The organism is Brevundimonas albigilva (genome assembly GCF_023503965.1).
In the GTDB taxonomy this organism is placed as follows: domain Bacteria; phylum Pseudomonadota; class Alphaproteobacteria; order Caulobacterales; family Caulobacteraceae; genus Brevundimonas; species Brevundimonas albigilva.
This window is the reverse complement of record NZ_CP097298.1, coordinates 390,624-448,294: the sequence shown is the minus strand read 5'-3', so window position 1 is coordinate 448,294 and position 57,671 is coordinate 390,624. Positions and strand designations below refer to the sequence as shown.

Here is a 57,671-nt window from a genome sequence, read left to right as displayed (position 1 = left end):
GAGCAATCTGAAGTATCGTCGAAGCCTGCTGGCGACCACCATGATTAGCGGCGCGATCATGGCCGCAGCCGCCAGCCCGGCCTTCGCGCAGGAAACCCAAACGTCGGACGATCAGGCGACCGTTGAAGACGTCGTCGTCACCGGCTCGCGCATCGTGCGTCAGGACTTCGCCGCCATCAGTCCGGTCACGACGGTCACGTCGGAGACGATCGAGCTGACCGCCACGCTGACGGTTGAAAACCTTCTGAACCAACTGCCGTCGGTCGTCGCCGGCAATATGAACACCTCGAACAACGCGGGCGGCGAAGAGTTCGCCACCGTCGATCTGCGCGGCCTCGGCGCGCAACGTACGCTGGTTCTGGTGAACGGCGAGCGCGTGCCCGCCTCGTCGACCACCGGCGTCGTCGATCTGAACACCATTCCCGCCTCGCTGATCGAGCGTGTCGAAGTCGTCACCGGCGGCGCCTCCGCCGTTTACGGCTCTGACGCCCTGGCCGGCGTCGTGAACTTCATTCTGAAGGACAACTTCGAAGGCGCCGAGATGAACGTGAGCTACGGCTCCGACTTCGAAGGCAACTCGCCGGAGTATGAAATCAACGGCCTGTTCGGCGGCAGCTTCGCCAACGGTCGCGGCAACCTGACCACCTACGCCAGCTACTACAAGCGCGAAGGGACTTATCAGAGCGAGTTCGACTATTCCGCCGTTTCGGGCGCTGTTGTGGTCGCTGCCGACGGAACCTACCCGGTGGTCGACACAGCCGCTGAATGGCTGGATGCGGTCAACAACGGCGCTCTGGGCACTTATGTGTCCGGCGGTTCGGCTACGTCGGCTTGGGGTACGATCTATAACAACGCTGCGAACCCGTTCAGGGGACTGGCGGGTGCGGTCGGCGCCACAGGCAACACCAACTTCGCGGCGGGCGGGTACGACACGACTTGCGATGGCGTGCCGAACGCGACCCCCTACAACACCGGAAACCTCTCGTTCGATACGTCGGGTGCCCTGACGCCGCTGGCAACCGCGGGCGCGTGCGCTGTTCCGGATCGTGCCGCGGGGTCCAGCCGTTATAACTTCGCCCCCGATAACTATCTGGTCATCCCGGCCGAGCGCTTCACGATCTCGACGATCGGTCACTACGACATCACCGATGACATCCGTCTGCGTGTGCAGTTGAACTACGTCAACAGCACCCAGCAGGTCTCGCTGGCTCCGACGCCCGCGACGGGTCTGCGGGTCACCCTGACGCCGGCCATGCGATCGCTGATCTCGACCAACCATCCGGACCTGTGGGCGGCGTTGCAATCGCGTCCGAACCCGCTGTCGTCCTTCACCATGGACCGCCGAATGAACGAAGTCGGCGCGCGGACTGGCCAGTCAGAAAATAACGCCCTCTCCATGCTGGGCACCCTGACGGGCAAGTTCTCGGATACTTGGGACTGGAGCTTGACGGCCAGCTACGGCCTGAACAACTTTACCTCGACCGGCGAAAACTCGACCAACCGTACCGCTCTGGCGCAAGGCTTGGCGGGATGCCAAGATCTCGCAGGTAATGCGCTGGTCGGCCTTCTGCCCGGATGCGTGCCGCTCGATCTGTTTGGTGAAGGCACATTGACGGACGCGATGGTCAACTTCCTGACCGTGCCGACGTTCGCCACCACGGAGATTCGCGAAAAGCGCGTCGCGGGCTTCGTGCGCGGCTCGCTGTTCAACCTGCCGGCGGGCCCCGTTTCGGCGGTGTTCGGTGCGGAGTATCGCGAGTCGAAGGCGGACTTCCGCGTCGATGACATGCAACGCACCGGTAACATCTTCGGCTTCAACGCAATCCAGAACCAAGCCGGTTCGGTCGATGTTTCCGAAGTGTACACCGAAGTGGCTGTGCCGCTGTTGGCGGACCTGCCCTTCTTCAACTACCTGGGACTGGAAGCCGGGGCGCGCTACTCCGACTACAACACCATCGGCGGGCAAGAGACCTACAAGCTCGGCGCCGAATGGTCGCCGGTGGACTGGGTGAAGGTCCGCGCGATGTACAATACTGCGGTCCGTGCGCCCTCGGTGTTCGAACTGTTCCAGAACGGCGACCAAGGCTTCGCCAGCTACACCGATCCCTGCCGGTCGGCTGCGAACCCGTCGGCCCAACTGCTGGCATTCTGCTCGGCCCAGGCGGGTGGTTACGACTTCACCGGCTTCACCCAAGCGAATACTCAGGTCGAGGCGTTCGCGTTTGGTAACCCGAACCTTGCGCCGGAAGAGGCCGAAACCACCACGATCGGTTTGGTCTTCCAGCCGCAGTCGCCTGTCGGCACCATTCGCGCTTCAGTCGACTACTACGACATCGACATCACCAACCTGGTGGCGTCGCTGGGCGCGGGTTACTGGATCAATGACTGCTACGGATCGCTGGATGCCTCGGCCGAAGGTTGCTCGCGCGTCGTCCGTGATCCGCTAACGGGTCAAATCGACTTTGTGAACACCACCCGCACCAACCTTGGCTACCAGCGTACCAAGGGTTACGACTTCCAACTGGACTTCGTGTTGGATGGTGCTGACGTCGGCCTGCCGGGCCGCTTCCGTATCAACGAGCTCTTCACCTACGTCGACTCGTTGGACTATGACGGTGACGAGTATGCTGGCACGGCCGTGGCTTACATCGGGGGCGGGATCTTCGATTGGAAGTCGGTGCTGTCCGTCTCGTATGACATCGGTGACTTCACTTTCTTCACCCGCTGGAACTACATCCCGCAGCTGGAGGACATCGCCTTTGGTCCGAATTACAATGATGGTAGCCCGGTCTACACGCCGTCCTCCAACTATCTGGACTTCTCAGCACGTTACAACGTGAGTGATAATCTCCAGATCACGGCGTTCGTCGGTAATGTTTTTGATCGTATGCCTGAGCAAACCGCTTCGGGTGTCGGTTACGGACAGGCGAACACGGACACGCAACTGTATCGAGTGTTCGGCCGCACCTTTAACATCGCTATGAAGGCTCGCTTCTAAGAGCGGATCGATACGAGCGAAGGGCGGACCGCAAGGTCCGCCCTTTTTCTTTTGGCGCGCCTCCAAACGGCCATTGGCAACGCTCAAGCTCTCCTTGCGTTTGAAGCGAGTTCGACGCCGCCCTGAATGAGATTGCATGTTTCTGGCCTTGGCGATCACCGCCGCGTTCACCTTGCAACAAACCCCGCCCGGCGATGGCCCCATCGCCACGGCTTCGTCCGTTTCCGAGTCCGCCGATTCCGTGCGCCTGCGCGAAGCCTTGGCCTATTCCAATCCTCTGCCGCGCGGGGCGCCGACGCAGGATTATCCGCTGGTGGCGTGGTGCGATGCGTTGGTGACGGGTCACGCCGATCTGGGCGACACCCTGACGGATCGCTCGGCCGAGGACACCGAACTGGTCAGACTGGGGCGGCTGGAGGCGCAGGATTTCCGCAGCGCCCTGGTCGCGGCCGAGCCCCGTCAGTCCGCCGCCGCCAAGGCCGAGGCCCAAAGGGCGGCCGCCGCGGCCAAGGCCCAATGGGCGCCTCTGCTCGCCAATGCGGACGAGACCAGCCGCAGCCAGGCCTTCGGGCTGTTCTTCGGCCTGCCGGGACGTTGCGAGCACGCCGCACGGCGCATTCGCGACAACATCACCACGCCGCCGGCCACGCCGGCCGAGGTTGGGCTTCAGGACGCAACGCCGACGGACTGATCGCGGTCCGGGCTCGGATTGTCGACGGCGGCCCGGCTTCGGTCAGGCCGCCGTTTCGCGTTTGCGGGCGTAGGGATCGTAGTTCAGGATCGGCGCCAGCCAGCGTTCGGCCGTGGCCAGATCCCATCCCTTGCGCGCGGCGTAGTCCTCGACCTGGTCGCGGTCGATCTTGCCGACGCCGAAATAGTGGCTTCCCGGGTGAGCGAAGTAGAGGCCCGAAACCGAGGCCGGCGGGGTCATGGCGAAGCTTTCGGTCAGGGCCATGCCGGCGTTCGGCCCGGCCTCCAGCAGGCGGAACAGGGTCGCCTTTTCCGTATGGTCCGGTTGGGCCGGATAGCCGGGGGCGGGACGGACGCCCTGGTATTTCTCGGCGATCAGATCCTCGACCGACGCCGCTTCATTGGGCGCATAGCCCCACAAGGTGGTGCGAACCTCCTTGTGCATCCGCTCGGCGAAGGCCTCGGCCAGGCGGTCGGCGAGAGCCGTGGCCAGGATGGCGGAATAGTCGTCGCCCGCCGCCTTGAACGCGGCCGCCTTCTCCAGTTCGCCGTGTCCGGCGGTGACGGCGAAGGCGCCGATATAGTCCGCGCCGTTCTCGGCCACGAAGTCGGAGATCGACAGGTTCGGCTTGCCGTTCGACTTGGCGATCTGCTGGCGCAGGCCGTGGAAGCGGGCGAGCTCGGTCGCGCGGGTCTCGTCGCTCCAGACCACGATGTCGTCGCCGCGCGCGTTGGCGGGCCAGAAGCCGACGACGCCGCGTGCCGTGAACCAGCGCTCGTCGACGATCCGCTTCAGCATGGCCTGGGCGTCCGCGAACAGGTCGCGCGCGGCCTCGCCGACGATTTCGTCCTCCAGGATCAGGGGATAGCGGCCGATCAACTCCCAACTGGCGAAGAAGGGGGTCCAGTCGATGTGGTCGGCCAGGTCCTGAAGGTCCCAGGCGTCGAAGGCGCGCACGCCCAGGAAGGACGGCGGCGGGGCGGGCGTCTGACCCTGCGCAGGCCGCCAGCGATTGTCCCGCGCCTGCTGCAGGCTGGCGCGAGCCTTCACGTCCTGGCCGCGCGCATACTGTTCGCGGATGCGGATGTATTCGTCGCGGGTCGCCTGCTCGTTTCGGGCCCTTTCGGTCGGCGACAGCAGGCCAGAGACCACGCTGACGGCGCGGCTGGCGTCCACGACATAGGTGGTCGATCCGCGCTGATAGGCCGGCTCGATCTTGACCGCCGTATGGGTGCGGCTGGTCGTGGCGCCGCCGATCAGCAGGGGAATGTCGAAGCCGCGCCGCTCCATCTCGGCGGCGACGAAGACCATCTCGTCTAGCGACGGCGTGATCAGGCCCGACAGGCCGATGATGTCGCAATCCCGGGCCTTGGCCTCGTCCAGGATGCGGTCGGCGGGGACCATGACGCCCAGGTCCACCACCTCGTAATTATTGCACTGGAGAACCACGCCGACGATGTTCTTGCCGATGTCGTGGACGTCGCCCTTGACGGTGGCCATCAGGATGCGGCCGTTGGAAGAGCGGGGCTGGCCGGCCTTTTCCGCCTCCATGAAGGGCTCGAGGTAGGCCACGGCCTGTTTCATTACGCGGGCCGACTTCACCACCTGCGGCAGGAACATCTTGCCCGAGCCGAACAGGTCGCCGACCACGTTCATCCCGTCCATCAGCGGGCCTTCGATGACGTGCAGGGGGCGCTCGGCCTGGCTGCGCGCCTCTTCGGTGTCGGCCTCGATGAACTCCGTGACGCCGTTGACCAAGGCGTGCTCGATCCGCTTGCCGACGGGGGCGTCGCGCCATTTCAGATCGACGGCCTTGGCCGCGCCCTTTTCGCCCTTGTAGGACGGGGCCATGTCCACCAGCCGCTCGGTGTTGGACACGTTGGTCCGCTGCGGCCGGTTCAGGATCACGTCCTCGACCGCCTCGCGCAGGGTCGGGTCGATGTCGTCATAGACGGGCAGGTCGCCGGCGTTGACGATCCCCATGTCCATGCCGGCGTTGATGGCGTGGTACAGGAAGACCGAGTGGATCGCCCGGCGCACCGGCTCGTTGCCGCGGAAGCTGAACGAGACGTTCGACACGCCGCCGGATATGCGGGCGTAGGGCAGGGTGCGCTTGATCTCGCGCGTCGCCTCGATGAAGTCGACGGCGTAGTTGTCGTGCTCCTCGATCCCCGTCGCCACGGCGAAGATGTTGGGGTCGAAGATGATGTCCTCGGGCGGGAAGCCGACCTCGTCGACCAGGATGCGGTAGGCGCGGGTGCAGATCTCGATCTTGCGGGCGGCCGTGTCGGCCTGGCCTGCCTCGTCGAAGGCCATGACCACGACGGCGGCGCCGTAGCGCAGGCATTTGACGGCCTGCTCCCGGAACTCGGCCTCGCCCGCCTTCATCGAGATGGAGTTCACGATGGGCTTGCCCTGGACGCACTTCAGCCCGGCCTCGATGACCTCCCATTTGGATGAGTCGATCATCACCGGCACGCGGGCGATGTCCGGCTCGGCCGCGATCAGGTTGAGGAAGGTCCGCATGGCGACGACGCCGTCCAGCAGACCCTCGTCCATGTTGACGTCGATGACCTGGGCGCCCGCCTCGACCTGCTGGCGCGCGACATCCAGCGCGGCGGCGTAATCGCCCTCGACCACCAGCTTGCGGAATTTGGCCGAGCCGGTGACATTGGTGCGTTCGCCGACGTTGATGAAGACGGGACGCATCTAGATCCTCCCTTGCGAAGCGGGGAGGGGGACCGCGCGAAGCGTGGTGGAGGGGGCGGACGCAAATGAGATGCCTGCGCTTCCGGGATATTGATTCGAGCGAGGCGGCAGACGGCGGAGGCATTGTCGCCCCCTCCACCGCTCCGCGGTCCCCCTCCCCGCAGGGCGGGGGAGGATTTGTCCATTCGTGTCTCACGCCACCAACTCGAACGGCTCGAGCCCCGACAGGCGCAGCGCCACCGGCCGCTCCGGGACCGCGCGGGGCTTCAGCGGCGCGACTTCTTCGGCCACGTGCCGGATGTGATCCGGCGTGGTGCCGCAGCAGCCGCCGACGATGTTGACCAGGCCGGAGGCGGCCCATTCCTCGATGAAGTGGGCGGTCTCGTGCGGCTGCTCGTCGTACTGGCCCATGGCGTTGGGCAGGCCGGCGTTGGGATAGGCGGCGACCAGGGTGTCGGCCACGCGGCTCAGTTCGGCGATGAACGGGCGCATCAGATCGGCGCCCAGGGCGCAGTTGAAGCCGACGGCGAAGGGCTTGGCGTGACGCACGCTGTTCCAGAAGGCCTCGGCCGTCTGGCCCGACAGGGTGCGGCCCGAACGGTCGGTGATGGTGCCGGAAATCCAGATGGGCAGGGCGTCCATGCCCTCGTCCTCCAGATCCTTGATCGCCTTGATCGCGGCCTTGCAGTTCAGCGTGTCGGTGATGGTCTCGATCAGATACAGATCGACGCCGCCTTCGTTCAGCGCCTTCACCTGATGGCGATAGGCCTCATAGACCTGGTCGAAGGTCACGCTGCGGGCGCCGGGATCGTTCACGTCCGACGACATCGACAGCATCTTGTTCAGGGGACCGATGGAGCCGGCGGCGAAGCGGGGCTTGTCCGGCTGCTTCTCGGTCCAGCGGTCGGCGGCGGCGCGCGCCAGTTTCGCGCCTTCCAGATTGATGTCCCACACCGCCTGTTCGTCCAGGGCGTAGTCTTCCTGGGCGATGGTCGTCGCCGAGAAGGTGTTGGTCTCGGAGATGTCGGCGCCGGCGGCGTAATACTGCTCGTGCAGGTCGGCGATGATGTCGGGCCGGGTGATGCAGAGGATGTCGTTGTTCCCCTTCATCTGCTGCTTTTCGTCATAGCCGTTGGCGGCGACGAAGCGATCGGCGCGGAAGTCGGCCTCGCTCAGGCCGCGCCGCTGGATCATCACGCCCCAGCTGCCGTCCAGCACCAGGATGCGTTCCTTCGCCGCCGCATGCAGGGCGGCGATGCGGTCGGCGCGGGCGGGGGGGCGTCATTGGGCGACCGCCTTCTGTTCACGCACGCCCAGCACCCGGCAGATCGCATAGACCAGGTCGGCGCGGTTCAGGGTGTAGAAGTGGAAGTCGCTGAAGCCTTCTTCCTGCAACCGGGCGCAGGTTTCGGCGGCGACCGAGGCGGCCAGAAGCTTGCGGGTCTCGGGGTCGTCGTCCAGACCGTCGAAATGGGCCGCCAGCCAGTCGGGCACCGCGGCGCCGCAGGCGGCGCTCATCCGCTTCAGGCCGTTGAAGTTCGACACCGGCATGACGCCGGGGATCAGCGGAATGGTCACGCCCGCCGCCCGCACCCGGTCGCGGAAGCGCAGGAAGGCGTCGATGTCGAAGAAGAACTGGCTGACCGCGCGGGTGGCCCCGGCGTCGACCTTGGCCTTCAGCACGTCGATGTCGTGGTCGATCGACGGGCTTTCGGGATGTTTCTCGGGATAGGCGCGACCGTCACCTCGAACCCGCCGGCGCGGCCGATGGCGGCGGTCAGTTCGGTCGCATTGGCGTAGCCGTCGGCGCGCGGTCGATACACGCCGCCGATTCCGTCTCCACCCGGCGGGTCGCCGCGCAGGGCGACGATGTGGTCGACGCCGATGGCCTTGTAGCTGTCGATGACCTCGTCGACCTCGTCGCGGCTGGCCTCGACGCAGGTCAGGTGGGCGGCGGGGCGCAGGGCGGTCTCGGCGATGATGCGCTGGACCGTGCGGTGCGTGCGTTCGCGCGTGGAGCCGCCCGCCCCGTAGGTGACTGAGACGAAGGCCGGGTTCAGCGGTTCCAGCCGCCGGATCGCTTTCCACAGGCTGGCCTCGGCGTCATCCGACTTGGGCGGAAAGAACTCGAACGACACGCGCACGGGCGCATGGTTCGATCCGGCGCGGGCGACCGGACCGAGCGGCGACAGCAGCAGGGCGCGGGCTTCGGACAGGCTGGCCATCAGGCGGTCTTTCGATCTTGGACGGCTGAGGGGACGGCGGGGCGTTCGCCGGTCCAGATGGTCACGGTCAGGCCCTCGCGGTCGGGCGGCAGGGCGATGGGGGCGAAGCTGGTCAGGCCCGCCTCCTTCAGCCAGCCGGCGATCTCGGTGTCGGCGAAGCCGAGACGGCGATGCTGATGCGCCTCGCGCATGTGTTCGAAGTCGTGCGGCGCGAAGTCGACGATCAGCAGGCGCCCGCCCGGGCTGACCAGCCGCGCGGCCTCGGCCACGGCGGCGGCGGGATCGGCCAGGTAGTGCAGCACCTGATGCACGATCACCAGATCGGCGCTGTGGACCGGCAGGCGGGTGGCGAAGATGTCGCCGTGGCGCAGTTCGACCTTGTCCAGCCCGGCCTTCGACACATTGGTCCGGGCGATGTTCAGCATGTTCTGGCTCAGGTCCAGGCCCACCGCCATCTTCGCCTTCTTGCCGAACAGGGTCAGCATCCGGCCCGAACCGGTGCCCAGATCGACCACGCGTTCGAACGGGCCGGGACCGGCGGCCTGCTCCAGCGCCGCCTCGACCGCATTCTCGCTGACGTAGAGAGAGCGCAACCTGTCCCATTGGGGGGCGATCTGTTCGAAATAGGCGGCGGCGGCTTCCTCGCGATCCTTGCGGACCTCATCCAGGCGACGGTGGTCGGCCTCGCCGGCGTCGTCGGCCAGGATATCCAGGACCGTATCGATCAGTCGCCGCGCCTGGGCGTCGTGCGACAGGCGGTAATAGACGCGCGCGCCGTCGGGAAAGCGCTCGATCAGGCCCGCATCCGTCATCAGCTTCAGGTGGCGCGACACGCGCGGCTGGCTCTGGTCCAGGATGCGGGACAGTTCCATGACCGACAGTTCTTCCCCCGCCAGCAGCGACAGCACGCGCAGGCGGGTCGGTTCGCCAGCAGCGCGCAGGGCTTCGACGGTTTGATCCGCGGTCAGGGTCATGGCATCATATAAGGATATCCTTATATGATTATGCAAGCGAAATCGCCCACCGCGCCGGGCCTCAGTCCCCAGGCGCGGTCCGCTTCGGCCGCCAGCGCTCGATTGTCCACAGAAACGCGAGGACGGCCAGCAGCGCGGCGAACCAGGGCCAGGCCGCGCCGCGTCCGTGCCGGTCGGCCGCCGCGGCGGCGGGCCGGGGGCTGAAACGGCGGCCAATTGGCGGGTGGCCTCGCGCGCCTGGAACGCCCGAAGCGACGGCGCCGCGTCACGCGGGTGAACATAGAAGGCGGTCTGCGCGCCGTCCGGCGTCCGCGCCATGTGCCAGCCCGCGCGTTGCGGCCAGTAGGCGGCGCAGGCGTGGTCGCCGGTTGCGGGATCGACCAGCAGACGGCTTTCTCGTCCGGCCGGATCGACGACGATCGTGTTCGCGGCGACCGCGCACGCCACCAGTCGCACGCCCGCCGTCGAGAAGCCGTCGACGTGCAGCCTGCGGCTCGGCTCGGGCCGTGACAGGCCGGAGAAAAGCGCGCTCCACAGCGCGCCGTGCGTATCGCCCCGGCCGGTCAGGACAAGCACATAGCTGTCGGCGACGGTCCAGACGCCGACCCGGCCCAGACCCAGCGGGCGCCACCCCGCGAGTTCGGTTCCGTCCGCGGCGCGCAGTAGGGACGCCGTATCGGATCCGGACAGGGTGAAGTCGCGCCGTTCCAGGGGCGCCGGCGTCTCGGCGCGCACGGCGGCGTCGCCGCTGGTCGTCGACGCCGGGGCGGGGGCAACTCCACCTCGCGGGCGTCGCCGCCGCCGCTCAGCGGAAAGCCCAGCGCCGCCCATTCGCGACGCGTGGCGCCGGACAGGGCGTCGGTCGGCCGCAGCAGAAGGCCCATCCCGTCGCGCACCGCCGCCGTCACGGCCGCGCGCGCCTGAGGGGACAGGCCTTCCCAACGCCGGTCGTCGATGACCAGCAGGTCGACGTCGCGAAGACGGGCCGCCGTCAGCGCCCCCGGCGGGTCGCCCATCTGCAGGCCCCCGCCCAGATCGACCTGGAGGCGCAGATCGACGTCGGCGTCCTGGGCCCACCGGCGCAGATATTTGGTCTCGGGGTTGGGCGCGCCTTCCAGGGCCAGGACCCGAGGACGCGGCGCAGGGCGGGCGTCGACGGGCACGGCGATCTGCTCGACCGTGCGGCCGGCGGCGTCCTGCAGGCGAAGGGCGAACAGGGCCTGACCCGCCACCCGCGCGCTGGATCGCAGCGTGAAGCGGCCGCCGGCGACGACGGCGGCGTGATCCACCACCGCGTTGGACGGATCGACCAGGGCGATCGAGCCGGAGGGCAGGGCGCCGACCCGCCCCGCCACGCTGAACGTTCCGCCTGGGGCGACCGGTGCGGGCAGGGCCGCTTCGATGACGCCTCGCGCAAGGGGGCGGCGCATAGGTCGTCGGAACAGGCAGGGGCTGCAGGTCGCGCGGTTCCAGCCCGCCGCCCACGATCCGCAGGCGGGCGGCGTCGGGAAACCGTCGCAAGGCCGTGGCCAGGTCCGGCGCCGGTTCGGCCCCCGCCACGGCGCCGGCTTCGGGCAGGGCGATCAGCCTGTCCCCCGGTCCGGTCGCGATAACGCCGGGCGCCCCCCGCGTGGCCACCACCAGGGCGCCCGCCCGCAGCGACGTGGCTGGCGGGAACAGGGTCAGATAAAGCAGCGCGCCCGCCGCGACGTTCAGCGTCATCAGCAGGGCCAGCCGCCACAGGGACGAACGCTGGTCGACGGGCGCCGCCTGTCGCCACAGGATCAGCCGCGCCAGGCTGATCGCCACGATCAGGCCGATGGCGACGCCGACCCAAACGGGAATGGAGGCGGCCCCGGTCATTGCAGGGCCTCCAGATAGCGCCGCCCGCGCGCGTCCGGCGCCGTGCGACGCTGGACGGCGGGCGGCGGCCGATCCAGCGCGGTCCAGAGAAGGGCGCGCAGCCGGGCGCGGCACGGCCGGCAATCGGGTTCGTTGCGGACGGTGTCGATGGCCGCCGTCAGCGCCAGCGGGTCCTGCAGCCGGCCGCGGTTGTCGCGAACCCAGCGATCCAGCGCGTCCAATCTCAGGGGCCCCGTCGGGCCCGGCCGCTCTTGAAGGGCGCGCCAGACGTCGGCGGCCGTGGCGTCGGCGGTCCGGTCCGGCAGGGCGGCGAACGCCCCGCCGACGATCCCGTCGCGGTCTCCGCTCAGGCGGCGCGACAGGTCGACGGGCGGCAGGTTCGCGCCGGTGCGCGCCAGGAAGATCGCGTGGCCTGCTGGGCCTCCTTCAGCAGCTCCAGCGCGCGGTGGGCGTAGGGCAGGGCGTCTTCCGGCAGACCCTGGCGAAGGGCGCGTTCGGAGCCCCACATGGCGTTCAGCGCCTGGCGCAGGGTGTCGCGCGTGCCGGGGTCGAACAGCGTCGCCGCCTCCGGCGTGTCGTGGACGTGGCCGAACTGCGCCGTCACATCCATCTGCGAGCCGAAGGCGGGCGGTCCGGCGTCATGCGCGTGGTCGTGATCGGCGTGGTCGTGATCCGCATGATCGTGATCGGCCTCGGCCGCCGCCGGGGCCGGCGCGGGGGCGTCGTTGGTCGGAAGCGCCGGGCGCGAGGGCGCGTCGTTTGTCGGCAGCGCGATTCCGCCGGCGCCGCCGCCCTCGGCCTCTTCGCCCATGAACTGGCCATAGCGCAGGCGCAACTGAGCCTGGTCGGCGCCCAACGCGTTGGAGCGGCTCTGGAACCGGTCGGCGCCGATCCGGCGGCGATCCGCGATCAGCGCCTCGGCGTCGATGATGATCTGCCGCTGGCTGCGGAAGTAGGCGGGCAGGGTCTGGCGGACCATGCCGTCCAGGCCGCCCTCCAGCCCCTGGGCCGACGGCCAGCGCAGGATCACGCTGGGGCCGTCGACCGTCTGCGGAGCCGGGGCGCGATTGTCGCGCGCCGCCAGCTGCACGATCATGTCGCCGCCCGGCGCCAGGCCCTCGCGCGCCAGATCCAGGGTGACGGAGAAACGCTTGCGCCGGCCGTCGCCGCGACCGTCAGCGGCAGGGTGCGATGCTTGACGGTGATGTTCTCGCCCTCGCCCCGGGTCACGGCGATGCGCAGCACCGCGCCGGGCGCAACGCCGTAGTCGTCCGTGACCTCGAACACCGGGGTCCAGCGCGTCTGGCCGGGGCGCGTCAGGACCAACTGGGCGTCGGGCTCCACGATGCGAACGACCGGGGCGGCGTCGATGACGGCGTTCAGCCGGTGCAGTCGCTGGCGCTCCAGCCCCTGGGCCTCCAGGCGATAGAGGGTCGAGGCGGTCAGGGTCGTCGCGCCCCGCCAGCCGCCGCCCCGGCGGGCCAGCGTCACGGCCGCCGCGCCGGGAAAGACCAGCTGTGCGGCGTCAGGCCCGGGCGCCATGTCGATCACCCACTCGATACGTGATCCCTCTGGCGCGCGGGCGTCCAGCGCGGGCTGCTCGCGCGCGGGCAGCCCCGTATAGGCGGGCGGGACGATCCGCAGGCGGGTGCGCGTCACCTTCGGCGCCCCGGCTATGGGGCGTGACGCGGCGCCCTGCATCGACCGGCTGCGTGGAAGGCCAGATGGCCGCCGCCAGGCCGATCGCCGCGCCGACCAAGACAGCGCTGACGATGGGCCGGCGCGACCACGGCGGCCGCAGATCCATTCGCTCCAGAGCGTCCGTTCGGCGCTCCAGGCGGCCGCGTTGCAGGGCGGCGAACCCCTTCAGCGCGGCGGGGTCGCGGAACAGCAGGTCGGCGCTGTCTTCCAACGGCGGGGCGCCGGCGTCCAGTCGGGCGACGAGCCACGCCCGGTCAAGACGGCGGATCCGCCAGGCGGCCGTGATCGAAGTCGCCAGGAGCAGGCCGACGGCGACGGCGGCCGCGACCTCCGGACCGAAAATCCGCAGGCACAGAAGCACAATGCCCGTCGTCAGCGGCAGGCCGATCGCCAGCGTGTCCAGGGCCGCGCGGCGGCGGGCGGCGTTCTGAAGCCGAAGGGCTTGCTGCTGGAGCGAGGGTTTGCGTGCGGTCATGGCGCGACCGCTCGACGTCGGCGGGTGGCGAGCCAGCGCTCGACCGCGAACAGCAGGGCGACGAGCACAGCCAGCCAGGGTCTTGCGTCCACGGCCGGAAGCCGAGGAGCCGGCCCCCCGTCAGCGGGGCGTGATCGACGGCGGCGACGCGCGCGGGCTGCGGCGACGGCGCCAGCAGCCGCCAAAGCGCGTCGGGAAAGTCGGCCTGGGCCACGGCGGGCATGGCCGACGGCGTCAGCGGCCGCGTCAGATGCACGACCCGCCCCTTGCCGACCAGGCCCTGCATCGCCAAGGGCGCGCCGGCGTCGTCGCGCCAGGCGGCGACGGCCTCGCCTTCGAACGGCAGGACGGCGTCGGAGGACAGAAGGGCCACGCCCCCGGCGCGGATCCAGGCGACGACCTCGGCGGACGGAGCGCCGGCCGCCAGCCACACCAGCGCGCCGGGGTCGGCGCCCAGCGCCTTGTCGGTCGAGGCGGCGTCGAAGGCGGGCCGCAGGTCCGGCGCCGTCCAGGCCGAGACGGCGGCCCGGAAAAACCGGGCCTGGCGTTCCGCATCCGGGGCGTAGCGGACCGTGAGGCGGGGCGGCGGGGAGGAAGCCGGCGCCGATGCGGGGGCGGGATCCGCCACGCGCCATGCGACCGCCCGCGACAGGCGCGGGCGTTCCGCATCGACGCCGTCCAGGACCGACGGCGCGACCAGTTCCAGCGGCGTCCCCTGGGGAAGGTCGGCGTCCAGTTGCCGGATCAGGCTGACGAGGTCCTGACCCTCGCCTCCTGTCGGCGGGGCGTTGTCGAGAGACGGAAAGCCAGGGGCCAGCCAGATCCGCCGGGCGTTGTCCTGTCGCGGCGCGGGCAGGCGGGCCGGGTCCACGCCAGGGGCGACGGCGAAGACCGGACGGTCGTCGGCCAGGCCGCGCAGCACGGGCTGGGCCAGGCCCAGGACGATCGCGGCCAGCAGCGCCAATCGGGCGGCCAGCAGCCGCCGTTCGTCGATCCGAAGGCGTCGGCGGTACCTGGGATCGCGCTTCAGCCAGCGCAGGGCGGCGAAGGCGACCGTGCGCGTCTGGGTTCGCCGGGCGATGTGGATGACGACGGGGATCGCCAGCGCCGCCAGGGCGACGAGGGCGAAGGGCGCGAGCAGGGCCGGGCTCATGACCGCGTCGCCTCGCGGAACAGGGCCTGTATGGGACGGTCCGCCGGCTCGTCGACCACATGAAGGGCGTGGCGCACGCCGTGGGCGTCCAGGCGGGCGACCAGGGCGGCCCGCGCCTCGGCCATGCGGGCCAGATAGCCGGCGCGCAGGGCGCGTCCGTCGCCGACCACATGGCCGTCAGACTCGGGATCCTCGAAGCGATAGCCGTCGTCGAAGGGGAAGTCCCGTTCGTCGGCGGTCAGGATCTGGATCAGGGCGACGTCGCGACCGGAGGCGGCCAGCCGTTCGGCCCCGGCGACGCAGTCTTCGTCGAACCCGTCGCTCAGAAACAGGATCAGATCGCTTGGGCCCAGACGCTGGCCCAACACCGCCACATCGCGCGTCCAGTGGGCGACACCCCCGGGTTGAAGCGGGGCCAGCGCCAACGACAGCCGGTCGCGATGGCGCGCGCCGGCGCCCGGTTCGATGACGACGGGCGCGCCGGCCGAGGCGACCATCAGGCCGAAGCAGTCGCCCTGTTGCAGAGCCACCTGGATCAGGCTGGCGGCCAGGCGGCGTGCGGCGTCGAACCGGCTCCACAGCGGCGTCGCCAGGTCCGCCTGGCTCATGGAGGCGCTGGCGTCCAGCACGATCCAGATCGCCACCGGGCTCTCGCGTTCGGCGTCGCGTACGAAGAAGCGGTCCGACCGGGCGTAGAGCTTCCAGTCGATCCGGCGCAGGTCGTCGCCGCGCTCGTAGGGCCGATACTGGGCGAACTCCAACCCGCCCCCGCGATTGCGGCTGTCGTGCTGGCCGGCCGCGGACAGCATCGCCGGCCGACGCGGCGTCAGCGACAGCCGCCGCAGGCGGCTGCGCAGATCGGCAGGCAGGTCGAGCGGCGACATCGGCGCCTCAGTCCGAGGCGGGGGCGGGCAGGGTCGTCAGCAGGTCCGCGATGACGGCGTCGGCGCTCTTGGCCTCGGCCTCGGCGGCGAAGGACAGCAGGATGCGGTGGCGCATCACTGGCGCGGCCAGGGCCAGGACGTCCTCGCGCGTCGCGGCCAGACGCCCGTGCAGCAGGGCGCGGGCCTTGCACGCCAGGATCAGGGCCTGTCCCGCGCGTGGACCGGCGCCCCAGCGGACGTAGTCACGCACGACGGCCGGCGCGTCGGGCGCCGGCCGCGTGGCCCGCACCAGGGCGACGATCCAGTCCATCAGCCCGTCGCCCACATGGACCTGACGCACCCATTTCTGCAGGGCCACGATGTCCGGCCCCTGCATCACCTGCGGGACTTCGGCGCCGCCGGCGCCGGTCGTCTGGACCAGGATGGCGCGCTCTTCGGAGGCGGTCGGATAGCCGACCCGGATGTTCAGCAGAAAGCGGTCGAGCTGCGCTTCCGGCAGGGGATAGGTGCCCGCCTGATCCAGCGGGTTCTGCGTCGCCAGGACGAAGAAGGGCTCTGCCAGCCGATGGGTCACGCCGGCGTAGCTGACGGTATGCTCCTGCATCGCCTCCAGCAGCGCGGCCTGGGTCTTGGGCGGGGTGCGGTTCAGTTCGTCAGCCAGCAGCAGGTTGGTGAAGACCGGGCCCGGCTGGAAACGGAAGCGCCGATGGCCCGTGCCGTGATCCTCTTCCAGCACCTCGGTGCCCAGGATGTCGCTGGGCATCAGGTCGGGGGTGAACTGGACGCGGTGGAAGTCCAGCGCCAGCGCCTGACCCAGGGTCCGCACCAGAAGCGTCTTGCCCAGGCCGGGGACGCCCTCGATCAGACAGTGGCCGCCCGCCAGCAGGCCGACCAGCAGCTGTTCGACCACCTGCTCCTGACCGACGATGGCCTGACCGATCGCCTGGCGCAGCGACCGAGCTGGTCGAGACGGTCCTTGATTTCGGCTTCGCTGGGCGTGTCGGTCATGGGAGTTCCAGGCGGGGAGGGGTCAGGCGGTCAGGGCGTAGATCACGATGTTGACCGCGAACTTGGTGTTGTCTTCGGCCAGGAAGCGCTTGTTGCGCCAGTCGTAGTCCCACTCGCAGCCGTAATCCTTGTTGCTGTAGAGCACGCCCAGCCGGCCGTTCACGACGATGCCCTTCAGATAGTCGTGCACCAGGTCGTCGCCCCAGCCGTTCAGCTCGAAGCTGGTGGCCGGCGGGCCGTCGAACTGGAAGAAGCTGCGATAGAGGGCGTGATCGTTGGGCAGCTTGTTCAGGGCGTCGGCGCCGAACAGGCTCGCCATCTGACGCTCGAACGAGGTGGCGAACAGGCCGTCGATGTCGTGGTTGCAGTCGTCGACGAAGACGAAGCCGCCGTTCCTGACATAGCGTTCGAAATTGGCCGCCTCGGCGGCGTTGAACTCGACCAGCTTGTGTCCCGCCAGATAGCAGAACGGCGCCCTCAGCATCGCCGGGTCGGACAGGCGCACCACCCGCTCCTCCGGGTCGATCCGCAGGTTGGTGTAGTCGACCAGGGAGGTCAGGATGTTCGACGGCATCCGCTGGTCCACGTCCCAGTCGCCGGAATCGTAGCGCAGACGGGTGAACCAGAAGTCGTAGGTCGGCGCGGCGACGGCCGGACGCCCTGAAACCAGGGAGCCCAGCGCGCCGCCGGCCAGCAGTCGCAGGCAGTCCGCACGGGTGAGCCGACCGCCGCCCATCCCGTCGTCAGACCGCGTCCGACAGGGAGGTGAAGGTGAAGTCGCGCAGACGCATCGGCGGGATCATCATCCGGAACGAGGACTCGTCGCCGGCCACGCGCACCGGCCGCCCCAATTCGTCGATGTTGTTCAGCATGATCACCGGCGACTCGTTGAAGCGGAAGTTCTTGATCGGATACTTCAGCTCGCCGTTCTCGATATAGAAGGTGCCGTCGCGGGTCAGGCCCGTCAGCAACACCGTTTGCGGGTCCACCATGCGGATGTACCAGGTGCGCGTCACCAGGATGCCGCGCTCGGTCTCGCGCACCAGGTCCGAGGTCGACTTCGTGCCGCCGGACATGATCAGGTTGCCCGGCTGGCCCACGGCCGTCTTGCCCTGCTTCTGCGCCCAGTAGCGCGAGTAGATCAGGTTGGCGATCTTGCCGTTCTCGACGAAGGGCAGGCGGTCGCGCGGCAGGCCTTCGTCGTCCCAAGGCATGACCGGCGCCTCGTCGTGCCACGGATCGGCGAAGATGTTGACGCGCGGGTCATAGACCTGCTCGCCCAGCTTGTTGCCGCCGCCGGCCTTGGACAGGAAGCTGCGTCCTTCGTCCGCCGGGCGGGCGTCGAAGAAGTTGAACATGAAGGAGATCAGGCCGGCGGCCGCCGCCGGCTCCAGGATCACGGTGTATTTGCCGGGCTCCAACGCCTGGGCGTCGGCCGAGGCCGCCGCCTTGCGCATGGCGATCTGGATGTCGTCGCCGGCGTTGAAACGGCTAGAATCCTGAAGGTTGCGCCCGACCCAGCCCGAACCCCGGCCATCGGCGGTCCGCACCGTGCAGGTGTAGTCCATGCCCGTGGCGCGCTGATAGCCGAAGTTGCCGTTCGAATTGGCGAAGGCGACGAAGGTCTGGCCATCCAGCAGGAAGCCGGCGGCGATCAGGTTCTCGGCCCGGCACGGCGCGATGGAGGCGCGGGCGACCTCGGCGCGCTGTTCGGGGGTGATGGCCGCCGTCGCCTCGCTGAAGGTCTGGCTGGGCCGGTACTGCTGCGGACCCACGGCGGGCACGAACTCGGGGTTTTCCGGCGCCAGCTTGGCCAGGTCCTCGGCGCGACGAACCACGCGCGCCAGGGCCTCGTCGGAGAACTCGTTGATGGTGGCGACGCCGACCCGCTTTCCGAACGCCACCTGAACGGCCAGGTCGGTGTTGCTGACGACGCCGCTGGTCGAGACGTTGTTCAGGGCGAAGCGGATGTTGCCGTCGATGGAGCCGTTCAGCTGGGCCGTGCACTCGTCGGCGGTCGACAGGGCGATCACCTTGTCCAGGATCGCCTTGGCCTCGGTCTCGGTCATGATGCTCATTGTTGTGTCCCCGATCCCGATCAGCCGAGCGAACGCGCGGTGTTGATGACGTTGATGCCGTCGAAGCGCGTGGTCGACGAGCCGTGGCTGACGGCCGAGACCTGGCTGGGCTGGCCCTTGCCGTCGAAGAAGGAGCCGAACATCCGATAGTCGCTTTCGTCGCAGATGGCCGAGCAGGCGTTCCAGAACTCGGGCGTGCGCATCTGATAGGCCACGTCTTCCAGCGGCTGGGTGATGCGGCCGTTCTTGATCTCGTAGAACAGAGTCCCGCCGAACTGGGCGTTGTAGCGCTGCTGGTCGATCGAGAAGGAACCGCGGCCCAGGATGTAGATGCCGTCCTCGACATTGGCGATCATGTCGGCGGCGCTCATCTTGGTCTTGCCGGGCTGCAGCGAGACGTTGGGCATCCGCTGGAACTGCACCGTCGACCAGGAGTCGGCGTAGGAGCAGCCGTCCGAGGCGTCCTTGCCCAGGATATGAGCCTGATCGCGCGTGGTCTGATAGTCGACCAGCTTGCCGTCCTGGATCAGCGGCCAGCTCTTGGTCTGGACGCCCTCGTCGTCGTAGCCGACCGCGCCCAGGCTGCCGCGCTGGGTCTTGTCGGCCATGATGTTGACGATCTCGCTGCCGTACTGGAAGCGCGCCTCGCGCTTGTCCAGGGTGGCGAAGCTGGTGCCGGCGTAGTTCGCCTCGTAGCCCAGCACCCGATCCAGCTCCAGCGGGTGGCCCACCGACTCGTGGATGGTCAGGCCCAGGTGGTTCGGGTCCAGAACCAGGTCGTAGCGGCCCGGCTTGACCGAGGCGGCCGTCAGCTTCTCCCGCGCCTGGCGGGCGGCTGCGACCGCGTCCTCGGTCATGTCGTAGGACATGCCGTAGCTGACCACGCCGTTCGGGGCCGTGATCTTGTCGGCCGCATCGCCGTCCAGATATTCCAGACCCATGCCCATCGGCGCCGACAGCCCGTCGCGAGAGCGGAACTTGCCCGTCGTCTGGTCGATCGCCGTGACGGTGAAGGGCGCCCAGATGCGGTGGATGTCCTGGTCGATGTAGGAGCCGTCGGTGCTGGCGAAATACTTCTGCTCGTTGACCAGGAACATCATCGAGTTGACGAAGCTGGCGCCGGCGTTGGTGGCGGCGGCGTTGACGCCCAGCAGCAGATCGACCTTCTCCTGCAGCGGGGCCTCCATCGCGTTGCGACGGATCGGCGTGCGCCAGCTGACCTCGCCGACGCCGCGCGTCGGGGCCAGACGGACCGGCGCGGTCTGGTTCTTGGTGTTGGCGCGGGCGATGGCCGCGGCCAGGCGCGCGGCGTTCGCGACGGCCTCGGCGGTCATCTCGTTGGTGGCGGCGAAGCCCCAGGCCCCGTCGGCGATGACGCGGACGCCGACGCCCATGGACTCGGTGTTGACCACGTTCTGGACGTTGGCTTCGCGCGTGATGATGAACTGGCGCAGATAGCGGCCGACGCGGACGTCGCAATAGCTGGCGCCGGCGTTGGTCGCGGCGCTCAGACCGGCGTCGGCCAGGCGCTTCTTGACCGCCACGTCGACCGGTTCGACCAGTTGTTCGGCGGCGATGGCGCGCCCGACGAAGCCGGGCAGCAGGGCGCCCCCGGCCCCGATGCCGCAGGCGGCGAGAAATCGACGTCTATCCAAAGCTGGTCTCCCCCGAGAATGCGGGCCGCGCGCCGCGGCCCTTGACGACGGTGCGAGTCATCGCATCGGCGGGACACATTCACCGCCCGGCGCACCCCCGTCAAATGACGAAGCGGAAAGAATCGGGCGGCAGCCGCTTGTCGTCCGACGAAAGGGGCGGCGGAAGGCCGCCGACGTCCGTCGCCCGGCGGCGTGGACTCTTCATGCCGGCGCCGACGCTGGAACGCGCGACGCATGACATTGTCAAATGGGGAAAAACCGAGTGGCTCCGCGGGTAGGATTCGAACCTACGACCAGCCGATTAACAGTCGGCTGCTCTACCACTGAGCTACCGCGGAACATGCTCGGGAGGCGGGCCTATAGCAGCGGGGCTTCGAGTCGTGCAACGGGGAAAATGTGCAAAATCATCCGATCTCCATCACAGACCCCGACGATCCGCGCGTCGCCCCGTTTCGCGACATCAGGGAGCGGGATCTGACCGGTCGCCAGGGCCTGTTCATCGCCGAAGGGGAGGTGGTGGTGCGCGTGCTGGCGTCATCCGCCTCGCTGTGCCGTCCGCAGGCCCTGCTTGTGGCGGACAAGCGGATCGGCGCGCTAGCGGACCTGATCGCCGCGTGGCCGGACGGCGCCGCCGTCTATTGCGCCAGTCAGCCTGTGCTGGACCGGATCGCCGGCTTTCCGCTTCACCGGGGATACTGGCGCTGGGTGAAAAGCCCGAGGGCGGCCAGCGTGCGGCGGCGATTTCGCGCGTCGCGGCCGACGATGTCTTCGTCGTGGCCGCGGGAATCGGCAATCACGACAATATGGGCGGACTGTTTCGCAACGCCGCCGCGTTCGGGGCGCGGGCGGTGCTGCTGGATGACCGCTGTTGCGATCCCTTCTACCGCAAGGCCATCCGCGTCTCGGTCGGGGCCGTGCTGCGCACGCCGATGACGACGGGCGAACCGCTGGAAGCGATCCTTGACCGGCTGCATGCGGCCGGCGTGGAAGTCCTGGCCTTCACGCCCTCGGCCAGGGAAACCTTGGCCGGCTTTCGGCGCCAGGGACCCGTCGCCGTGCTGTTGGGGACCGAAGGCCCAGGACTGCCGACGTCGGTGATCGCGCGCTGCCGGCCGGTGGGCATACCCATGAAGGGCGGCTTCGATTCATTGAATGTGGCGGCGACCAGCGCGGTGGCGCTGCACCACCTGACCAGTCCGGCGTTGTCGGGCTGAGGCAAGGGCCGAAAAGCAAAGGGCGCGACCCGACGGCCGCGCCCTTCTTGATGCTTGCGATGGAGGCCTGACCGGGAATCGAACCCGGGTGCAAGGATTTGCAGTCCTCTGCGTCACCACTCCGCCATCAGGCCGCCGAGACCCCGTGGAACGGGGGCGGTCATCGCGAGGGGCGTTCGCTATCAGATCGGATTGTCCGCTGCAACGCACGGACCTATAAGCGCCGCAGAATTCCTCCCGGAACTAATGTCAAAGGCTGCCAAGATGGATTTCACCGCCGCGCGCAAGGCCATGGTCGATTCGCAGGTCCGCGTGAACGACGTCACCGATCGCCACATCCACGCCGCCATGCTGACCGTTCAACGCGAAGCCTTCTGCGCGCCGGATCGGGCCTTCGCCGCCTATGCCGACGGGGCGGTGGAAATCGCGGGCGAGCGCAAGCTGATGCCGGCCCGGGACGTGGCCAAGCTGCTGCAGGCGGCCGAGGCCCGCGAGGGGCGAGCGGGCCCTGGCCATCGCCGCGCCTTACGCCGGCGCCGTTCTGGCGCGCATGGGGTTGAAGGTCGCCGCGCAGGAAGCGGACCAGGCGGTGCTGGACATCGTCGCTCCCGCCCTGGCGGCCGAGGGCGCCGAGACGGTTCTGGCGCCGCTGGATCAGCCGGTCGGCGAGAACTGGGATCTGATCGTTTGCGAGGGCGCGGTGGTGTCCGCCCCCGAGGCGTGGGGCGCGGCCTTGCGTCCCGGCGGTCGGATGGTGGTGGTCGAGCGGCGCAGCGCCGTGGGCAAGGCCGCCCTGTATGTGAAGGGCCGCGAAGGGCTGTCGCGTCGCGAACTGTTCGATTCCGCGCCCGCCATGCTTGCGGCGCTGACGCCGGCGCCCACCTTCGCGCTCTAAGATCTGCGCCCGCGACGGGTTCGGGCCGGTCGAGCGTGAAAAAACTTAACTGGCGTGTGGTCGGTTCAAGCCGCAGTTACGCTGGAGAACATTCGACGTCCCCGGGGGCGTCAGGCGAAGGACGAACAATGCTGAATCGCTCTCGTGCGCTGGCTTCGGCCGCTGTGGTCGCCCTGGTGGCCGGACTGGCCGCGCCGGCCTGGGCCGAGACCCTGCAGGACGCCATCGCCTTGGCCTATCAGACCAACCCCAGTCTGCTGGCCCAGCGCGCCAACCAACGCGCCCTGGACGAGACCGTCGTCCAGGCCCGTTCCGGCCTGCGCCCGACGCTGAGCGCCTCGGCGGGCGTCGACTATACGCGCAGCGATTTTCCGGCCCTCACCCAGTTCGTGGACACCAACGGCGACGGCATCCCCGACACCCAGGTGACGACATCCTCGTCTGAGACCGACGGCGCCAACGTCGGCGTCAGCCTGTCGCAGAACCTGTGGACCGGCGGCCGCACCGCCCGCGCCATCGATCAGGCCAACGCCAGCGTCCTGGCGGGCCGCGAGAACCTGCGCGACATCGAACAGCAGGTGATGCTGTCAGTGATCCAGGCCTATGTGAACGTCACCCGCGACATGGAAATCCTGCGCATCCGCCAGGAAAACCTGACCGTCCTCCAGCGCCAACTGGAAGAGACCAGCGCCCGCTTCGAGGTGGGGGAGGTGACCCGCACCGACGTCGCCCAGGCCGAAGCCTCCCTGGCCCAGTCCGAAGCCGACCTGGCCAGCGCCCAGGCCCAGCTGTCGACGACCCGCGCCGCCTACGCCGCCGTGGTGGGCCAGGCGCCGGCGGACCTGGAGGCCGCGCCGACCTTGCCCGAGATTCCGGCCGACTTCGACGTGGCGCTGGAAACGGCCCTGGCCGCCAACCCCGGCGTGCTGTCCGCCGTGTATAACCAGCAGGCCGCCGAGGCCGCCGTGGCCGCCGCGCGCGCCGAATATATGCCGTCCGTGCGCGCCACCGCCTCCTACGGGGGCTCCGCGACCGACCTGGGCAATCTGGACGAACTGGCGGACCGCCGCACCTTCTCCGCCGGGGCGACCCTGTCGGTGCCGCTGTTCACGGGCGGCCTGAACCGCTCGCGGGTGGCCCAGGCCCTGGAACAGGCCAACGCCGCCCAGATTTCGGTCGAGGGCCAGCGCCGCGCCGCCCTGCAGGACGTCAGCTCGGCCTTCGCCCAGGTGCTGTCGACCCGCTCGAACGTCGCGGCGGGCGAAGAGGCCGTCCGCGCCGCCGGCGTGGCCGCCGAGGGCGTTCGGCAGGAGGCGCAGGTGGGCCTGCGCACCACCCTGGACGTGCTGAACCAGGAAGTGACCTTGCGCTCGGCGCAGACCGCCCTGGCCAACGCCCGCGCCGCCGAATACGTCGCGCGCGCCTCGCTGCTGGCGGCGATGGGCGGGCTGGAGGGGCCGACCCTCAACCCGACCATCGAGACCTACGATCCGGCCGCCAACTTCGATCGCGTCCAGCATCGCGGCGGACTGCCGTGGGACGGCCTGGTCGAGACGCTGGATCGCGTGGCCTCTCCGCCCATCGTGTCCGCCGTGGACGCCGCCGACGCGCCCGTCGATCGTCAGCTGAAGGGCGAGGTGGTCCAGACGGCGCCTCGCGACTGAGGTCGCTTCCGGCGCCGCTTCGCCAAAACGCCCGTTGATTCCGACGGGCGTTGATGCGACGACAATCCATACGGAGTCGGAAGAACCTCATCCGGCGTCGAATCGTTCGCGGCGAGCGGCCCTGAAGCCGGGCGCGGCGAGTCTTGCCAGGCTTCGCGCAAGGGTGCCTCATGACCGACCAGTCCCCCCAGGAACCGACGATGGAGGAGATCCTGGCGTCGATCCGCCGGATCATCTCCGAGGACGAGGCGCCGGCCGACACCCCCGCCACGCCCGAAGCCGAACCCGCCGCCGCGCCGGCGCCCGAGCCGCAGCCGGACGTGCCCGCCGAGGCCGCGCCGATCGCCGCCTCCGCGCCCGAGCCGGTCGCCGAGACGGCTGCGGCGGATGACGACGTCCTGGAACTGACCGACCGCTATGAGGCGCCGGCCGAAAGCATCGGCGATCTCGACGTCTCGGAAGCGGTCGACGAGCCCGTTTACACGCCGCCGGTCGAGCAAGCGGCCGCCGCCCCGTCGCCGGCCCCGGAGCCCGCGCCCGCTCCGGCCTATGACGCCCTGGTGGGCGAAAGCGCGGCCGCCAGCGCGGCCTCGGCCTTCGCCGGCCTGCACGCCTCGTTCAAGAAGCCGGAGCCGGCGCCGTCGCCCGGGTCGAACGCCATTCCCTTCGTCAGCGGCAACACTGTCGAGGCCATGGTCGCCGAAATGCTGCGCCCGATGCTGAAGGACTGGCTGGACGCCAACCTGCCCGCCATCGTCGAGGCCGAGGTACGCAAGGAAGTCGAACGCATCGCCCGCAGCGCCGGCTAGCCCTTCGCCTCATCCGAGACTATTTCGAGGGCGGCTCCGGCGGGGCCGCCCTTTCGCATTCGATCCGCCCCGGCGCCGCGCCCCAAGAGCGACAAGACAAAGAGCCAAGATGCTTGAGAAGACCTTCGAACCCCAGGCCGCAGAACCGCGCCTCTACGCCCAGTGGGAGGAGAGCGGCCTGTTCGCGCCCCGCACCGATGGAGCGGCGGGCGCCTATTCGATCGTCATTCCGCCGCCGAACGTGACGGGCAGCCTGCACATCGGCCATGCGCTGAACAATACGCTGCAGGACATCCTGGCCCGCTATCACCGGATGAAGGGCAAGGCGGTGCTGTGGCTGCCCGGCACGGACCACGCCGGCATCGCCACCCAGATGGTGGTCGAGCGCAAGCTGGCGGCCGAGGGGAACGCCGGCCGCCGCGACATGGGCCGCGACGACTTCATCGAGAAGGTGTGGGAGTGGAAGGCCGAGTCGGGCGGGACCATCGTGCGCCAGCTGCGCCGCCTGGGCGCCAGCTGCGACTGGTCGAGAGAGCGCTTCACCCTGGACGAGGGGCTGAACGCCGCCGTGCGCAAGGTCTTCGTGCAGTTGCACAAGGAAGGCCTGATCTACCGCGACAAGCGGCTGGTGAACTGGGACCCGCATTTCCAGACCGCCATCTCGGACCTGGAGGTCGAGCAGCGCGAGGTCGACGGCGCCTATTGGCATTTCGCCTATCCGCTGGCCGACGGCGTGACCTATCAGCACCCCGTCGCCTTCGACGAGGACGGCAAGGCGACGGATTGGGAGACGCGCGACTTCATCGTCGTCGCCACGACCCGGCCGGAAACCATGCTGGGCGACACCGGCGTGGCGGTTCATCCGGACGATGAACGCTACAGGGGGCTGGTCGGCAGGTCCGTGATCCTGCCGATCACCGGACGCCGCATCCCCATCGTCGCCGACGACTACGCCGATCCGACCAAGGGTTCGGGCGCGGTGAAGATCACGCCGGCGCACGATTTCAACGACTTCGGCGTGGGCAAGCGCCACAACTTGCCTCGCATCAATATCTTGGATGAGTATGCAAGTATCGTTGATACGGCGCAGCTCAGTTACGGTGATCGGCTTGATCTTGCCAAATCGCCTGAAGATGCGGCTTGGATGCAGACGGATTGGAACGAGGAGGATGCCCTCCTCGCCATTCCCCAAGAACTTCAAGGCCTCGACCGCTTCGCCGCGCGCAAGGCCATCGTCGCCCGCGCCGAGGAAGAAGGCTGGCTGCGCGAGATCGAAAAGACCCGGCACATGGTCCCGCACGGCGATCGCTCGGGCGTGGTCATCGAGCCGTGGCTGACGGACCAGTGGTACGTCGACGCCCACGCCCTGGCCCAGCCGGCGCTGAAGGCGGTGGAACAGGGCGACACAGTGTTCGAGCCGAAGTCCTACGAGAAAATCTATTTCGAATGGCTGCGTAACATCGAGCCGTGGTGCATCTCGCGCCAGCTGTGGTGGGGCCACCGTATTCCGGCCTGGTACGGCCCGAACGGCGAGATCTATGCCGCCGAGACTGAAGACGACGCCCGCGAACAGGCGATGGCGGACTATGATTCCGAAGTCGCCCTGACCCAGGACGAGGACGTCCTGGACACCTGGTTCTCCTCGGCCCTGTGGCCCTTCTCGACCATGGGCTGGCCGGAAAAGACCGAGGATCTGGAACGCTTCTATCCGACCAGCGACCTGGTCACGGCGGCGGACATCATCTTCTTCTGGGTCGCCCGGATGATGATGATGGGCCTGCACTTCATGGACGAGGTCCCGTTCAAGCGGGTCATCATCAACGGACTGGTCCGCGACGAGAAGGGCCAGAAGATGTCGAAATCCAAGGGGAACGTCATCGACCCCCTGGGCATCATCGACGAACTGGGCGCCGACCCCTTGCGCTTCACCATGGCCATCCTTTCGGGAACGCGCGACATCAAGCTGTCGAAGCAGCGGATCGAGGGCTATCGCAACTTCGGCACTAAGCTGTGGAACGCCGCCCGCTTTAGCCAGATGAATGAGGCGCGCCGCGTCGAGGGCTTCGATCCCGCCCCCGTCGAACAGACCATCAACCGCTGGATCAGGGGCGAACTGACCAAGGCCGAGCGCGCCGTATCCGACGCCATCGAGGGCGGCCGGTTCGACGATGCGGCGGGCGCGCTTTATCGCTTCATCTGGAACGTGTTCTGCGACTGGTACCTGGAACTGGCCAAGCCGGTGTTCAACGGTTCGGACGAGGCCGCCAAGGCCGAAACCCGCGCCATGACCGCCTGGACCCTGGACCAGATCCTGAAGCTGTTGCATCCGGTCATGCCCTACATCACCGAGGAGCTGTGGGCCGAACTGGGCAAGGAGGGGCCGGCGCGCGAGACCCTGCTGATCGGCGCGCAATGGCCCGATCTGCCGGACCGCTTCGTCGACGCCGCCGCCGAGGCCGAGATCGGCTGGCTGGTCGACCTGGTCACCGAGATCCGCGGCCTGCGCGGCGAGATGAACGTGCCGCCGTCCGCAAAGCCCCCGCTGACCTTCGTCGCGCCGGATGGGGCGACCGAAGCCCGGATCGCGCGCCACCGCGACCTGATCCTGACCCTGGCGCGCGTCTCGGACATCGCGACCGCCGAGGCGGCGCCGGAGGGGGCGGTTACCTTCGTCTCGGGCGGCGCCACGGCGGCCCTGTCGTTGGCGGGCATCATCGACCTGGCGGCCGAGAAGACGCGGCTGGAAAAAGAGATCGCCGCCTTCGACAGCGACATCGGCCACGTGAACAAGAAGCTGGGCAATCCCAACTTCGTCGCCCGCGCCGCGCCCGAGGTGGTGGACGAGCAGCGCGAGAAGCTGGCCGCCGCCGAGGTCGGCAAGGCCAAGCTCCAGGCCGCCCTGGCGCGGTTGAGCGAGATCGGATGATTTCCGTTCCGCCCATCCCCGCGAAAGCGGGGACCCCGCGCCTTGGGCGCTCCGTCGTGCGGCGGGTCGCGCCGCGCCCGATCCGAGGCGCGGATCGGATGAAAGAACGGGGTCCCGGCTTTCGCGGGGATGAGCGGGAGTGAAAATCCGGGTCGACCAACTCCTCGTCGCGCGGGGCCTGTTCGACACCCGCGCCCGGGCCCGCGCCGCCATCGAGGCGGGACGGGTCCGGGCTGACGGCCGCACGGTGGCCAAGCCGTCCGAACTGGTCGCGGAAGACGCCCTGCTGGAGGCCGAAGCCGCTCACCGCTGGGTCGGACGCGGCGCGCTGAAGCTGGATCACGCCCTGACCTTGTGGCCCGTCGAGGCGGCGGGCCGGACGGTGCTGGACATCGGCGCCTCGACCGGCGGCTTCACCGAGGTCTGTCTGGACCGGGGCGCGGCGCGCGTCTTCGCCGTGGATGTGGGATTCGCCCAGATGCACCCCAGCGTGGCCGCCGACCCGCGCGTCGTGAACCTGGAGCGAACCGACGCCCGCGATCTGACGCCCGCCGTGATCCCGGACGCGCCGTCCCTGATCGTGTGCGACGCCAGCTTCATCAGCCTGGCCAAGGTGCTGCCCGCCGCCCTGGCCCTGGCGGCGCCCGGCGCGGATCTGGTCACCCTGATCAAGCCGCAGTTCGAGGCGGATGGACCCAAGGCCATCGGCAAGAAGGGCGTGGTCAAGGATCCCGAGGCCCGCGCCGCCGCGGTCCGGCGTGTCAGCGATTGGCTGGAGGGCGCCGGCTGGAGGGTTCAGGGCGTGACCGAAAGCCCGATCGCCGGCGGCGACGGCAACGTCGAGTTTCTGCTGTGGGCGCGTCGCGCCTCGGGCTGACCCTTCCCGCAAAGAGAAACCGCCGGGGGATTGCTCCCTCGGCGGCTCCCGTCACGACACCGATCGACAGGGGGCTGAAAAAGAACCGGTGGCGCGATCTCTGTTCCCTCAATATCCGTAGGAATAGCTGTAGGTATAGACCGGCGGATAATAGGGGTTGTTGCGGGGCGGGTAGTAGCCGACCGTGGGGCGATAGCTGTAGCCGTAGCTGTAGGTAGGCTGGCTATAGACATAGCTGCTGGAATAGCCGTAGCTGTAGCCCTGCGGCCGATAGTATCCGCCCTGATTGTAGTAGCCGCCGTCATAATACCGATCGCGGCGATCGTACCGCTCGTCTCGGTAATCGCGGTAATAGTCGTCGCGATAGCGGTCGTCGTAGCGGCGATCATAGCGATCCGCATAACGGTCGTCGTAGCGGCGGTCGTCGTAGCGGTCGTCACGGACGTAACCGCGGCAATAGTCGTTGCCGCTGGAGCGACCCGCCGCGCCGCCGACGACGGCGCCGAGCACGCCGCCCAGGATGCTGCCTTCGGTGCGGCGACCGCGCGCGGCCAGCTGAGACCCCGCCACTGCGCCCGCGGCGCCGCCGATCAGGGCGCCGGCGCCGGTGCGGCCGTCGCGATACTGCTCGCAGCGCGGATCATAACCGGGGCGGTCGTAGTAATACCCCTGGGCCGAGGCGACGGCGGGGACGAGGGCCGCGGCCCCGACCGCCAGGGCGGCCAGCGAGACGCGGGCGAAAAGACGTTTGGACATGGCGGGGCTCCTGAACCTGTTTAGCCAACGGCGTAACGTTAACGACGCCGCGTCCGTTTCATAGGTTTAACGCCTGTGAGGTGAACGGCCGTTGAGCGCGCCGTTCATCTTCGTTCATCTTCGCCCCTGGCCGCTTGAGCGGAAGGCGCGCGGGCGGCTAGAAGCGGCCAATGCAGACCTTGAGGATCGACCGCATGGGCGGGCAGGGCGACGGGATCGCCGACACGCCGTCCGGTCCGGTCTTCGCGCCGCTGACCCTGCCGGGCGAGACGGTGCGCGCGCAGGTGGTCGAAGGGCGCGCCGAGGCCGTGGAGATCGTCGAGGCCAGCCCGGACCGGATCGCCGCGGTTTCGCCGCAGTACGGCGATTGCGGCGGATGTTCTCTGCAGCATTGGGCGAACCGGCCTTATCTGGCGTGGAAGCGCGAGCAGGTGCGGCAGGCCCTGGCGCGCGAGCGGATCGAGACCGAGATCGAGCCGACCGTGGCGGTTCCGGCGGGAAGCCGCCGGCGGCTGGCGTTGCACGCCCGACGCGGCCCCGATGGACGGGCGATGCTGGGGTTCAAGGCGCGACGGTCGTGGCGACTGGTCGAGGTGCGGGAATGCCCCGTCGCCGATCCGCGCATCATGCGGGCGATCCCGGCGCTGGCCGAGTTGGCCGAGCCGCTGCTGGAGCATCCCAAGTCGGCCCCGACGCTGCACGTGACGTGGACGCTGACCGGGCTGGACGTCGACGTCACGGGCGTGGAGCGCCGTTTCGGCGGTCTGTCGCGCGACGCTCAGATGAAGGCGATCGCGGCGGCGGGGCGCGCCGACCTGGCGCGGCTGAGCCTGGCGGGCGAGACGCTGGTCATGGCGCGCCAGCCGCAGGTCGCGTTCGGCCCGGCCACCGTGCCCCTGCCGGCCGGCGGCTTCCTTCAGGCCGTGCCGGACGCCGAGGCGGCCATGGTGTCGCGAGCGGTCGATGCGGTGCGCGGCGCCAGGAAGATCGCCGATCTGTTCTGCGGGGCGGGAACCTTCACCTTTCCGCTGGCGACCGTCGCGCCGGTGATCGCGGCCGATGCGTCCAAGGCGGGGATCGAGGCGCTGAAGGCTGGCGTGAGGTCGGCCAAGGGCCTGAAGGCGATCACGGCCGAGGCGCGCGACCTGTTCCGCCGGCCCCTGACCCCGTTCGACCTGAAGGGCTGCGACGCCGTCGTCTTCGATCCGCCCCGCGCCGGGGCCGTGGAGCAGACGGCCCAGATCGCCGGGACCAAGGCGGCGGTGGTCGTGGGGGTGTCGTGCAATCCGCAGACCTTCGCTCGCGATGCTCGGGTGTTGATCGACGCCGGTTTCAGACTGGAGCGCGCGACCCCGGTCGATCAGTTCCTGTGGTCGGCGCATGTCGAACTGGTCGGGATATTCAGGCGGTAGGGACGATGCAGGGCGACGCTTTCGACGAGGACAGCGGCGGGTTCGACGCCGAGGACTGGACGCGGCTGACGCCGTTCACGGGCGCGATCGCCACGCTGGACGACGTGCAGGCGCGCCGTGCGGTGTTCGCCCTGGCCGACACCGATGATCCGCGCCCGATCGCGATGGACCTGCCGCAACCGGTGATCTGGTGGGACGAAGACGGCGAACAGGCGGCCGTGGCGGTTCAGGCCGAGAGCCACCTGAACGCCGAAGGCGAGGCGATGGAGGTGCTGGGCCTGATCCTGCCTGACGGCGGCGGGGCGGTGGCGCTGATGGACGACGTGGACCTTGTGGACGCCAGCGATCCGACCTGGCGCGACCTGGTGACGAACGCGATCGATCCCGGCGCGCTGGACGACTAGGGCAGGGCGGCCGCGACCCGGGCCTGGAAGTCGGGCTGGTCGCCAATGTCGTGGTGATCGGCGTTGGGGAAGACCAGCCGCTCCACCGCCACGCTCCGCGCCTCCAGCCCGCGCGCCAGGGCGCGGCTGAGGCTGGGCGGCAGGGTCTTGTCGCGCCCGGCTTCCAGCACCACCACCTTGCCGGGGTAGCCGTCGAGCGCGGCGGGCACGTCGATGGCCGCAAGCGCCGGGGCCAGGCGCACGCGGACGAAAGCCCGTTTCCAACCCAGCATGTCGTCCACCGCCGCCCGCGCCGAGGGCGTGGTCGCCTCCAGCACCAGGGCGTCGGCGTTCATCGCCCGCGCCGCCTGCGCGCAGACGGGCCCGCCCAACGAATGGCCCCAGGCGATCACGCGGCGGCCTTCGGCGTCGGCCTGGCGTCGGGCCAGCGCTGCGACCGCCTCTCCCGCCGCGTGGAAGCCGGCGTAGTCGGCGGTTCCCGACGTGTCGCCATAGCCGGGATAGTCGAACATCAGCACGTCGCCGAACAGCGTCAGCTTCCGGGCCGCGTTTCCGCCATAGACCGCGCGGCGGAACAGGTTGCCGCCGCAGAACAAAATCAGCGGCGCGTCCGCCCGGCCGGTGCGCACGCGGGTGACGCCGACCGTTCCGCCGGGATAGGGCACGGCCACGGCCTCGGCCGATGCGGGCAGGTCGACGCCGGGCTCCAGTCGGATTTTCTCGGCGGCGACGCGGGCGTCCGGATAGAAGAAGGCGCCCAGGCACCTGCGCCGTCAGGCAGGCGGACAAGGGCAGGGCGGCGGCCAGGACCAGCCCGACGATCCGGAAACGCTTCGGCATGACCCTCTTCTCTCCTGCTTGCGGCGAGGCTAGCGCGATGATTGCCGGTCAGGCAACTGTCGCGGAGGGCAGGTCGAACAGGTCCATCTGCGGCCGGGCGTCGGGCGGCACGCGGAATCGGGTCTCGTCCAGCGGCCTGCGGGGCGCGTCCAGGCCGTAGCGCTTGATCGCCGCCTTGAAGCGCGTCCCGATCAATTCGGCGACCGGGCCGGTTCCCTTCATGCGTTGCGACCAGTCGGGATCGTAGTCGCGTCCGCCGCGCGTCTGGCGGACCAGGGACATGACGCGGGCGGCCCGGTCGGGCCGAGCGTCGGCCAGCCATTCGCGAAACAGGTCCTTGATCTCCAGCGGCAGGCGCAAGGTGACGTACATGGCGGTGGTCGCGCCGGCCTTGGCCGCCGCCTCCAGGACGGCCTCCAGTTCGTGGTCGTTGAGGCCCGGAATGACGGGGGCGAAGCCCACGCCGACGGGGCAACCCGCGTCGGCCAGCCGGCGGATGGCCTCCAGCCGCTTGGCCGGGGTGGAGGCGCGCGGTTCCATGGCGCGGGCCAGCTTTCGGTCCAGGGTGGTGATCGAGACGAAGGCGGAGGCCAGGCCTTCCCGTCCCATCGGCCCCAGGATGTCGGCGTCACGCGCGATCAGCACCGACTTGGTGATGATGCTGAACGGATGGTTGAACCGCTGCATCACCTCCAGGATCGAACGGGTGGAGTTCAGCGTCCGCTCGACCGGCTGATAGGGGTCGGTGTTGCCGCCTATGTGGATGCGCTTGCAGCGGTATCGGGGGCGAGGAAGCTCTGTTCCAGCAGACCTGCCGCCTCGGGCTTGAAGAAGATCCGGCTCTCGAAATCCAGGCCCGGGGATAGGCCCATCCAGGCATGGGATGGACGGGCGTAGCAGTAGATGCAGCCATGTTCATGTTCGCAGCCCTTGTAGGGGTTGATGGAGCGGTCGAAACCGATGTCCGGACTGTCGTTCCGGGCGATGATGGTGCGCGCGTGCTCGGGCGTGAGCACGGTGCGCAGCGGCTGGACTTCGGCGTCGTCGCCGGTCCAGCCGTCGTCGAAACTCTCACGCCTGTCGCTCTCGTAACGGCCGGTCGCATTCGAACGCGCGCCTCTTCCCTTCGCGGCTTCCATGACAGGGAAGATGCCACAGGATTGGAACAAAGCAAGAACATTCTTTTGCGCGCACCGGCGCGCTTTGGCCGAGCCTGACCGGGCGGAGCACCGGGCCTTGCGCTGGAGTTCTGGGTTGCGACGGCCCGCCGCTGCTTCGTAGTCCGCTTCCCCGAGGCAGGAGGATTTTCAGGGGCGGCGCAAGCGACTACATGGCGGGGATGACCACAGATGTTTCCGGCCTCAGCCAGCTGGGCGCCCAGACCGCCGCGCCGACCAGCCCCGACACCGCCGTGCTGGAGCGGGTGCCCAATCCGCACGCGGACACCCTGTATCTGGCGCGGTTCACGGCGCCGGAGTTCACCAGCCTGTGCCCGGTGACGGGCCAGCCGGACTTCGCCCACATCGTTATCGACTATGCGCCGGGCGACTGGCTGGTCGAGTCCAAGAGCCTGAAGCTGTACCTGACGGCTTTTCGCAACCACGGCGCCTTCCACGAGGACTGTACCGTGGCCATCGGCAAGCGCCTGGCCGGCCTGCTGCAGCCGAAATGGCTGCGCATCGGCGGCTATTGGTACCCGCGCGGCGGCATCCCCATCGACGTCTTCTGGCAGACTGGTCCGGCGCCGGAAGGCCTGTGGTTGCCGGATCAAGGCGTGCCGACGTATCGCGGGCGGGGGTGAAGGCGGGGCGGCCGGCGGGGTCGATGAACGCCCTCTAACCGGCGTTCGACCGCATCTTCACCGGATCGAAGCGCGCCGCGAAGGGGTCGATCTGAACATTGGCGCCTTGGGCGATGCGAAGGCCGTCCGGGGTCCGCACAAGAACCAATGTCATACGATCTTCGGAAGCAGGCAGCGCATCTCCGCCCGGCGTCGTGAAGGCGCCGACGGACCATCGCACCACGGCCACGATCACGTCCTTTCCAAGCGATCGGACGCTTTGCACCTCCTGCAATGTCAGGGGAACGCCACGAAACATCGTTCCGAGATAGGCGCGGTGAGCGGCCAAGCCTTCGGCCCTGCCTTTCCAAAACATGCCGACGATGTTCACCCACTCGGTATCCTCGGTGAACAACAGATACATCCGGTCGGCGTCGCTGGCGGCCCAGGCTGCCTGGTATTCCTGCAGAACGGCGCGGACGGCGGCGACGTCGTCGTCGGACAGGGTGGAGGCCGGGGCGGCGAGTACGGACACGAGCGGCGCTCCTGCGATTGCGGTCATCACGTTTCGACGGTTCATGGCGAGGCTCCTTGAAAGCTGGAGGAGTCTGAAGCGACACCGGGTCCCCGCACTAGGAAGGATCGGACAAGGCCTGAAACTGTGGCTGAAAGCGACTGGCTGAGACGCCCGTGAAGGCATGAGCATCCCGAAGAAGGTGAGCTTGGTCGAAATATCCGAACCGATGCGCCAACTCGGTCCAACTCGATCGGGGCTCGGCGTCCCGCGCATCCATCACCGCCTCGAAACGCACGGAACGACAGTAGAGCTTGGGAGACAGTCCCACGCGTTCGACGAACAGCCGCTGGAAATGGCGATTGGAAACACCGGCACGTTCAGCCGCCCAGCCGACGTCTGGGGCGCCACGGGCCCGGCGAAGCAGTCGCGCAGCCCGATCCATCGCGTCCGGGGATCGTGCATCGACGAGGCGACGGCGTAGCCAAGTCTCGACGGAAGAAACGCGGGCTTCGAACGAGCGGCGAGCGCGGATTAGGGCGACCAGGTCGTCGAGCGGGGGCAAATCGAGATCGATCGCCGCCGCCGCGCGGTCCGCCAAGCCGCTCATGTTCAGGCCAAACAGCCGGTGAAATCCGGAGGGTTGGAAGGCGATATGGAAGGTGGAGACCGGCCCCTGCATCCATAGGCGGGTGGTGTGTCTGGACGACGGTCCCACCAAGACCGCGTCCGGCGCGGTCGCGAAAGAGCCGCCATCGACGCTGACCCGATAGGGCTGCTCCAGATACACCTCGAGGAACTGGGCCGGGCGACCGGGCAGGGGGAAGATCACACCTGGTCCGGTTTGCTCTCCTCGGCGTTCGGAATAGCCGCGGACCACAGTGACGCAATCGATCGATGGACGTGCTCGACGTTGGACGATCATGTTCGAGGATCAAGGTGGACGACACGGCACCCTACCACAGGACGATGTCGAATCTGACCAGGGTCTCACGCCCCGTCAGGACTCGCTGGCGCGGCCCCATTCGCTTATGACAGCGCGATGACGCCCCCCGCCGCTTGCCTGTTGAAACCTGGGGGCGTCGTCTGATGACGCGGGCCGAGGCCTGGGCCGACCGGTCCCGCCTGCGTCGCTACGCTTATGAGTTCCTGTGGTTCGGGCTGAAGCAGGGGTGGGCGTGCCTGTTCGGAGGGCTGATGCTGGCCCTGATCGTCGGCACCTTCCTGTGGTGGCCCGAGACGGCGCCGATCAGCCGCTACGACTTCCTGGTCGTGGGGGCGGTGCTGATCCAGGCGGCGATGCTGGCGTTTCGGCTGGAGAGCTGGGAGGAGGCGCGGGTCATCTTCCTGTTCCACGTCGCAGGCACGATCATGGAGCTGTTCAAGACGGCGCACGGGTCGTGGATCTATCCCGAGGACAGCTTGCTGCGCATCGGGGCCGTGCCGCTGTTCTCGGGCTTCATGTATGCGGCGGTGGGCAGCTATATCGCGCGGGTGCAGCGGATATTCCACATCCGGGTCCGGCGTTATCCGCCGCTGTGGACGACGTGGGTGCTGGCGGCGGCGATCTACGTCAACTTCTTCGCCCATCACTGGCTGCCCGACGTGCGGATCGCGCTGTTCGTGGCGACCCGCGCTGCTGTTCGGGCCGGGGTGGTTCTACTTCACGGCGGACCGGCGGCGGCGGGGATGCCGCTGCTGCTGGGCTATTTCCTGGTGGCGCTGTTCATATGGTTCGCCGAGAACCTGGGCACCTTCGCGCGGGCCTGGACCTATCCGGGACAGGCGGCCGGGTGGGAGATGGTGTCGCTGGGCAAGCTGGGCAGCTGGTTCCTGCTGATGATCATTTCGGTGGTGCTGGTGTCGATCGTGCACCGGCCCGAGCCGGAGCCCGCCTAACGGCTGCCGAGGGCGCCGCGCAGAATGACGGAACGGCGCGACACGCGCGTCTTGACCAGTCGATAGACGATGGCGACCGCCAGGATGGCGGCCGCGATGACGCCCAGTAGCAGGGTCGGGCCGTGCGCCTCGGTCAGAAGCTCCAGCCGCGCCAGACCCTGAGCGGCCAGGTAGCCGGGCGCGAGCATGGCCAGCACCCAGACCACGGCCGAGGCGACATTGCCGAACTGGAAGGCGCGTTGCCGCATCCGCACGATCCCCAGCATCAGCGGCACGAAGGCGCGCAAGGGGCCGAAGAAGCGGCCGACGAAGATCGACAGCACGCCGTAGCGTCGGCAAAAAAGGCGGGTCCAGGCGATGCGGCGCCGGTGCGGGGCGAACACCGGCCGGCGCAGGAAGCGCACGCCCAACCGCCGACCGCCCCAGTAGGACAGGGCGTCGCCCAGCACGGCGCCGACGACGCAGCCGACGACGACGTTGCCCGGGTCCAGCACGCCCGCCGCGATCAGGCCGCCGGCCGCGACCAGCAGCCCTGTCGCCGGCACGAAGGCGCCGACCACCGCCAGCGATTCCAGGAAGGTGATCAGCCCCAGGATGACCCCGGCCCAAAGGTGATTGCGGGCGACGAAGTCGCCGGCGGCTTGCAGCAGGGAATCCATGTCGCGGCCTTGGGGGAGGAAGGCGGTGTCGGTCGAGGCGAATCCGACAAGGGCCATCTTATGACGCCGCCTTACGGCAAACGCGTGACCTTCAGCGACAAATCGGGGCGGGGGCGTTCAAGGGCCGGCTCGGACAGGGCGCCGATGTGGATGAAGCCGGCGATGGTCTCGCCCTCCTGCACGCCGAATAGGGCGGCGCCTTGCGGGTCGTAGCTGTACCAGTCGGTGATCCAGCTGGCGGAATAGCCCAAGGCGCCGGCCGCGTGTTCCAGGTTCATGCAGACGGCGCCGGCCGACAACTGCTGCTCCCATACCGGCTTGGCGTTGGGGACGGGCGCCGAGATCACCAGGATGGTGACGGGCGCGGCGGTCAGCTTGGCCAGCACGGCCTGATCCTTGGCCGGCTTGTCGCGCGCCTCGGCCAGGACGGCCAGCTGCTCGGCGATGCGGGCGCGGGACTGGGGGCCCAGAACGACGAAGCGCCAGGGGAACAGCTTGCCGTGGTCCGGCGTGCGGGCGCCCAGGGTCAGGATCTCCTCGAGCTCGGCGTCGGACGGACCGGGGGCGATGAGGGCCTGGGCGGGGGCCGAGCGGCGCTCGGCCAGGCGTCGGCGCAACTCGGCCGAGGGGACGGGCGGGGGCAGGGGCTGATTGAGTTCGACCATGCCGCCTAGCTAGGCTTTCGCTCCGCCGTCCGCCATACCCGCAGGATGAAGGACGCGAACGAACCGAAATGGGCGGCGGGGCTGGCGAAGCCGCCGGCCTGGCGCAGCGACGGCGAGGAGACGCTGTTTCAGAACCCGTGGCTGCGGCTAACCCGGCATTCGGCGACGGCGCCGACGGGCGCGGCGGCCGACTATGTGGTGATGCGGCCGAAGAACGTCGGGACCGGCGTCCTGCCGATCCACGACGACGGCACGGTGGTGCTGGTGGGCCAGCAGCGGTTCGCCCTGGCGAACTACTCCTGGGAGATGCCCGAGGGCGGGGCGCCGCTGGACGAGGATCCGTTCGACGGGGTGCGGCGCGAACTGGCCGAGGAGGCGGGGCTGAGGGCCGAACACTGGCGGCCGGCGCTGACGATGGAGCTGTCCAACTCCATCACCGACGAGATCGCCATGACCTGGCTGGCCTGGGGCTTGAGCCCGGCGCCGACCGACCCGGACCCGACCGAGATCATCGCCGTGGTCCGCGTCCCCTTCGTCGATCTGTTGGACGAGATCGGCCGGGGGACGGTGCGGGACGCCATGACCGTGGCGACGGCCTACAAGACCTACCATATGGCCATGACCGGCCAACTGCCCCCGGCGCTGGCGCGCGCCTTGCTGGGGCGGCTATGATGCCGGGAAAGGAGCCCGCGATGGCCAAGCTGGAGATTGTCCCCGAAGCCGACGGCCTGGAGCTGTGGCGGCAGTTGCGCGCCTCGGCCGAGGCGGCGGTGCGCGAGGAGCCGCAGCTAGGATCGCAGATGAACGCGGTGATCCTGTCGCACGACGACCTGGCCGGGGCGCTGAGCTTTCAGATCGCGCGCAAGCTGGCGGACGGCGAGATGGGGGCCATGTCGGTGCGCGAGGTGTGCCTAAGCGCCTACGCCGCCGATCCGGCCATCGTCGCGGCGGCCGAGGCGGACCTGAGGGCCGTGGCCGAGCGCGATCCGGCGATCCGCAACCTGTTGCAGCCATTCCTGTATTTCAAGGGCTTCCAGGCGCTGCAGGGCTGGCGCGTGGCGCACTGGCTGTGGACCCAGGGGCGCGAGACCCTGGCCTTCCACTTCCAGAGCCGCATTTCCGAACTGTTCCAGCTGGACATCCACCCAGGCGCGCGCATGGGCAAAGGGCTGTTCCTCGACCACGGGACCGGCATCGTCATCGGCGAGACGGCGGTGGTCGGCGACAATGTCTCGATGCTGCACAATGTGACCCTGGGCGGCACGGGGGCCGAGCGCGGCGACCGTCATCCCAAGATCGGCAAGGGCGTGCTGCTGGGCGCGGGGGCCAAGGTGCTGGGCAATATCGAGGTCGGCGACTACGCCAAGGTGGCGTCAGGCTCGGTGCTGCTGAAGCCCGTGCCGTCGGGCTGCACCGTGGCGGGCGTGCCGGCGCGCGTCGTCGGCTGCCCCACCGCCGCCGAGCCGGCGCGGACCATGGACCACACGCTGGCCGACGTGGTGTACGACTTCGTCATCTGACGGGTTTCCCTGAAGACCCAACCCCTTTAGGGTCCGCGGCCAACTCCAGACCATCGAGGCCCGCCGTGAAAGACACCGACCTGAAGCGCATCGAGGGCCACCTCAAGCGCACCTTCAACACCGGCGGCATCATCCTGAAGCCGCGCCCCAAGCAGAACGATTCCGCCGAAGTCTATGTCGGCGACGAATTCATCGGCGTCGTCTTCGAGGACGAGGACGAGGAAGGCTCGTTCATGTTCGAAATGGCGATCCTGGCCGAAGATCTGCCGGACTGACGGCCCTTCAGGCGGCGTCGCGGACGCCGCCGATCCAGGTTTCGACCACCTTCAGATCGTCGTCCAGGGCGACGAGGTCGGCGGCCCGGCCCGGCGCGATCGCGCCCCGCTGGTCCGAAAGTCCCAGGAAGGCCGCCGGGCAGGCCGACGCCATGGCCAGGACCTGGGACAGGTCCAGTCCCAGCAGGGCGACCGCATTGCGAACCGCCGCGGCCATGTCCAGGTCCGACCCCGCCAGTACCCCGCTCTCGTCGTAGCAGAGCCCGTCCTTGACGGTGATTCGGCGGCCTTGAAGAAAGAAGTGGTCGCTGTCGGCGCCGACGCTGGGCATGGCGTCCGTCACCAGCATGAAGCGGTCGTGCGGGCGGCAGCGCAGCGCCAGCCGGAAGGCGACGGGATCCACGTGGTGGCCGTCGACGATGATCCCGCACCAGGCGTCCTGGTTCTCCAGCGCGGCGCCGACCACGCCGGGGGCGCGGTTCTGCAGTTGCGACATGGCGTTGAACAGATGGGTGACGCCGGTGATCCCGGCGCCGAAGGCCTCGCGCATCGTGGGATAGTCGGCGTCGGTATGGCCCGCCGCGACGCGCGCGCCGGCCTGGGCCAGGCGACCGACATGTCGGGCGTGGTCATCTCGGGCGCCAGGGTGATCAGGGTGCGGCCGCCCTTCAGCCGCGTCAGGCGGCGCACGGCGTCGTCGTCCAGCACGCGGAACTTGGAGGCGTCGTGGATGCCCTTGCGACGGACGTTCAGGAAGGGCCCCTCGATGTGGACGCCCAGCACGCCGGGCACGCCCGCCGCGATGGCGGCCTCCACGGCGTCGACGGCGCGGTCGATCACGTCCAGGTCGTCGCTGATCAGGGTGGGCAGGAGGCCGGTCGTGCCGAACCGGCGGTGCGCCGCGGCGATGGCGGCGACGCCCTCGGGGCTGGGGTCGTCGTTGAACAGCACGCCGCCGCCGCCGTTGACCTGGGTGTCGATGAAGCCGGGCGCCAGCAGGCGGCCGCGCAGGTCGTGATCCTGGCCCGAGGACGGGCGATCCGGCGTCACGGCGACGATCTCGACCCTGCTCGATGACGACGCTGAGGCCGTCGCGCACGCCGCCGGCCGTCGCCACCCGGCCGTTGATCAGGTTCACGGCCATCAGACGGTCTCGGTCACCTTGTTGAGGTAGGGCGGGCGGTCGGGATCGAAGCCGCGCGCGACGGACAGCCGCGCGGCCAGGCCGTAGAAGCTCTGGATCAGCAGGATGGGCTCCAGCGCCGGATGGCCGGGCGTGGAGGGCAGGGCGGTCACGCGGGGATCGCCGCCGCGGCCCGACAGGAAGACCCTCGCCCCACGCGCCGCGAAGTCGGTCGCCAGGTCCTCGGCGTCGTCGCGGGTGACGTCGGACTGGGCCAGCATCAGGACGGGGAAGCCGGACCTGACCAGGGCCATCGGGCCGTGGCGCACCTCGGCGGTGGAGAAGGCCTCGGCGTGCAGGCCGCAGGTCTCCTTCAGCTTCAGCGCGGCCTCGCGCGCCACGCCGAAGCCGCCGCCGCGCCCGACAACATAGAGGTTGGTCGCGGCCTTCAGGACGGGCAGGGCGGCGCTCCAGTCCTGGCGCCAGGCGGCCTCCAGCTGGTCGGGCAGGGCGGCAAGGCCCGCGCGCAGGGCGTCGTCCTGGGTCCATTCGGCGACCAGATGGGCGACGGCGATCAGGCTGGCGATGAAGCTCTTGGTCGCGGCCACCGACAGCTCCGGCCCGGCGCGCAGGGGAATGGTCAGGTCCGCGACCTGCGACAGGGGCGAGCCCTCGACATTGACCAGGGCGATGACGAAGGCGCCGCCCGCCTTGGCGGCCGATGCGGCGGCGACCAGGTCCGGACTCTTGCCGGACTGGGAGATCGCCAGACACACCCCGCCGGGAATGCGCGGCGTGCGGCCATAGACCGAACTGACCGCCAGCGGCATCGGGCTGGTCAGGACGCCGGTTCCGGATTCGATCAGATAGCGGGCGAAGACGCCGGCGTTGTCGGAGCTGCCGCGCCCGCAGATCAGGGCGGCGGAGGGGACGTGGTCGCGCAGACGGGCCGCCGCCGTCGCGACGATCCCGGCGTTGTCGCGCAGCTGAGCGGCGACCACGGCCGGCGCCTCGGCCGCCTCGGCGAACATCCTGGTGTCCTCGGCGCGCATCAGGCCGGTCCGTCATTCAGTTCGGCGACGAAGTCGTAGGCGTCGCCGCGATAGTAGGATTGCGTCACCTCGACCGCCTGGCCGTTGTGGAAGGCGCGGCGCTCGATCAGCAGGCCCGCGGCGCCGGCCGTCGTGCCCAGAAGCTCGGCCTGTTCGGCGTTGAACAGCACGGCGCGCAGCCGCTGAAGGGCGCGATTGGGGCGATAGCCGGCCTCGGCCAGGGCGCGGTAGAGGGAGGTGGTGACCGTCTCGATCCCCGGCAGGCAGGCGGCGGGAATGGTCGAATACTCCAGCGCCATCGGCAGGCCGTCAGCGTAGCGGATGCGGTTGAAGCGATAGACCGGCGTGCCGGGGCTGAGGCCCAGGGTGAGCGATTCCTCGGGCGTCACGGCGCCTTCGCTGCGGTTCAGCCAGGAGCTGGTAGCCTTGCGTCCGCGCGCGGCCATGTCCTCGGAGAAGGAGGTCAGCTTGGAAAAGCTCTTTTCGACCCGCGCGGCGACGAAGGTGCCGGCCCCCTGGCGGCGGGTGAGCAGGCCCTCGGCGACCAGACCGTCGAACGCCTTTCTGATGGTGATGCGCGAGACCGACAGCTCCTGGGCCAGGTCGCGTTCGGGCGGCAGGGCCTCGTCGGGCCTCAGGGCGTGGCGTTCGATCGCCTCGCGCACGGCGTGCTGAAGCTGCTGATACAGCGGCGCCGAACGCTGCGCGTCCAGCGCGCCTATGGCTTCAAGAAACGACATGTCGCCCCGTCCTGGATCAGCCCGCCCCCGGGCCTGTTGTTGCGCCCATCTGAACCGATGTCATGCGACCAATCAAGTACCAATAACAAAAAAGAGTAGGCCCAATTCGCATTTTGGTCTTGCGCGGTGTGATGGATTGATGAAAGTCTCTCCTTCAACGGCGGCGTAATCCAGCATTCGCGGTCGAGGGACAGACCGCATTGGTCTTGCATTGGGCTTTTCAGGATCTGCGGGGGCAGATCCATTGATGGGGAGAACTGGCGTCATGAGTATTCGTCATGCCTTGCTTGCCGGATCCGTCAGCGCCCTGGCGCTGGTCGCGTCCGGCCAGGCCTTCGCGCAGACCGCGGACGAACCGGTCAGCACCGTGGACGAGGTGATCGTCACCGGCATCCGGGCGTCGCTGCAGCAGTCGCTGACCACCAAGCGCAACGCCGACGCCATCATCGACGTCGTCACCGCCGAGGACGTGGGCAAGTTCCCCAGCTCCAACGTGGCCGAGGCCATCACCATCATTCCGGGTGTCACCGTCGACCGGGCGTTCGGCCAGGGCGAGAAGGTCTCCATCCTGGGCACCGATCCCGCGCTGAACCGCACCCTGCTGAACGGCCAGACGGTCGCCTCGGCCGACTGGTTCATCCTGGATCAGCCGGGTCGGACCTTCAACTACGCCCTGTTGGCGCCGCAGATCGTCGGCCGGGTGGAAGTGTTCAAGTCGCCCGAAGCCCGGATCGACGAAGGCTCGATCGGCGGCACGGTCGATGTCCTGACGCGCCGGCCGTTGGACCTGACGGGCGCCACGACTGCGTCCGGCGCGCTGACCTATCTCTACAACGACCGCTCGGAAGAAGGCGACCTGCAGTATTCGCTGCTGGGCGGCTGGCATAACGAGAACCGCACCTTCGGGGTCCTGGTCTCGGCCCAGCACGCCAAGGACAGCCTGCGCCGCGACGGCCTGGAGTCTTACGGCACCATTCCGGCCAGCTACTATAACGGCGGCAATCCGGAAAATCCCGGCGCCGACGCCATCGCCAACGGCAACTGCGTGGGCGACTGCGCAGCGACCCTGCTGGCCAACCCTGACGCGCGGGGTCTGAACTCGTTCGGCACCCACTTCTTCAACCAGACGCGCGAACGCGACAGCTACACCGTCGCCCTGCAATGGCGGCCGGTCGAGCAGCTGGACCTGAACTTCGACTGGCTGCACGTCGATGCGACCTACGACAACATCAACCAGTCGCTGTTCGCCTTCCAGGGCAACACCTGGAACAGCCTGGGCGCCCTGACCGACATCGAGGTCGAGGACGGCGTCATCACCTACGCCGCCTTCAACAATGCGCTGAGCGTGCTCGACGTCCAGTACCGCGAAGCCGAGATGACGACCGACAGCTATCACCTGGACGGCAAGTGGCGCGGCGAGGGCTGGGACCTGTCCGGCGACGTGGGCTACTCCAAGGCCGACGGCGGCACCCAGCGCCAGCTGTTCGGGGAGTTCCTGAACTGGGCCGATTACGAAGTCGATTTCCGCGGCGCGCCGGGCTCTCCGGGCGTGCTGACCTACACCGACCCGGCCAACAATGACGTGCTGAGCAATCCGGCCAAGTTCTCGTTCGACGGCGGCTGGGGCGCGGGCGATCCGTCGGTCGGGCCCGACGGATACAACGCCGGCTGGGGCGGCAACATCGTCTCCAAGCCCACGACGGACGAGGAGACCTATGGTCAGGTCGACCTAGGCTTTGATCGCGCCGGCTTCTTCGACCGGTTCCAGTTCGGCTACAAATACCGCAAGCACGAGACCGACCAGAAGATGTCGGGCGTGACGGTGCAGATCTATGGCGCGCCGGACAACGCCTCCCTGTTCAGTCCCGGTCAGGTGCCGGGCAACTATCTGGACGGCTTCGACGGCGTGAACGACCAGATGCGCAACCGCTTCAGCGTCGATGGCGACGCCCTGGCCGACTACATCGAGGCGGGCGAATACCTGCGACCCTGGCAGGCCGCGCCGGTGCCGACCATCTTCGGGAACGCTGAGTTCACGGCCCAGAACTGGAACGTGCAGGAGACGATCAACGCCTTCTATGGCCAGGCCAACTTCGAGAACGACCTGCTGCGCGGCAACATCGGCCTGCGCTACGTCCGCACCGAGTCGGACAGCGGCGGTTATGTCTGCGTCAATCAGACAGCGAGCGGCTGCGGCACGACGGCGGCGGACTGGGAATGGAGCGTCACCAGCAAGGAGTATGACGACTTCCTGCCCAGCCTGAACGTCGCCATCAACGCCGCTGAGGACGTCATCATCCGCGTGGCGGCGGCCAAGGTGATCGCGCGGCCGAACTATGCCGACATGTCCAACTACTTCTGGCTTTCGGATCAGATCCTGACCGGCGGCGGCGGCAACCCGGACTTGGATCCGTACGAATCCACCAACCTGAACCTGGCGGCCGAGTGGTATTTCCAGCCCGAGGCCATCCTGTCGGCAGAGGTCTTCTACAAGGACATCTCCAATTACATCTTGCAGCAGACGGCGCCGGAACAGCACTTCAACCAGGCCCAGAACGCGGTCACCACCTATCAGATCAGCCGCCCGACGAACGCGGGGTCGGCCGAGCTGAAGGGGCTGTCGGTCGCCTATCAGCAGACCTTCGGCTACGGCTTCGGGGTGCTGGCCAACTACACCCTTGTCGACGGCGAGGCGGACAATGGCCAGGACCTGCCGTTCAACTCCAAACACCAGGTCAACCTGAGCCCCTTCTACGAGAGCGGTCCGTTCTCGGCGCGGGTGACCTACACCTGGCGGTCCAAGTATTTCACCGGTCTGGATCGCGGCGACGCCTTGTACGTGCGCGATGTGGACACGCTGGACGCCACGGCGGGCTACCGGTTCAACGACAACGTCAGCCTGACGGTGTCGGGGCAGAACCTGCTGGACAGCGAGTACTACAGCTACGCCAACACCGTGGCCCTGCCGCGCGGCGTGTACCGGACGGGCCGCAAGCTGATGGCGACCCTGGCCGTCGAGTTCTGATCGATGGAGCGGGGACGGCGCCGCGTCGTCCCCGCAAGCCGATTGCCATGGCCGCGCTTCCGTATTCAGGATGCGGCCATGAGCGCTTCGACGGATGTTTCCCCTTGGCCTTCTCCTGAGGCCGAACTGGCGCGGGGCTTCGGCTCCGCGCGCTCTTTCCTTCAGCGAGATCCCCTATGACGCCGATCGTCCGCACGACCGCGGCCGCCCTGCTGGCCCTGTGCGTCGGCCTGGCGCCGGCCCACGCTCAGACGCAGGCCCAGACGCAAGCGCCGATCATCCCGGAGCCGCAGAGCGTGCGGGCGGGGAGCGGCGTCTTCACGCTGGAGAATGCGACGGTGCTGTCCGTCCCGGCGGGTGATGCGGAGGCGCGACGCGCCGCGACCTATTTCGCCGATCTGATGAAGCGCACGCGCGGGCTGGACCTGGCCGTGCGCGAGGGCGTGGCCGGCGCCGGCGTCATCGCCCTTCGGCGCGCGGACAAGGCGCAGGACGCCTACGGCCTGTCGGTCACCGACCAGGGCGCGACCATCACCGCCGGCGGTTTCGGCGGCTTCCTGTATGGCGGGATCAGCCTGTGGCAGCTGGCCACGGCCGAGGCGGGGCAGGGCCCGGCGCGCATCGCCGCCGTCGCCATCGAGGACGCGCCGCGCTTCGGCTGGCGCGGCCTGATGCTGGACTCGGCGCGGCACTTTCAGTCGCCCGAGTTCATCAAGGGCTTCATCGACTGGATGGCGCTGCACAAGCTGAACGTCTTTCACTGGCACCTGACCGACGACCAGGCCTGGCGGCTGGAGATCAAGCGGCATCCGCGCCTGACCGAGGTCGGGGCCTGGCGGGTCGAGGCCGGAGCCGGGCCGCACGCCGACCTCGATCCGGCGACCGGGCAGCCGCGGCTGTACGGCGGCTTCTACACCCAGGAGACGGTGCGCGACATCGTGGCCTATGCGGCCGCGCGAAACATCACCATCGTGCCCGAGGTCGACGTGCCGGGCCACGCCAGCGCGGCCGTGGCCGCCTATCCCGAGCTGGGCGTGACCGATGCGCCGGGCGCGGCCGTGCCTGCGGTGCCGGCCGACTGGGGCGTCTATCCGACCCTGTTCAACACCGAGGAGTCCACCATCGCCTTCTTCGAGCAGGTGTTCGACGAGGTGATGGACCTGTTCCCCGGCGAATACGTCCACGTCGGCGGCGACGAGGCGGTCAAGGACCAGTGGAAGGCCTCGCCCCGGACGCAGGCGCGGATGCGCGAGCTGGGCCTGGCGAACGAGGAAGAACTGCAGAGCAGGTTCATCGGGCGGCTTGAGAAGCATCTGAACGCGCGCGGTCGACGGCTGATCGGCTGGGACGAGATCCTCGAGGGCGGGCTGGCGCCGAACGCCACCGTCATGTCGTGGCGCGGCGTGGACGGCGCGATCGAGGCGGCGCGGCTGGGCCACGACGCGGTGATGACGCCGGGGCCGGTGCTGTATTTCGACTATCGCCAGAGCCCGACCGACGGCGCGCCGGGGCGCAAGATCGTCTCCTCGCTGGAGGACGTCTATCGCTTCGATCCGACGCCGGACGAACTGACGCCGGAACAGGCGCAGCGGGTGATCGGCGTCCAGGCCAACATCTTCACCGAGCACATGCGCACCGAGGACCGGGTCGAATACATGGCCTTCCCGCGCGTGGCGGCCCTGGCCGAGGTGGCCTGGACCGCGCACGACCGGATGGACTGGGACGCGTTCCGGGCGCGGCTGGAGCCGCAGTTGGCGCGCTATCGGACGCTGGGCATCGACTATGCGACAAGCGGGCTGGAGCCCGCGCCGCCCGTTCCGGGCGAGGGCGAGCGGCGCTACAGCCACCAGCTGACGACCTGCTCGGACGGGCTGGTGCTGTCGCTGATCGACGACGCGCCGGTGAGCGGTGACCGTTCTGTCTTCATGATGGACATCATGAACCCGTGCTGGACCTATGAAGGCGCCGACCTGAGCGGCGGCAAGCGGATCGAGGTCGCGGTGGGGCAAGTCCCCTTCAACTTCCAGATCGGGGCGGCCAGGGACAACATCCGGCTGGCGACGCCGGCCACGCCCGAGGGCGAGCTGAAGGTGTTCGTCGGCAAGGCCTGCGACGGCCAGCCGGCGCTGGTGCTGCCGCTGAAGGCGGCCTCGGCCGATCCGGGCGTGACGGTTCTGAGCGGCGACCTGCCGGCGAGGGACGGGCGAACCGACCTGTGCCTGCGCTTCGCCCAGCAGGGGCTGGACCCGATGTGGGGCGTCGATTGGGTGCGGATCGGAGGCGCGCAGTGACATCCGTCGTCGTCCATGCGCCCATGGCGGGCTGGCTGGCGCCGCTGGGCGAGGTTCCCGACGCCGCCTTCGCCGAGGGCTTGGTGGGCGACGGGGTCGCGATCGATCCCACCGAGCCCGTGGTGCGCGCGCCGTTCGACGGGGTCGTCGTCGGCCTGCCGGCCAGTCGCCACGCGGTGACGGTGCGCTCGGCCGAGGGCGTTGAGGTGCTGATTCATGTCGGGCTGGAGACGGTGGCGCTGAACGGGGCCGGATTCACGGTCCATGCAGCCGAGGGCGCGAAAGTGAAGGCGGGCGATCCGCTGCTGACGCTGGATCTGGACGTCATCGCCGACGGGGCGAAAAGCCTGCTGTCGCCGGTGATCGTGGTCGGCGGCGGCGCGGCGACGGCGATCGATCCGGGGCGCAGCGTCAGGGCGGGGGAGGCGATCCTGACCGTCGTGATCGAGGACGGCGCGGCCGTGCAGGGCCAGGGCGAGACGTTGACGACGATGGTCAGGGCGCCGCTGCCGCATGGCCTGCACGCGCGCCCCGCGGCCCGGATTGCGGCCTGCGCCAAGGGTTTCGATGCACGGGTGACCTTGAGGCTGGGCGAGCGCCGGGCCGACGCGGCCAGTCTGGTCGCCCTGATGGGGTTGGGCGTCCGGGACGGCGACGAACTGAAGCTGGAGGCGTCGGGGCGTCAGGCGGCTGAGGCGCTGGAGGCGGTGCGGGCGTTGATCCTGTCGGGTCTGGAAGAGGGGCAGGGCCACACGGCGACGGTCGTCGCGTCGGTGAAGGCCGCGCCCATCATCGGCGAGGATGGCGAACTGATCCTGAGCGGGGTCACGGCGGCGCCGGGCCTGGTCGTCGGTCGGGCCGTGCGCTTGCGCCAGAGCGAGATCGTCGTGGCCGAGGCCGGCCGGGGCGTGGCGGCCGAGACGACGGCGCTGCATCAGGCCTTGTCCGCCGTGCGTTCCCAGATCGAGCGGGCCGCGGCCGGGGGCGGGGCGCATCGCCGCGCCATCCTGGCCGCCCACCTGGCTTTCCTGGACGATCCCGGCCTGATCGAGACGGCCGAGCGCCATGTGGCGGAGGGGCGCGGGGCCGGCTTCGCCTGGCGCGAGGCGACGCGGGCGGGCGCGGCCCTGTTCCGCGCCATGGACGATCCACGCATGGCCGAGCGGGCCGACGACCTGCTGGACCTGGAACGCCAGGTGCTGATCGCGCTGTCGGGCGAAGCGGCGCCGGCGCCCGTCGCCATCGGGCCGGGTTCGATCGTGGTGGCCGACGACCTGTTGCCGTCGCAGCTGATGGCGCTGGACGCCGCGCGGCTGGCGGGGATCTGCACGGTGCGCGGCGGGCCGACATCGCACGTCGCCATCCTGGCCGCGGCCATGGGCGTGCCGGCCGGCCTGGTCGCGGTGGGCGACGGGCTGGAGCGGGTCGAGGACGGCGTTCTGGTGGTGCTGGACGCCGACGGCCGCCAGATGATCGCCGCCCCGTCCGCTGCGCGGCAGGCCCGCGCCCAGAGCGCCGCGGCCGCGCGAGAGCGTCGACGCGCCGACGCCCGCGCCCTGGCGGGCGAGGACTGCCGCACGGCCGACGGGGTCCGCATCGAGGTGTTCGCCAATCTGGGCGACGCGGCTGAAGCCGCGCCGGCCGTCGCGGGCGGCGCCGAGGGCTGCGGCCTGCTGCGGACCGAATTCCTGTTCCTGGAGCGCGAGACGGCGCCCGACGAGGACGAGCAACTGGCCGAGTATCAGGCCATCGCCGACGCCCTGGACGGGCGGCCCCTGATCGTGCGCACGCTGGACGCGGGCGGCGACAAGCCCTTGCCCTATCTGCCGACCCCGCCCGAGGAGAACCCAGCGCTGGGCCTGCGCGGCGTGCGGTCCGGCCTGCACCGGCCCGACATCCTGCTAACCCAGCTGCGGGCGATCTGCCGCGTGCGATCCAGAGGCGCGGTCGCGGTGATGCTGCCGATGATCGCCTCGGTCGCCGAGGTGCGACAGGCGCGCGCCATGCTGGACGTCGCGGTCGCCGAGACCGGCGGCGCGGCGCCCCTGCTGGGGGTGATGATCGAGACCCCGGCGGCCGCCATGACCACGGACCGGCTGGCCCCGGCCATCGACTTCATCTCCTTCGGCACCAATGACCTGACGCAATACGCCCTGGCGATGGATCGCCAGAACGCGGGGCTGGCGGCGCAGCTAGACGGGCTGCATCCCGCCGTGCTGCGCCTGATCGCCCGGTCGGTGGAAGGGGCGGGCGCGCTGAAATGGATCGGCGTCTGCGGCGGACTGGCGTCGGACCTGACGGCCGTTCCCATCCTGATCGGCCTGGGCGTGCGCGAACTGTCGGCGACGCCGTCGATGGTCGCGGAGGTCAAGGCTGTGGTGCGCGGCCTGACCCTGGACGACTGCCGCGCGCTGGCCGCCGAGGCCCTGGCGCAGGACGGCGCCGAGGCGGTGCGCGCCCTGGCCGGCGAGCGGCTGGCCGCGCTTCTCCAACCCCGCGCCGTGGGAGCCGTGGCATGAAGATCGGTCTGTCCAGCCTGCAGCCGCTGGGCCGCGCCCTGATGCTGCCCATCGCCGTGCTGCCCATCGCGGGGCTGCTTCTGCGGCTGGGCCAGCCGGACCTTTTGGACATCGCCTTCATCTCGGCGGCGGGGCAGGCGGTGTTCTCCAACCTGGGCCTGCTGTTCGCCGTGGGCGTGGCTGTGGGCCTGGCGCGCGACAACAACGGCGCGGCGGGCCTGGCGGGCGTGGTCGGCTATCTGATCGCGGTCGAGGCGTCCAAGGTGCTGCTGACCGTGCCGCAGGAGATCACGGCCGGGCTGACGGGCGACGCGCTCGGGGCGGCCGGGACCGCGTTCAAGGATCAGGCGATGGCGCGCCTGGGGGTGCCGATCGGCATCGTCTCGGGCCTGATCGCGGGCGACTTCTACAATCGCTTCTCGACCTTGAAGCTGCCCGACTACCTGGCCTTCTTCGGCGGGCGGCGGTTCGTGCCGATCGCCTCTGGGCTGGCGGCGCTGGCGCTGGCGGCGATCGTGGGGCTGTCGTTCACCGCCATCGACCACGCCATCGACGTGTTCAGCCGGGCGGTCGTCGGATCGGGCGAGATCGGCCTGTTCGTCTATGGCCTGCTGAACCGTCTGCTGATCATCACCGGCCTGCATCACATCCTGAACAATGTCGCCTGGTTCATCGTCGGCGACTATCAAGGGGCAACGGGCGACCTGAACCGCTTCTTCGCCGGCGACCCGACGGCGGGCGTCTTCATGAGCGGCTTCTTCCCGGTGATGATGTTCGGCCTGCCGGCCGCCTGCCTGGCCATGTATCACGCCGCCCGGCCCGAGCGCAGGAAGGCCGTCGGCGGCATGCTGGCGTCCCTGGCCCTGACCGCCTTCCTGACCGGGGTGACCGAGCCGATCGAGTTCACCTTCATGTTCCTGGCGCCGGTGCTCTACGCCATCCATGCGGTGCTGACGGGCGCAGCCATGGTGGTGATGGACCTGCTGGGGGTGCGGCTGGGCTTCACCTTTTCGGCGGGGCTGTTCGACTATGTGCTGAACTTCGGCAAGTCGACGCGGCCGTGGCTGCTGATCCCCGTCGGCCTGGTCTATTTCAGCCTCTATTACGGCCTGTTTCGACTGTTCATCCGGGTGCTGAACCTGAAGACCCCCGGTCGCGAGGACGAGCCGGTCGAGGCGTCGGCGGCCCCGAAGGCCGCCGGGGGGCGGGGCGAGGATTTCGTCGTCGCCCTGGGCGGGGCGGGCAATCTGACGGCGGTGGCGGCCTGCACCACGCGGCTGAGGCTGGGGATTGCCCAACGCGAGGCGGTGGACGAGGCGGCGCTGAAGCGGTTGGGCGCACGCGGCGTGATCGCCCCGGCGCCGGGCAGCCTGCAGGTGGTGCTGGGCCCCATCGCCGACGCCGTGGCCCAGGAGATGCGCGACCACATGGGCGGAGCCGCTCTGGCCGCGACCGCCGCGACGCCGCCGCGCGCGACCGAGGTGGCCCTGTCGGAGCGCCTTACGCGGGCCTTGGGCGGACGGTCCAATGTCACGGCGGCCGAGACCAAGGCCGGGCGGCTGTGCGTCACCCTGGCGCGGCCCCAGGCCGTGGACGAGGCGGCGCTGGCGGCGGAGGCGCGCCACGGCTTTGTCCGCTCCGGCGCGAACCGGCTGCAGATCCTGCGGGGTTAGTCCTCAGCCTTCTTCGGGGCCGCCTTCTTGGCCGTCGCGGCCTTCTTGGCCGGCGCCTTCTTGGGCGCGGCCGCCTTCTTGGCGGGGGCCTTCTTCTTGGGCGCGGCGGCGGCCTTGGCTGCGAGTAGCGGCAGGGCGTCTTCCAGCGTCAGGTCTTCCGGCGCCGCGCCCTTGGGCAAAGTGGCGTTGATCTTGCCGGACTTCACATGGGGGCCGAAGCGGCCGGCCATGACGTGGATCGGCTCGCCCGTCTCGGGATGGGCGCCCAGGTCCTTGAGCGGGGCCGCCGCGGCGCCGCGACCGGCCCGGCCGGCGCGCTTTTCGGCCAGCAGGGCCACGGCGCGGTTCAGGCCGACCTCGAACACCTCCTCGATGTCCGAGACGTTGGCGTATGTGCCGGCGTGTAGGACGAACGGCCCGTAGCGGCCCAGGCCGGCCGTGATCGGCTTGCCGTCCTCGGGGTGGACCCCGACCTCGCGCGGCAGGGCCAGCAGACGCAGCGCCTGGTCCAGTGTCAGCGAGGCGGGGGACCAGCCCTTGGGCAGGGACGAGCGTTTCGGCTTTTCGCCATCCGGCGGCGTGATTTCGACATAGGGGCCGAAGCGGCCGATCTTCAGCTGCACCGGCTGGCCCGTCGCCGGGTCGATTCCCAGTTCGCGGTCGCCGCTCTCGGCCGAACCGTCCTCGGCCGACGGGCTGGCGACCGGGCGGGTGTATTTGCAGTCGGGATAGCGCGAACAGCCGATGAAGGCGCCGAAGCGGCTGGTCTTCAGGCTGAGCTGGCCCTGGTGGCACAGGGGGCATTCGCGCGGGTCAGAGCCGTCGCCCTTGTCCGGGAAGATATGGGCGCCCAGGCTTTCGTTCAGGGCGTCCAGGATGGCGGTGGTGCGCAGTTCCCCGGCGGCCTGGGTCGCGGCGTGGAAGTCCTGCCAGAAGTTGCGCAGCAGCACCTTCCAGTTCAGGTCGCCGGCCGACACCTCGTCCAGCTGGGTCTCCAGGGCGGCGGTGAAGTCGTATTCGACCCACTTCCTGAAGAACTGCTCCAGGAAGGCCGTGACCAGGCGGCCCTTGTCCTCGGGGTAGAAGCGGTTTTTGTCGACGCGGACATATTCGCGGTCGCGCAGGGTCGACAGGGTCGAGGCGTAGGTCGAGGGGCGGCCGATGCCCAGCTCTTCCAGCTTCTTGACCAGAGTGGCTTCCGAATAGCGGGGGCGGTTCGGTGAAATGCTGGTCGGTGCGGATGGCGTCGACCTTGGCGCGCGCGCCTTCCTTCAGCGCCGGCAGGCGGCGGGCGTCGTCTTCGCCCTCGTCGCCTTCCGCCCCCTTCTGCTTCTCGTCGCGGCCTTCCTCATAGACGGCCAGGAAGCCGTCGAAGGTGACCACCTGGCCGGTGGCGCGCAGGCCCGTCTGGCCGTCGGAGGTCTCGATCTCGACCGTGGTGCGGTCCAGGCGCGCCGCCTCCATCTGGGAGGCTACCATGCGCTTCCAGATTAGTTCGTAGAGGCGCTGCAGATCGGAATCGAGGCGCACGGAATCGGGGTGGCGGGCGATGTTGGTCGGCCGGATCGCTTCGTGCGCTTCCTGAGCGTTCTTGGCCTTCACCTTGTAATAGCGCGGTTCCGAGGGAACGTAGGCGGGGCCGTATTCCTTGCCGATGACCTCACGCGCCTGGGCCAGGCCCTCGGGGCTGACCGAGACGCCGTCGGTCCGCATATAGGTGATCAGGCCGCCGGTCTCGTCGACGCCCTCATACAGCTTCTGGGCCGCCTGCATGGTGCGCTGGGCGGTGAAGCCCAGCTTGCGCGCGGCTTCCTGCTGCAGGGTCGAGGTGGTGAAGGGCGGGGCCGGATTGCGCCGGACCGGCTTCTTCTCGATCGAATTGATGGTGAAGTCGCCGGCCTGGATGGCGGCGCGGGCGGCTTTGGCGGTCGCCTCGTCCTTGATGTCCAAGCGCTGGACGCGCTTGCCGGCGTGCTTGACCAGGCGGGCGGTGAAGGGCGGGCTGTCGGCGTTCAGATCGGCCTCGATGGACCAGTATTCCTGAGGCTTGAACTTCTCGATCTCCATCTCGCGATCGACGACGATGCGCAGCGCGACCGACTGGACGCGGCCGGCCGAGCGGGCGCCCGGCAGCTTGCGCCACAGGACCGGCGACAGGGTGAAGCCGACCAGATAGTCCAGCGCGCGACGGGCCAGATAGGCCTCGACCAGCTCCATATCCAGCTGGCGCGGATTGGCCATCGCCTCCAGCACGGCGGACTTGGTGATGGCGTTGAAGGTGACGCGTTCGACGTGGGTGTCCTTCAGCGCCTTCTTCTTGTTCAGCACTTCCAGGACGTGCCAGCTGATCGCCTCGCCTTCGCGGTCGGGGTCGGTGGCCAGGATCACGCGGTCGGCGCGCTTGGCCGCCTCGGCGATTTCGGACAGGCGCTTGGCGCCCTTGGCGTCGGCCTCCCAGTGCATCGAGAAGTCGTCGTCCGGCAGGACGGAGCCGTCCTTGGACGGCAGATCGCGCACGTGGCCGTAGGACGCCAGGACCTCATAGTCCGCGCCGAGATACTTGTTGATGGTCTTGGCCTTGGCGGGGCTCTCGACGATGACGAGGTTCATGATGGGGTCAGTCTCGGGAAGGGGCGCGAACGTGGTTGGCGCGAGCGCTGCTGTCAATCGCTTCCCGCGCGTTACACCCTAAGGTAGTTGTGTTTTTTAACAAAGCGCGTCTAGATTGTTGGTTTGCAACGGAGGCGATTATGAACGCGGCGCGACGGACACCGACACCGACGACCCCTGTGCGTTCCGATATCGAGGCGGCGCCCTTCCCCACACGGGAATATATCGGCGCGATGGCGCTGGAGATGGCGCGCATGGCCCGCGACGACGGGGACGGGCGCCTGGCGGCGATGCTGGAGCAGGTGGCCCAGGTCGCGGGCGCCCCGCCGGCCTGACCTACAGCGACGCCAGACCGCCCGGCAGCAGTTCCGCCCGGCCGGCCAGGCTGAGTTCCAGCAGGGCGGCGGCGACCTGGGCGACCGGCAGGTCCAGGGCGCGGGCGATCTCGTCGCGCGGCGTCGGCGTGGGCGACAGGAGGGCGGCGACCCGTTCCAGCAGGCCGTCGTCCAGATCGCCTTCGTAGATAAGCGAGGGCGCCGGGGGCTCGCTAAGCCCGCGCAGGGTGGTGAAGGCGCGTTCGATGTCCTCGATTCCTTCGCACAGGATGGCGCCCTGGCGCAGCAGTTCGTTGGGGCCGCGGGCCCGGGGATCCAGCGGCGAGCCCGGCACGGCGAAGACGTCGCGGCCCTGTTCGGCGGCCAGGCGCGCGGTGATCAGCGAACCGGACCGAATCTCGGCCTCGACCACCACCACGCCGCGCGACAGGCCCGAGATGATGCGGTTGCGGCGGGGGAAGTCGCGCGCCTGGGCGCGGGCGCCGATCGGGCTTTCGGAAACGACGCAGCCCCGGTCGACCACGCGGGCGTAGAGGTCGGCGTGTTCGGGCGGATAGATGTCGTCCACCCCTCCGCCCAGGACGGCCACGGTCCCGGTCGACAGGGCCCCCTCGTGGGCGGCGGCGTCGATGCCGCGCGCCAAGCCCGAGACGACGACATGGCCGGCCTGGCCCAGCTGATCGGCCAGGCCTCGCGCGATGCGCTGACCGCCGGCCGACGCGATGCGGGCGCCGACGACGGCGACGCAGGGGCGGGCCAGGAGTTCCGTTCGGCCGCGCGTCCACAGGACGGGCGGGGCAGGATCGAGCGCCGCCAGCCTCTCCGGATAGTCGGGATCGCCCAGCACCAGAAGTCGGGCGCCGATGCGATCTCCGGCCGCCAGTTCGCGCTCAACGGTTTCGGGTGGCGGGGGAATGGAGGCGGCTCCGGACTTGCGAACCAGGTCGGGCAGGGCCCCCAGCGCGCGGACGGCCGAACCATAGCGGCCCAGAAGCTGGGCGAAGGCGACGGGACCGATGCGGTCGGTGCGGGCCAGCCGCAGCCGTGCGAACCGCTCGGCCGCCGACAGGGTCACGCCTTCTTCGCCCCGATGCGCGGTTCCTGGCCCTTCAGCAGCCGGGCGATGTTCTCGTGGTGCCGGATCCAGATCAGCACGGCGGCGAAGACGGCCAGCGCCAGGATCGGCGCCGAGACCGGCAGGCCGACCGCCGCCAGCGGAAGCAGGGCCAGGAACGGCGCCGTCGCCGAGGAGATCAGGGCCGCCAGCGACGAATAGCGGAACAGGAAGGCGCAGATCAGCCACACGGCCCCCGCCATCAGGCCCAGCGGCCAGGCGGCCGCCAGCAGCAGGCCGTAGAAGGTGGCCACGCCCTTGCCGCCCTTGAACCTCAGCCAGATGGGGAAAAGGTGACCCAGGAAGGCCGCGCCGCCGGCGACGGCGCCGGCCAGTTCGCTGTCGAACAGGTGACGGGCGATCAGCAGGGCGGCGACGCCCTTGCCGGCGTCCAGCAGCAGGGTGGCCAGCGCCAGGTCCTTGCGGCCGGTGCGCAGGACGTTGGTCGCGCCGATATTGCCCGAGCCGATGTTGCGCACGTCTCCGGCGCCGGCCGCGCGGGTGATGACCACGCCGAACGGTATGGAGCCCAGCAGGTAGCCGCCCAGCGCCACGAGGGCGAGCGTCGCCACGGTCGGCGCGACCAGATCCTGCACGTTGATCTCGCTCCCCTTGTCCTGTCGCGGCAAAATGCGTCGGCCGGCGGCGCGGAGCAAGGGCGATCCGACCTCTTGACCCGGCGATGCGGGCGCCGTCTGGTCCGGCGCGTTTCGCTGGAGACCTCGATGACCCGAATCCGGATGGCCGCCGCCGTGGCCCTGCTTCTGTCCACGAGCGGTTGCGTGGGCGCCGCGCCCACTTCGCGCGCGCCCGAACCGGGTCCGGCGTTGGCGGCCTATTTCGACTGCGTCCGGAACGGAGGCGTGGCGATCTCGGCGCACCGGGCGGTTTCGGCGATGGATCAACCGGAGAATTCCATCGCCGCGATCGAGGCGACGGGACGGGCGATCCCCAATGCGATCCTGGAGATCGACGCCGTGCTGACCCGGGACGGCCAGCTGGTGCTGATGCACGACGAGACGATGGAGCGGACGACGACAGGCCGGGGCCGGGTCGCGGATCTGACGCTGGCGCAGGTCAAGGCCGCCCGGCTGAAGGCGTCGAACGGCGCCCTGACCGACGCGTCGCCGCCGACCCTGGACGAAGCGCTGGACGCGGCCGGACGGGTCGGCGCCATCGCCAGCATCGACCTGAAGCCGGCGGACGGCGACAGCACGGTGGATCTGGCGCGGGCGGTGATCGACCAGGTCCGGCGCTCGCGGGCGCAGGATCGGGTGATCCTGATCACCTACACCGACGCCGACGCTCGGGCGGTGGCGGCCATGGCGCCGGAGATGATGATCTCGGCGGGCCTGAACGGGACCGAGGATCTGGCGGGGCTGAACCCGGCGCAGATCCTGGCCTGGACCGGGACGCGCGAGGAGCGGCCGGCGCTGTGGCGATCGCTGCGGGACGCGGGCGTCGAGGTGCAGTTCGGCACCCTGGGCGCGGAAGGCGTGCGCCGCGACGACCGCTATGCGGCCGACGGGGACGTGTCGGAATATCGCGACCTGTTCCTCCAGGGCGTGAGCGTGATCGCCACCGACACGCCGCTGGCGGTGAAGGGGGTGCTGGCGCCCCAGGTGGCCAAGGCGGCGACCCTCCCCGCCCGCGCTGACCGCCGCGC

44 protein-coding genes, 2 tRNA genes and 5 pseudogenes (2 of these 51 cut by a window edge) are annotated in these 57,671 nt (G+C 69.4%); 21 read left to right on the top strand and 30 right to left on the bottom strand.

Annotated elements, in window-relative coordinates; all coding sequences use genetic code 11:
* A protein-coding gene (locus MU852_RS02305; RefSeq protein WP_249750852.1) for a TonB-dependent receptor plug domain-containing protein crosses the window boundary here: on the top strand, positions 1 to 2,998 show its 3' portion. 2 nt of this gene lie to the left of the window's left edge; only the last 2,998 of its 3,000 coding nucleotides appear in the window; its start codon straddles the left edge of the window (only 1 of its three bases is visible, at position 1); its stop codon occupies positions 2,996 to 2,998.
* A 136-nt stretch (positions 2,999 to 3,134) separates the two neighbouring features.
* A complete protein-coding gene (locus tag MU852_RS02300) occupies positions 3,135 to 3,689 on the top strand; it encodes a hypothetical protein (protein WP_249750851.1) in 555 nt (184 codons plus the stop codon).
* Positions 3,690 to 3,731: 42 nt separating this feature from the next.
* On the opposite strand, the gene metH is transcribed toward MU852_RS02300, so the two are convergent.
* From metH to MU852_RS02225, 15 genes and pseudogenes are all read right to left on the bottom strand, one after another.
* Positions 3,732 to 6,398 (bottom strand): methionine synthase, encoded by a 2,667-nt coding sequence (metH, locus tag MU852_RS02295; RefSeq protein WP_249750850.1) that lies wholly within the window; start codon positions 6,396 to 6,398, stop codon positions 3,732 to 3,734.
* A 192-nt stretch (positions 6,399 to 6,590) separates the two neighbouring features.
* Entirely contained in the window at positions 6,591 to 7,655 is a 1,065-nt protein-coding gene (locus tag MU852_RS02290; protein ID WP_249751834.1) for a homocysteine S-methyltransferase family protein, read from the bottom strand.
* Positions 7,656 to 7,679: 24 nt separating this feature from the next.
* Positions 7,680 to 8,623: pseudogene (metF, locus tag MU852_RS02285) on the bottom strand (methylenetetrahydrofolate reductase [NAD(P)H]).
* The gene (locus tag MU852_RS02280; protein WP_249750849.1) at positions 8,623 to 9,597 is read right to left on the bottom strand and encodes an ArsR/SmtB family transcription factor; all 975 of its coding nucleotides are present in this window, start codon (positions 9,595 to 9,597) and stop codon (positions 8,623 to 8,625) included. The pseudogene metF and the gene MU852_RS02280 overlap by 1 nt, the downstream one beginning before the upstream one ends.
* Positions 9,598 to 10,160: 563 nt before the next feature.
* Entirely contained in the window at positions 10,161 to 11,027 is an 867-nt protein-coding gene (locus tag MU852_RS02275) for a hypothetical protein (RefSeq protein WP_249750848.1), read from the bottom strand.
* Positions 11,028 to 11,456: 429 nt separating this feature from the next.
* Positions 11,457 to 11,681 carry a hypothetical protein gene (locus tag MU852_RS02270; protein ID WP_249750847.1) on the bottom strand — a complete coding sequence of 75 codons (225 nt, stop codon included), beginning with the start codon at positions 11,679 to 11,681 and terminating at the stop codon, positions 11,457 to 11,459.
* A gap of 125 nt (positions 11,682 to 11,806) precedes the next feature.
* Positions 11,807 to 12,556: a hypothetical protein gene (locus MU852_RS02265; RefSeq protein ID WP_249750846.1), complete on the bottom strand. Its 750-nt coding sequence runs from the start codon at positions 12,554 to 12,556 to the stop codon at positions 11,807 to 11,809.
* A complete protein-coding gene (locus MU852_RS02260) occupies positions 12,553 to 13,119 on the bottom strand; it encodes a DUF4175 domain-containing protein (protein WP_249750845.1) in 567 nt (188 codons plus the stop codon). The genes MU852_RS02265 and MU852_RS02260 overlap by 4 nt, the downstream gene beginning before the upstream one ends.
* Before the next feature lie 296 nt (positions 13,120 to 13,415).
* The gene (locus MU852_RS02255; RefSeq protein ID WP_249750844.1) at positions 13,416 to 14,789 is read right to left on the bottom strand and encodes a BatA domain-containing protein; all 1,374 of its coding nucleotides are present in this window, start codon (positions 14,787 to 14,789) and stop codon (positions 13,416 to 13,418) included.
* Complete coding sequence (locus tag MU852_RS02250; protein WP_249750843.1) at positions 14,786 to 15,673, bottom strand: DUF58 domain-containing protein; 888 nt, start codon at positions 15,671 to 15,673, stop codon at positions 14,786 to 14,788. Before MU852_RS02250 ends, MU852_RS02255 begins: the two co-directional genes overlap by 4 nt.
* A 7-nt stretch (positions 15,674 to 15,680) precedes the next feature.
* Positions 15,681 to 16,681: pseudogene (locus MU852_RS02245) on the bottom strand (AAA family ATPase).
* A gap of 22 nt (positions 16,682 to 16,703) precedes the next feature.
* Positions 16,704 to 17,417 carry a DUF4159 domain-containing protein gene (locus MU852_RS02240; protein WP_249750842.1) on the bottom strand — a complete coding sequence of 238 codons (714 nt, stop codon included), beginning with the start codon at positions 17,415 to 17,417 and terminating at the stop codon, positions 16,704 to 16,706.
* A gap of 7 nt (positions 17,418 to 17,424) precedes the next feature.
* Positions 17,425 to 18,759 carry a TldD/PmbA family protein gene (locus MU852_RS02235; protein ID WP_249750841.1) on the bottom strand — a complete coding sequence of 445 codons (1,335 nt, stop codon included), beginning with the start codon at positions 18,757 to 18,759 and terminating at the stop codon, positions 17,425 to 17,427.
* Positions 18,760 to 18,779: 20 nt separating this feature from the next.
* Positions 18,780 to 20,414: a TldD/PmbA family protein gene (locus MU852_RS02230; protein WP_249750840.1), complete on the bottom strand. Its 1,635-nt coding sequence runs from the start codon at positions 20,412 to 20,414 to the stop codon at positions 18,780 to 18,782.
* Between the two features lie 263 nt (positions 20,415 to 20,677).
* A tRNA-Asn gene (locus MU852_RS02225) sits at positions 20,678 to 20,752 on the bottom strand.
* A gap of 276 nt (positions 20,753 to 21,028) precedes the next feature.
* Here MU852_RS02225 and MU852_RS02220 point away from each other — a divergent pair.
* Positions 21,029 to 21,628, top strand: a complete 600-nt coding sequence (locus MU852_RS02220) for a TrmH family RNA methyltransferase (protein ID WP_347342328.1) — start codon at positions 21,029 to 21,031, stop codon at positions 21,626 to 21,628.
* A gap of 60 nt (positions 21,629 to 21,688) precedes the next feature.
* On the opposite strand, the gene MU852_RS02215 is transcribed toward MU852_RS02220, so the two are convergent.
* Both MU852_RS02215 and MU852_RS17660 read right to left on the bottom strand, forming a co-directional pair.
* A tRNA-Cys gene (locus MU852_RS02215) sits at positions 21,689 to 21,762 on the bottom strand.
* A gap of 115 nt (positions 21,763 to 21,877) precedes the next feature.
* The gene (locus tag MU852_RS17660; RefSeq protein WP_347342327.1) at positions 21,878 to 22,144 is read right to left on the bottom strand and encodes a hypothetical protein; all 267 of its coding nucleotides are present in this window, start codon (positions 22,142 to 22,144) and stop codon (positions 21,878 to 21,880) included.
* A 34-nt stretch (positions 22,145 to 22,178) separates the two neighbouring features.
* Between MU852_RS17660 and MU852_RS17655 the strand changes: the two genes are divergently transcribed.
* From MU852_RS17655 to MU852_RS02190, 5 genes are all read left to right on the top strand, one after another.
* Positions 22,179 to 22,523: a hypothetical protein gene (locus MU852_RS17655; RefSeq protein ID WP_347342326.1), complete on the top strand. Its 345-nt coding sequence runs from the start codon at positions 22,179 to 22,181 to the stop codon at positions 22,521 to 22,523.
* 128 nt (positions 22,524 to 22,651) lie between these two features.
* A complete protein-coding gene (locus MU852_RS02205; RefSeq protein ID WP_249750839.1) occupies positions 22,652 to 24,187 on the top strand; it encodes a TolC family outer membrane protein in 1,536 nt (511 codons plus the stop codon).
* Positions 24,188 to 24,357: 170 nt separating this feature from the next.
* Positions 24,358 to 24,996: a DUF2497 domain-containing protein gene (locus tag MU852_RS02200; protein WP_249750838.1), complete on the top strand. Its 639-nt coding sequence runs from the start codon at positions 24,358 to 24,360 to the stop codon at positions 24,994 to 24,996.
* A gap of 109 nt (positions 24,997 to 25,105) precedes the next feature.
* Positions 25,106 to 27,922 (top strand): valine--tRNA ligase, encoded by a 2,817-nt coding sequence (locus MU852_RS02195; RefSeq protein WP_249750837.1) that lies wholly within the window; start codon positions 25,106 to 25,108, stop codon positions 27,920 to 27,922.
* Between the two features lie 145 nt (positions 27,923 to 28,067).
* Positions 28,068 to 28,799 (top strand): TlyA family RNA methyltransferase, encoded by a 732-nt coding sequence (locus MU852_RS02190; RefSeq protein WP_249751833.1) that lies wholly within the window; start codon positions 28,068 to 28,070, stop codon positions 28,797 to 28,799.
* A 108-nt stretch (positions 28,800 to 28,907) separates the two neighbouring features.
* On the opposite strand, the gene MU852_RS02185 is transcribed toward MU852_RS02190, so the two are convergent.
* Positions 28,908 to 29,555: a glycine zipper 2TM domain-containing protein gene (locus MU852_RS02185; protein ID WP_249750836.1), complete on the bottom strand. Its 648-nt coding sequence runs from the start codon at positions 29,553 to 29,555 to the stop codon at positions 28,908 to 28,910.
* Positions 29,556 to 29,725: 170 nt separating this feature from the next.
* On the opposite strand from MU852_RS02185, the gene MU852_RS02180 reads away from it, so the two are divergent.
* Both MU852_RS02180 and MU852_RS02175 read left to right on the top strand, forming a co-directional pair.
* Positions 29,726 to 30,967: a class I SAM-dependent RNA methyltransferase gene (locus MU852_RS02180; protein ID WP_249750835.1), complete on the top strand. Its 1,242-nt coding sequence runs from the start codon at positions 29,726 to 29,728 to the stop codon at positions 30,965 to 30,967.
* Between the two features lie 5 nt (positions 30,968 to 30,972).
* Positions 30,973 to 31,371 (top strand): hypothetical protein, encoded by a 399-nt coding sequence (locus tag MU852_RS02175; RefSeq protein ID WP_249750834.1) that lies wholly within the window; start codon positions 30,973 to 30,975, stop codon positions 31,369 to 31,371.
* Here the strand turns inward: MU852_RS02175 and MU852_RS02170 are convergent.
* The gene (locus MU852_RS02170; protein WP_249750833.1) at positions 31,368 to 32,042 is read right to left on the bottom strand and encodes an alpha/beta hydrolase; all 675 of its coding nucleotides are present in this window, start codon (positions 32,040 to 32,042) and stop codon (positions 31,368 to 31,370) included. The genes MU852_RS02175 and MU852_RS02170 overlap by 4 nt on opposite strands.
* A 217-nt stretch (positions 32,043 to 32,259) precedes the next feature.
* Positions 32,260 to 33,350 (bottom strand): annotated as a pseudogene (locus MU852_RS02165) (PA0069 family radical SAM protein).
* Between the two features lie 200 nt (positions 33,351 to 33,550).
* Here MU852_RS02165 and queF point away from each other — a divergent pair.
* Positions 33,551 to 34,012: a preQ(1) synthase gene (gene queF / locus MU852_RS02160; protein ID WP_249750832.1), complete on the top strand. Its 462-nt coding sequence runs from the start codon at positions 33,551 to 33,553 to the stop codon at positions 34,010 to 34,012.
* A gap of 34 nt (positions 34,013 to 34,046) precedes the next feature.
* Here queF and MU852_RS02155 read toward each other — a convergent pair whose 3' ends face one another.
* Complete coding sequence (locus MU852_RS02155; protein WP_249750831.1) at positions 34,047 to 34,571, bottom strand: SgcJ/EcaC family oxidoreductase; 525 nt, start codon at positions 34,569 to 34,571, stop codon at positions 34,047 to 34,049.
* Positions 34,572 to 34,623: 52 nt separating this feature from the next.
* On the bottom strand, positions 34,624 to 35,337 hold the full coding sequence (locus MU852_RS02150; RefSeq protein ID WP_249750830.1) for a helix-turn-helix domain-containing protein: 714 nt from the start codon (positions 35,335 to 35,337) through the stop codon (positions 34,624 to 34,626).
* A 257-nt stretch (positions 35,338 to 35,594) separates the two neighbouring features.
* On the opposite strand from MU852_RS02150, the gene MU852_RS02145 reads away from it, so the two are divergent.
* Positions 35,595 to 36,404, top strand: a complete 810-nt coding sequence (locus MU852_RS02145) for a DUF817 domain-containing protein (protein ID WP_249750829.1) — start codon at positions 35,595 to 35,597, stop codon at positions 36,402 to 36,404.
* Here the strand turns inward: MU852_RS02145 and MU852_RS02140 are convergent.
* Together MU852_RS02140 and MU852_RS02135 are read right to left on the bottom strand one after the other, a co-directional pair.
* Positions 36,401 to 37,120, bottom strand: a complete 720-nt coding sequence (locus MU852_RS02140) for a DedA family protein (protein ID WP_249750828.1) — start codon at positions 37,118 to 37,120, stop codon at positions 36,401 to 36,403. The two genes, MU852_RS02145 and MU852_RS02140, sit on opposite strands and share 4 nt — an antisense overlap.
* A gap of 14 nt (positions 37,121 to 37,134) precedes the next feature.
* Positions 37,135 to 37,728, bottom strand: a complete 594-nt coding sequence (locus MU852_RS02135) for a nitroreductase family protein (RefSeq protein ID WP_249750827.1) — start codon at positions 37,726 to 37,728, stop codon at positions 37,135 to 37,137.
* 45 nt (positions 37,729 to 37,773) lie between these two features.
* Here MU852_RS02135 and MU852_RS02130 point away from each other — a divergent pair, with 45 nt between their 5' ends.
* From MU852_RS02130 to MU852_RS02120, 3 genes are all read left to right on the top strand, one after another.
* Positions 37,774 to 38,400, top strand: a complete 627-nt coding sequence (locus MU852_RS02130; protein WP_249750826.1) for an NUDIX domain-containing protein — start codon at positions 37,774 to 37,776, stop codon at positions 38,398 to 38,400.
* Positions 38,401 to 38,420: 20 nt separating this feature from the next.
* Entirely contained in the window at positions 38,421 to 39,248 is an 828-nt protein-coding gene (cysE, locus tag MU852_RS02125; RefSeq protein WP_249750825.1) for a serine O-acetyltransferase, read from the top strand.
* Between the two features lie 65 nt (positions 39,249 to 39,313).
* Positions 39,314 to 39,523, top strand: a complete 210-nt coding sequence (locus MU852_RS02120) for a DUF3126 family protein (protein WP_249750824.1) — start codon at positions 39,314 to 39,316, stop codon at positions 39,521 to 39,523.
* Positions 39,524 to 39,530: 7 nt separating this feature from the next.
* On the opposite strand, the pseudogene nagA reads toward MU852_RS02120, so the two are convergent.
* The 3 genes and pseudogenes from nagA to MU852_RS02105 form a co-directional block, all read right to left on the bottom strand.
* Positions 39,531 to 40,667, bottom strand: a pseudogene (gene nagA / locus MU852_RS02115) (N-acetylglucosamine-6-phosphate deacetylase).
* A complete protein-coding gene (locus tag MU852_RS02110; protein ID WP_249750823.1) occupies positions 40,667 to 41,698 on the bottom strand; it encodes an SIS domain-containing protein in 1,032 nt (343 codons plus the stop codon). Before MU852_RS02110 ends, nagA begins: the two are co-directional and overlap by 1 nt.
* Positions 41,698 to 42,438 (bottom strand): GntR family transcriptional regulator, encoded by a 741-nt coding sequence (locus tag MU852_RS02105; protein WP_249750822.1) that lies wholly within the window; start codon positions 42,436 to 42,438, stop codon positions 41,698 to 41,700. The genes MU852_RS02110 and MU852_RS02105 overlap by 1 nt, the downstream gene beginning before the upstream one ends.
* 265 nt (positions 42,439 to 42,703) lie before the next feature.
* Between MU852_RS02105 and MU852_RS02100 the strand changes: the two genes are divergently transcribed.
* The 4 genes from MU852_RS02100 (at position 42,704) to nagE (ending at position 51,946) form a co-directional block, all read left to right on the top strand.
* Positions 42,704 to 45,463, top strand: coding sequence for a TonB-dependent receptor (locus MU852_RS02100; RefSeq protein WP_249750821.1), 2,760 nt, complete (start codon positions 42,704 to 42,706; stop codon positions 45,461 to 45,463).
* Between the two features lie 176 nt (positions 45,464 to 45,639).
* Entirely contained in the window at positions 45,640 to 47,754 is a 2,115-nt protein-coding gene (locus MU852_RS02095) for a beta-N-acetylhexosaminidase (protein WP_249750820.1), read from the top strand.
* Positions 47,751 to 50,273, top strand: coding sequence for a phosphoenolpyruvate--protein phosphotransferase (gene ptsP / locus MU852_RS02090; RefSeq protein ID WP_249750819.1), 2,523 nt, complete (start codon positions 47,751 to 47,753; stop codon positions 50,271 to 50,273). The genes MU852_RS02095 and ptsP overlap by 4 nt, the downstream gene beginning before the upstream one ends.
* Positions 50,270 to 51,946 carry an N-acetylglucosamine-specific PTS transporter subunit IIBC gene (gene nagE / locus MU852_RS02085; RefSeq protein ID WP_249750818.1) on the top strand — a complete coding sequence of 559 codons (1,677 nt, stop codon included), beginning with the start codon at positions 50,270 to 50,272 and terminating at the stop codon, positions 51,944 to 51,946. The genes ptsP and nagE overlap by 4 nt, the downstream gene beginning before the upstream one ends.
* Here the strand turns inward: nagE and topA are convergent.
* A pseudogene (topA, locus tag MU852_RS02080) lies at positions 51,943 to 54,556 on the bottom strand (type I DNA topoisomerase). The gene nagE and the pseudogene topA overlap by 4 nt on opposite strands.
* 179 nt (positions 54,557 to 54,735) lie before the next feature.
* On the opposite strand from topA, the gene MU852_RS02075 reads away from it, so the two are divergent.
* On the top strand, positions 54,736 to 54,891 hold the full coding sequence (locus MU852_RS02075) for a hypothetical protein (protein WP_249750817.1): 156 nt from the start codon (positions 54,736 to 54,738) through the stop codon (positions 54,889 to 54,891).
* A gap of 1 nt (position 54,892) precedes the next feature.
* Here MU852_RS02075 and dprA read toward each other — a convergent pair whose 3' ends face one another.
* Complete coding sequence (dprA, locus tag MU852_RS02070) at positions 54,893 to 55,966, bottom strand: DNA-processing protein DprA (RefSeq protein ID WP_249750816.1); 1,074 nt, start codon at positions 55,964 to 55,966, stop codon at positions 54,893 to 54,895.
* Positions 55,963 to 56,601 (bottom strand): glycerol-3-phosphate 1-O-acyltransferase PlsY, encoded by a 639-nt coding sequence (gene plsY, locus MU852_RS02065; protein WP_249750815.1) that lies wholly within the window; start codon positions 56,599 to 56,601, stop codon positions 55,963 to 55,965. The genes dprA and plsY overlap by 4 nt, the downstream gene beginning before the upstream one ends.
* 129 nt (positions 56,602 to 56,730) lie before the next feature.
* On the opposite strand from plsY, the gene ubiM reads away from it, so the two are divergent.
* Positions 56,731 to 57,671, top strand: the beginning of a protein-coding gene (gene ubiM / locus MU852_RS02060; RefSeq protein WP_249750814.1) for a 5-demethoxyubiquinol-8 5-hydroxylase UbiM. Its footprint extends 1,234 nt past the window's final position; only the first 941 of its 2,175 coding nucleotides appear in the window; its start codon is at positions 56,731 to 56,733; its stop codon lies off the right edge, out of view.

What these genes read in the sequence shown, in the direction of transcription:
- MU852_RS02300 (WP_249750851.1), top strand. Translation starts at nt 3,135, where the DNA reads ATGTTTCTGGCCTTGGCGATCACCGCCGCGTTCACCTTGCAACAAACC.
- metH (WP_249750850.1), bottom strand. Translation starts at nt 6,398, where the DNA reads ATGCGTCCCGTCTTCATCAACGTCGGCGAACGCACCAATGTCACCGGC.
- MU852_RS02280 (WP_249750849.1), bottom strand. Translation starts at nt 9,597, where the DNA reads ATGACCCTGACCGCGGATCAAACCGTCGAAGCCCTGCGCGCTGCTGGC.
- MU852_RS02275 (WP_249750848.1), bottom strand. Translation starts at nt 11,027, where the DNA reads ATGCGCCGCCCCCTTGCGCGAGGCGTCATCGAAGCGGCCCTGCCCGCA.
- MU852_RS02265 (WP_249750846.1), bottom strand. Translation starts at nt 12,556, where the DNA reads ATGATCGTGCAGCTGGCGGCGCGCGACAATCGCGCCCCGGCTCCGCAG.
- MU852_RS02255 (WP_249750844.1), bottom strand. Translation starts at nt 14,789, where the DNA reads ATGAGCCCGGCCCTGCTCGCGCCCTTCGCCCTCGTCGCCCTGGCGGCG.
- MU852_RS02250 (WP_249750843.1), bottom strand. Translation starts at nt 15,673, where the DNA reads ATGTCGCCGCTCGACCTGCCTGCCGATCTGCGCAGCCGCCTGCGGCGG.
- MU852_RS02240 (WP_249750842.1), bottom strand. Translation starts at nt 17,417, where the DNA reads ATGGGCGGCGGTCGGCTCACCCGTGCGGACTGCCTGCGACTGCTGGCC.
- MU852_RS02235 (WP_249750841.1), bottom strand. Translation starts at nt 18,759, where the DNA reads ATGAGCATCATGACCGAGACCGAGGCCAAGGCGATCCTGGACAAGGTG.
- MU852_RS17660 (WP_347342327.1), bottom strand. Translation starts at nt 22,144, where the DNA reads ATGGCCAGGGCCCGCTCGCCCCTCGCGGGCCTCGGCCGCCTGCAGCAG.
- MU852_RS17655 (WP_347342326.1), top strand. Translation starts at nt 22,179, where the DNA reads ATGGGGTTGAAGGTCGCCGCGCAGGAAGCGGACCAGGCGGTGCTGGAC.
- MU852_RS02205 (WP_249750839.1), top strand. Translation starts at nt 22,652, where the DNA reads ATGCTGAATCGCTCTCGTGCGCTGGCTTCGGCCGCTGTGGTCGCCCTG.
- MU852_RS02200 (WP_249750838.1), top strand. Translation starts at nt 24,358, where the DNA reads ATGACCGACCAGTCCCCCCAGGAACCGACGATGGAGGAGATCCTGGCG.
- MU852_RS02195 (WP_249750837.1), top strand. Translation starts at nt 25,106, where the DNA reads ATGCTTGAGAAGACCTTCGAACCCCAGGCCGCAGAACCGCGCCTCTAC.
- MU852_RS02185 (WP_249750836.1), bottom strand. Translation starts at nt 29,555, where the DNA reads ATGTCCAAACGTCTTTTCGCCCGCGTCTCGCTGGCCGCCCTGGCGGTC.
- MU852_RS02180 (WP_249750835.1), top strand. Translation starts at nt 29,726, where the DNA reads ATGCAGACCTTGAGGATCGACCGCATGGGCGGGCAGGGCGACGGGATC.
- MU852_RS02175 (WP_249750834.1), top strand. Translation starts at nt 30,973, where the DNA reads ATGCAGGGCGACGCTTTCGACGAGGACAGCGGCGGGTTCGACGCCGAG.
- queF (WP_249750832.1), top strand. Translation starts at nt 33,551, where the DNA reads ATGACCACAGATGTTTCCGGCCTCAGCCAGCTGGGCGCCCAGACCGCC.
- MU852_RS02155 (WP_249750831.1), bottom strand. Translation starts at nt 34,571, where the DNA reads ATGAACCGTCGAAACGTGATGACCGCAATCGCAGGAGCGCCGCTCGTG.
- MU852_RS02145 (WP_249750829.1), top strand. Translation starts at nt 35,595, where the DNA reads ATGACGCGGGCCGAGGCCTGGGCCGACCGGTCCCGCCTGCGTCGCTAC.
- MU852_RS02140 (WP_249750828.1), bottom strand. Translation starts at nt 37,120, where the DNA reads ATGGCCCTTGTCGGATTCGCCTCGACCGACACCGCCTTCCTCCCCCAA.
- MU852_RS02135 (WP_249750827.1), bottom strand. Translation starts at nt 37,728, where the DNA reads ATGGTCGAACTCAATCAGCCCCTGCCCCCGCCCGTCCCCTCGGCCGAG.
- MU852_RS02130 (WP_249750826.1), top strand. Translation starts at nt 37,774, where the DNA reads ATGAAGGACGCGAACGAACCGAAATGGGCGGCGGGGCTGGCGAAGCCG.
- cysE (WP_249750825.1), top strand. Translation starts at nt 38,421, where the DNA reads ATGGCCAAGCTGGAGATTGTCCCCGAAGCCGACGGCCTGGAGCTGTGG.
- MU852_RS02110 (WP_249750823.1), bottom strand. Translation starts at nt 41,698, where the DNA reads ATGCGCGCCGAGGACACCAGGATGTTCGCCGAGGCGGCCGAGGCGCCG.
- MU852_RS02105 (WP_249750822.1), bottom strand. Translation starts at nt 42,438, where the DNA reads ATGTCGTTTCTTGAAGCCATAGGCGCGCTGGACGCGCAGCGTTCGGCG.
- MU852_RS02100 (WP_249750821.1), top strand. Translation starts at nt 42,704, where the DNA reads ATGAGTATTCGTCATGCCTTGCTTGCCGGATCCGTCAGCGCCCTGGCG.
- MU852_RS02095 (WP_249750820.1), top strand. Translation starts at nt 45,640, where the DNA reads ATGACGCCGATCGTCCGCACGACCGCGGCCGCCCTGCTGGCCCTGTGC.
- nagE (WP_249750818.1), top strand. Translation starts at nt 50,270, where the DNA reads ATGAAGATCGGTCTGTCCAGCCTGCAGCCGCTGGGCCGCGCCCTGATG.